54 protein-coding genes and 3 pseudogenes (1 of these 57 cut by a window edge) are annotated in these 57,178 nt (G+C 55.2%); 34 read left to right on the top strand and 23 right to left on the bottom strand.

Features of this window, described 5'->3' with window-relative positions:
• From AB5Y76_RS16615 to AB5Y76_RS16575, 9 genes are all read right to left on the bottom strand, one after another.
• On the bottom strand, positions 1-344 hold the beginning of the coding sequence (locus AB5Y76_RS16615) for a diguanylate cyclase (RefSeq protein ID WP_263718860.1). It extends 1,330 nt beyond the left edge of the window; only the first 344 of its 1,674 coding nucleotides appear in the window; the start codon lies at positions 342-344; its stop codon lies off the left edge, out of view.
• Positions 345-465: 121 nt separating this feature from the next.
• Positions 466-3,294, bottom strand: coding sequence for an excinuclease ABC subunit UvrA (gene uvrA, locus AB5Y76_RS16610; RefSeq protein ID WP_263718861.1), 2,829 nt, complete (start codon positions 3,292-3,294; stop codon positions 466-468).
• Between the two features lie 89 nt (positions 3,295-3,383).
• On the bottom strand, positions 3,384-3,698 hold the full coding sequence (gene csgH / locus AB5Y76_RS16605) for a curli-like amyloid fiber formation chaperone CsgH (RefSeq protein WP_263718862.1): 315 nt from the start codon (positions 3,696-3,698) through the stop codon (positions 3,384-3,386).
• 110 nt (positions 3,699-3,808) lie between these two features.
• A complete protein-coding gene (locus tag AB5Y76_RS16600; protein WP_263718863.1) occupies positions 3,809-5,398 on the bottom strand; it encodes a curlin in 1,590 nt (529 codons plus the stop codon).
• Positions 5,399-5,432: 34 nt separating this feature from the next.
• Positions 5,433-5,954, bottom strand: coding sequence for a curlin (locus AB5Y76_RS16595; protein WP_263718864.1), 522 nt, complete (start codon positions 5,952-5,954; stop codon positions 5,433-5,435).
• Positions 5,955-6,140: 186 nt separating this feature from the next.
• A complete protein-coding gene (locus tag AB5Y76_RS16590) occupies positions 6,141-6,980 on the bottom strand; it encodes a CsgG/HfaB family protein (RefSeq protein WP_005355003.1) in 840 nt (279 codons plus the stop codon).
• Positions 6,981-6,987: 7 nt separating this feature from the next.
• Positions 6,988-7,389 (bottom strand): curli assembly protein CsgF, encoded by a 402-nt coding sequence (locus AB5Y76_RS16585; protein ID WP_019445195.1) that lies wholly within the window; start codon positions 7,387-7,389, stop codon positions 6,988-6,990.
• Between the two features lie 11 nt (positions 7,390-7,400).
• Positions 7,401-7,844, bottom strand: a complete 444-nt coding sequence (locus AB5Y76_RS16580) for a curli production assembly/transport protein CsgE (protein ID WP_052447194.1) — start codon at positions 7,842-7,844, stop codon at positions 7,401-7,403.
• Entirely contained in the window at positions 7,844-8,491 is a 648-nt protein-coding gene (locus AB5Y76_RS16575) for a LuxR C-terminal-related transcriptional regulator (RefSeq protein WP_042080923.1), read from the bottom strand. The genes AB5Y76_RS16580 and AB5Y76_RS16575 overlap by 1 nt, the downstream gene beginning before the upstream one ends.
• Before the next feature lie 426 nt (positions 8,492-8,917).
• On the opposite strand from AB5Y76_RS16575, the gene AB5Y76_RS16570 reads away from it, so the two are divergent.
• The 9 genes and pseudogenes from AB5Y76_RS16570 (at position 8,918) to AB5Y76_RS16530 (ending at position 18,712) form a co-directional block, all read left to right on the top strand.
• On the top strand, positions 8,918-9,505 hold the full coding sequence (locus tag AB5Y76_RS16570) for a single-stranded DNA-binding protein (protein ID WP_005340181.1): 588 nt from the start codon (positions 8,918-8,920) through the stop codon (positions 9,503-9,505).
• 164 nt (positions 9,506-9,669) lie between these two features.
• Positions 9,670-10,995 carry a site-specific integrase gene (locus AB5Y76_RS16565; RefSeq protein WP_206221159.1) on the top strand — a complete coding sequence of 442 codons (1,326 nt, stop codon included), beginning with the start codon at positions 9,670-9,672 and terminating at the stop codon, positions 10,993-10,995.
• Positions 10,988-12,556: a site-specific integrase gene (locus tag AB5Y76_RS16560; RefSeq protein ID WP_206221158.1), complete on the top strand. Its 1,569-nt coding sequence runs from the start codon at positions 10,988-10,990 to the stop codon at positions 12,554-12,556. Before AB5Y76_RS16565 ends, AB5Y76_RS16560 begins: the two co-directional genes overlap by 8 nt.
• Before the next feature lie 9 nt (positions 12,557-12,565).
• Positions 12,566-14,443, top strand: a complete 1,878-nt coding sequence (locus tag AB5Y76_RS16555; protein WP_242525569.1) for an integrase — start codon at positions 12,566-12,568, stop codon at positions 14,441-14,443.
• Positions 14,431-14,910, top strand: coding sequence for a hypothetical protein (locus AB5Y76_RS16550; RefSeq protein ID WP_164535988.1), 480 nt, complete (start codon positions 14,431-14,433; stop codon positions 14,908-14,910). Before AB5Y76_RS16555 ends, AB5Y76_RS16550 begins: the two co-directional genes overlap by 13 nt.
• Positions 14,907-15,347 (top strand): VPA1267 family protein, encoded by a 441-nt coding sequence (locus tag AB5Y76_RS16545; protein ID WP_201909211.1) that lies wholly within the window; start codon positions 14,907-14,909, stop codon positions 15,345-15,347. The genes AB5Y76_RS16550 and AB5Y76_RS16545 overlap by 4 nt, the downstream gene beginning before the upstream one ends.
• Complete coding sequence (locus AB5Y76_RS16540) at positions 15,344-17,506, top strand: ATP-dependent RecD-like DNA helicase (protein ID WP_263718865.1); 2,163 nt, start codon at positions 15,344-15,346, stop codon at positions 17,504-17,506. The genes AB5Y76_RS16545 and AB5Y76_RS16540 overlap by 4 nt, the downstream gene beginning before the upstream one ends.
• A 217-nt stretch (positions 17,507-17,723) precedes the next feature.
• A pseudogene (locus tag AB5Y76_RS16535) lies at positions 17,724-17,885 on the top strand (IS5/IS1182 family transposase); the annotation flags it as partial.
• A 158-nt stretch (positions 17,886-18,043) separates the two neighbouring features.
• Entirely contained in the window at positions 18,044-18,712 is a 669-nt protein-coding gene (locus tag AB5Y76_RS16530; RefSeq protein ID WP_017780890.1) for a hypothetical protein, read from the top strand.
• A gap of 87 nt (positions 18,713-18,799) precedes the next feature.
• Here the strand turns inward: AB5Y76_RS16530 and tet(E) are convergent, their stop codons facing one another.
• Entirely contained in the window at positions 18,800-20,017 is a 1,218-nt protein-coding gene (gene tet(E) / locus AB5Y76_RS16525) for a tetracycline efflux MFS transporter Tet(E) (RefSeq protein WP_017780889.1), read from the bottom strand.
• Between the two features lie 80 nt (positions 20,018-20,097).
• Between tet(E) and tetR the strand changes: the two genes are divergently transcribed.
• Entirely contained in the window at positions 20,098-20,733 is a 636-nt protein-coding gene (gene tetR / locus AB5Y76_RS16520; RefSeq protein ID WP_017780888.1) for a tetracycline resistance transcriptional repressor TetR, read from the top strand.
• 331 nt (positions 20,734-21,064) lie between these two features.
• Here tetR and AB5Y76_RS16515 read toward each other — a convergent pair whose 3' ends face one another.
• Together AB5Y76_RS16515 and AB5Y76_RS16510 are read right to left on the bottom strand one after the other, a co-directional pair.
• Positions 21,065-21,256 carry a hypothetical protein gene (locus AB5Y76_RS16515; protein ID WP_017780887.1) on the bottom strand — a complete coding sequence of 64 codons (192 nt, stop codon included), beginning with the start codon at positions 21,254-21,256 and terminating at the stop codon, positions 21,065-21,067.
• Between the two features lie 209 nt (positions 21,257-21,465).
• Positions 21,466-21,936, bottom strand: coding sequence for a hypothetical protein (locus AB5Y76_RS16510; RefSeq protein ID WP_017780886.1), 471 nt, complete (start codon positions 21,934-21,936; stop codon positions 21,466-21,468).
• Positions 21,937-22,034: 98 nt separating this feature from the next.
• Between AB5Y76_RS16510 and AB5Y76_RS16505 the strand changes: the two genes are divergently transcribed.
• Entirely contained in the window at positions 22,035-22,343 is a 309-nt protein-coding gene (locus AB5Y76_RS16505) for a helix-turn-helix domain-containing protein (RefSeq protein WP_047440196.1), read from the top strand.
• A gap of 108 nt (positions 22,344-22,451) precedes the next feature.
• Here the strand turns inward: AB5Y76_RS16505 and AB5Y76_RS16500 are convergent, their stop codons facing one another.
• Both AB5Y76_RS16500 and AB5Y76_RS16495 read right to left on the bottom strand, forming a co-directional pair.
• Positions 22,452-23,198, bottom strand: coding sequence for a DUF4113 domain-containing protein (locus tag AB5Y76_RS16500; RefSeq protein WP_113725460.1), 747 nt, complete (start codon positions 23,196-23,198; stop codon positions 22,452-22,454).
• Positions 23,199-23,282: 84 nt separating this feature from the next.
• Positions 23,283-23,405, bottom strand: a pseudogene (locus tag AB5Y76_RS16495) (hypothetical protein); the annotation flags it as partial.
• Between the two features lie 474 nt (positions 23,406-23,879).
• Here AB5Y76_RS16495 and AB5Y76_RS16490 point away from each other — a divergent pair.
• The gene (locus AB5Y76_RS16490) at positions 23,880-24,623 is read left to right on the top strand and encodes an ABC transporter substrate-binding protein (RefSeq protein WP_064341833.1); all 744 of its coding nucleotides are present in this window, start codon (positions 23,880-23,882) and stop codon (positions 24,621-24,623) included.
• Between the two features lie 72 nt (positions 24,624-24,695).
• Here the strand turns inward: AB5Y76_RS16490 and AB5Y76_RS16485 are convergent, their stop codons facing one another.
• On the bottom strand, positions 24,696-24,821 hold the full coding sequence (locus AB5Y76_RS16485) for a hypothetical protein (protein WP_019445191.1): 126 nt from the start codon (positions 24,819-24,821) through the stop codon (positions 24,696-24,698).
• A 460-nt stretch (positions 24,822-25,281) separates the two neighbouring features.
• Here AB5Y76_RS16485 and AB5Y76_RS16480 point away from each other — a divergent pair, with 460 nt between their 5' ends.
• The 8 genes from AB5Y76_RS16480 to AB5Y76_RS16445 all read left to right on the top strand — a co-directional run bounded on the left by AB5Y76_RS16480 (position 25,282) and on the right by AB5Y76_RS16445 (position 32,962).
• Entirely contained in the window at positions 25,282-26,184 is a 903-nt protein-coding gene (locus tag AB5Y76_RS16480) for a cation diffusion facilitator family transporter (RefSeq protein ID WP_043822581.1), read from the top strand.
• Between the two features lie 146 nt (positions 26,185-26,330).
• Positions 26,331-26,615, top strand: a complete 285-nt coding sequence (gene yjbD / locus AB5Y76_RS16475; protein WP_005340165.1) for a DUF3811 domain-containing protein — start codon at positions 26,331-26,333, stop codon at positions 26,613-26,615.
• Between the two features lie 595 nt (positions 26,616-27,210).
• Positions 27,211-27,423 (top strand): RNA chaperone/antiterminator CspA, encoded by a 213-nt coding sequence (gene cspA / locus AB5Y76_RS16470; RefSeq protein ID WP_005316548.1) that lies wholly within the window; start codon positions 27,211-27,213, stop codon positions 27,421-27,423.
• 306 nt (positions 27,424-27,729) lie between these two features.
• Positions 27,730-29,088 carry an NCS2 family permease gene (locus AB5Y76_RS16465; protein WP_368177762.1) on the top strand — a complete coding sequence of 453 codons (1,359 nt, stop codon included), beginning with the start codon at positions 27,730-27,732 and terminating at the stop codon, positions 29,086-29,088.
• Positions 29,089-29,326: 238 nt separating this feature from the next.
• Positions 29,327-30,397, top strand: a complete 1,071-nt coding sequence (dhaK, locus tag AB5Y76_RS16460; RefSeq protein ID WP_064341830.1) for a dihydroxyacetone kinase subunit DhaK — start codon at positions 29,327-29,329, stop codon at positions 30,395-30,397.
• Positions 30,398-30,406: 9 nt separating this feature from the next.
• Positions 30,407-31,036 carry a dihydroxyacetone kinase subunit DhaL gene (gene dhaL / locus AB5Y76_RS16455; protein ID WP_058056343.1) on the top strand — a complete coding sequence of 210 codons (630 nt, stop codon included), beginning with the start codon at positions 30,407-30,409 and terminating at the stop codon, positions 31,034-31,036.
• Position 31,037: 1 nt separating this feature from the next.
• Positions 31,038-31,754, top strand: coding sequence for a dihydroxyacetone kinase phosphoryl donor subunit DhaM (gene dhaM / locus AB5Y76_RS16450; RefSeq protein WP_182963163.1), 717 nt, complete (start codon positions 31,038-31,040; stop codon positions 31,752-31,754).
• A gap of 125 nt (positions 31,755-31,879) precedes the next feature.
• A complete protein-coding gene (locus tag AB5Y76_RS16445) occupies positions 31,880-32,962 on the top strand; it encodes a glycerol dehydrogenase (RefSeq protein ID WP_064341828.1) in 1,083 nt (360 codons plus the stop codon).
• A 93-nt stretch (positions 32,963-33,055) separates the two neighbouring features.
• Here AB5Y76_RS16445 and dhaR read toward each other — a convergent pair whose 3' ends face one another.
• Positions 33,056-34,957 carry a dihydroxyacetone kinase operon transcriptional regulator DhaR gene (gene dhaR / locus AB5Y76_RS16440; RefSeq protein ID WP_263718869.1) on the bottom strand — a complete coding sequence of 634 codons (1,902 nt, stop codon included), beginning with the start codon at positions 34,955-34,957 and terminating at the stop codon, positions 33,056-33,058.
• 477 nt (positions 34,958-35,434) lie between these two features.
• On the opposite strand from dhaR, the gene AB5Y76_RS16435 reads away from it, so the two are divergent.
• Complete coding sequence (locus tag AB5Y76_RS16435; protein ID WP_263718870.1) at positions 35,435-36,604, top strand: hypothetical protein; 1,170 nt, start codon at positions 35,435-35,437, stop codon at positions 36,602-36,604.
• A gap of 326 nt (positions 36,605-36,930) precedes the next feature.
• Here the strand turns inward: AB5Y76_RS16435 and ydiK are convergent, their stop codons facing one another.
• Together ydiK and AB5Y76_RS16425 are read right to left on the bottom strand one after the other, a co-directional pair.
• Positions 36,931-38,016 carry an AI-2E family transporter YdiK gene (ydiK, locus tag AB5Y76_RS16430; RefSeq protein ID WP_058059023.1) on the bottom strand — a complete coding sequence of 362 codons (1,086 nt, stop codon included), beginning with the start codon at positions 38,014-38,016 and terminating at the stop codon, positions 36,931-36,933.
• Positions 38,013-39,401, bottom strand: a complete 1,389-nt coding sequence (locus AB5Y76_RS16425) for a phosphatase PAP2 family protein (RefSeq protein ID WP_263718872.1) — start codon at positions 39,399-39,401, stop codon at positions 38,013-38,015. The genes ydiK and AB5Y76_RS16425 overlap by 4 nt, the downstream gene beginning before the upstream one ends.
• A 185-nt stretch (positions 39,402-39,586) precedes the next feature.
• Between AB5Y76_RS16425 and AB5Y76_RS16420 the strand changes: the two genes are divergently transcribed.
• From AB5Y76_RS16420 to AB5Y76_RS16380, 9 genes are all read left to right on the top strand, one after another.
• Positions 39,587-39,967 carry a hypothetical protein gene (locus AB5Y76_RS16420; RefSeq protein WP_005340143.1) on the top strand — a complete coding sequence of 127 codons (381 nt, stop codon included), beginning with the start codon at positions 39,587-39,589 and terminating at the stop codon, positions 39,965-39,967.
• A 256-nt stretch (positions 39,968-40,223) separates the two neighbouring features.
• Positions 40,224-40,622 (top strand): ribosome-associated heat shock protein Hsp15, encoded by a 399-nt coding sequence (gene hslR / locus AB5Y76_RS16415; RefSeq protein ID WP_005340141.1) that lies wholly within the window; start codon positions 40,224-40,226, stop codon positions 40,620-40,622.
• Positions 40,623-40,699: 77 nt separating this feature from the next.
• Positions 40,700-41,584, top strand: a complete 885-nt coding sequence (gene hslO, locus AB5Y76_RS16410) for an Hsp33 family molecular chaperone HslO (protein WP_368177763.1) — start codon at positions 40,700-40,702, stop codon at positions 41,582-41,584.
• 149 nt (positions 41,585-41,733) lie between these two features.
• A complete protein-coding gene (pckA, locus tag AB5Y76_RS16405; protein ID WP_005340139.1) occupies positions 41,734-43,359 on the top strand; it encodes a phosphoenolpyruvate carboxykinase (ATP) in 1,626 nt (541 codons plus the stop codon).
• Between the two features lie 193 nt (positions 43,360-43,552).
• On the top strand, positions 43,553-44,218 hold the full coding sequence (locus AB5Y76_RS16400; RefSeq protein ID WP_005340138.1) for a GntR family transcriptional regulator: 666 nt from the start codon (positions 43,553-43,555) through the stop codon (positions 44,216-44,218).
• A gap of 33 nt (positions 44,219-44,251) precedes the next feature.
• On the top strand, positions 44,252-46,054 hold the full coding sequence (locus tag AB5Y76_RS16395) for an aminopeptidase P family protein (RefSeq protein WP_263718874.1): 1,803 nt from the start codon (positions 44,252-44,254) through the stop codon (positions 46,052-46,054).
• An 87-nt stretch (positions 46,055-46,141) separates the two neighbouring features.
• Positions 46,142-46,546 (top strand): nitrous oxide-stimulated promoter family protein, encoded by a 405-nt coding sequence (locus tag AB5Y76_RS16390; protein ID WP_005356534.1) that lies wholly within the window; start codon positions 46,142-46,144, stop codon positions 46,544-46,546.
• Between the two features lie 112 nt (positions 46,547-46,658).
• Positions 46,659-47,156: a GNAT family N-acetyltransferase gene (locus tag AB5Y76_RS16385; RefSeq protein WP_005340127.1), complete on the top strand. Its 498-nt coding sequence runs from the start codon at positions 46,659-46,661 to the stop codon at positions 47,154-47,156.
• A 97-nt stretch (positions 47,157-47,253) separates the two neighbouring features.
• Complete coding sequence (locus tag AB5Y76_RS16380) at positions 47,254-47,721, top strand: glycine zipper 2TM domain-containing protein (protein WP_263718875.1); 468 nt, start codon at positions 47,254-47,256, stop codon at positions 47,719-47,721.
• A gap of 82 nt (positions 47,722-47,803) precedes the next feature.
• Here AB5Y76_RS16380 and amt read toward each other — a convergent pair whose 3' ends face one another.
• A complete protein-coding gene (amt, locus tag AB5Y76_RS16375; protein ID WP_005355035.1) occupies positions 47,804-49,231 on the bottom strand; it encodes an ammonium transporter in 1,428 nt (475 codons plus the stop codon).
• A 505-nt stretch (positions 49,232-49,736) separates the two neighbouring features.
• Between amt and AB5Y76_RS16370 the strand changes: the two genes are divergently transcribed.
• Positions 49,737-50,660, top strand: coding sequence for a GGDEF domain-containing protein (locus AB5Y76_RS16370; protein WP_088870271.1), 924 nt, complete (start codon positions 49,737-49,739; stop codon positions 50,658-50,660).
• A gap of 82 nt (positions 50,661-50,742) precedes the next feature.
• On the opposite strand, the gene AB5Y76_RS16365 is transcribed toward AB5Y76_RS16370, so the two are convergent.
• Entirely contained in the window at positions 50,743-51,366 is a 624-nt protein-coding gene (locus tag AB5Y76_RS16365; RefSeq protein ID WP_263718882.1) for a porin family protein, read from the bottom strand.
• Between the two features lie 250 nt (positions 51,367-51,616).
• Between AB5Y76_RS16365 and AB5Y76_RS16360 the strand changes: the two genes are divergently transcribed.
• Positions 51,617-52,255 carry an exopolysaccharide biosynthesis protein gene (locus tag AB5Y76_RS16360; RefSeq protein ID WP_227095363.1) on the top strand — a complete coding sequence of 213 codons (639 nt, stop codon included), beginning with the start codon at positions 51,617-51,619 and terminating at the stop codon, positions 52,253-52,255.
• Positions 52,256-52,321: 66 nt separating this feature from the next.
• Here AB5Y76_RS16360 and AB5Y76_RS16355 read toward each other — a convergent pair whose 3' ends face one another.
• Positions 52,322-53,596 (bottom strand): HAAAP family serine/threonine permease, encoded by a 1,275-nt coding sequence (locus tag AB5Y76_RS16355; RefSeq protein ID WP_318528172.1) that lies wholly within the window; start codon positions 53,594-53,596, stop codon positions 52,322-52,324.
• Between the two features lie 471 nt (positions 53,597-54,067).
• Complete coding sequence (locus tag AB5Y76_RS16350) at positions 54,068-54,958, bottom strand: sensor domain-containing diguanylate cyclase (RefSeq protein ID WP_263718877.1); 891 nt, start codon at positions 54,956-54,958, stop codon at positions 54,068-54,070.
• 348 nt (positions 54,959-55,306) lie between these two features.
• Here AB5Y76_RS16350 and AB5Y76_RS16345 point away from each other — a divergent pair, with 348 nt between their 5' ends.
• Entirely contained in the window at positions 55,307-55,624 is a 318-nt protein-coding gene (locus AB5Y76_RS16345) for a hypothetical protein (protein WP_005355042.1), read from the top strand.
• A 226-nt stretch (positions 55,625-55,850) separates the two neighbouring features.
• Positions 55,851-56,423, top strand: a complete 573-nt coding sequence (locus tag AB5Y76_RS16340; protein ID WP_224969359.1) for a hypothetical protein — start codon at positions 55,851-55,853, stop codon at positions 56,421-56,423.
• A gap of 244 nt (positions 56,424-56,667) precedes the next feature.
• Here AB5Y76_RS16340 and AB5Y76_RS16335 read toward each other — a convergent pair.
• Positions 56,668-57,178, bottom strand: a pseudogene (locus AB5Y76_RS16335) (IS630-like element ISAhy2 family transposase); the annotation flags it as partial.

Here is a 57,178-nt window from a genome sequence, read left to right as displayed (position 1 = left end):
CCGGTGAGATCCATGAAGCTCATCAGGTTGAGACTAAAATCTCGCATCGGCATATCACTGAACAGGTTGGATTCGATGTACCCCCTGCTTTTGTTGTCCATAAAACGGTGACTGTCATCCCAGATGCCCCAATCCCGACTGAATGCATCCAGAGCTGCCACATCCGCCTGCACCGCCTTGGTCACGCGCAGCAGATGCTCCTTCATTCGTTGCTCCTCAATCCGGCTGGCGGCCGGGATCTGGGCCCATGCCAACAGAACCAGCAATAGCAGGATCGCCCCCAGCCAGATGGGGAACATGGAGTAAGCCAACTGATGATCAATCGTGCGCGGAGCCTGAGCCATAACCCGATATATCCATTACCATGATGCTGAGATGCCAAGCCTGCCCACACTTGACGAGCTTCCCCCTATGCTCCCGATTTTTATAACAAAAAGGGGCCAAAGGCCCCTCGATTATAACGGCTTATCGCGCCAAAAGTGGCCGCAAAAAACGAGCTGTATGAGACTCTTTATTGGCGCAAATCTCCTCCGGCGTCCCCGTCACCAGAATGCGGCCACCACCGGCGCCTCCCTCCGGTCCCAAATCGACGATACAGTCGGCAGTTTTTACCACATCAAGGTTGTGCTCAATGATGACGATGGTGTTACCGCGATCCCGCAGCTGGTGCAGCACCTTGAGCAGTTGCTGGATATCGTGGAAGTGCAGCCCGGTGGTCGGCTCATCCAGAATGTAGAGGGTCTGACCGGTATCCCGCTTGGAGAGCTCCCGCGCCAGCTTGACCCGCTGCGCCTCCCCGCCAGACAAGGTAGTAGCAGACTGGCCGAGACGGATATAGGAGAGGCCCACATCCATCAGGGTTTGCAGCTTGCGCGCCACCGCCGGCACAGGATCGAAGAACTCGCGGGCATCTTCCACCGTCATCTCGAGGATCTCGTGGATGTTCTTGCCCTTGTACTTCACCTCCAGGGTCTCGCGGTTGTAGCGCTTGCCCTTGCAGACATCGCACGGCACGTAGACATCCGGCAGAAAGTGCATCTCCACCTTGATGACGCCATCTCCCTGACACGCCTCGCAGCGGCCCCCCTTCACGTTGAAGGAGAAGCGGCCAGGCTGATAGCCACGTGAACGCGCCTCCTGGGTACCGGAGAGCAACTCGCGGATCGGAGTGAACAAACCGGTATAGGTGGCCGGGTTGGAGCGCGGGGTACGGCCGATGGGGCTCTGGTCGATATCCACCACCTTGTCCAGATGCTCCAGCCCCTCGACGCTGCGATAGGGCGCCGGGGTGGACTCGGTGGCCTTGTTAAGCTCGCGGTGGGCGATGCGGAACAGGGTGTCGTTGATCAGGGTCGACTTGCCGGAGCCGGAGACGCCGGTAACGCAGGTCATCACCCCGATGGGCAGATCCAGGTTGACGTTGCGCAGGTTGTTGCCGCTCGCCCCCTTGAGTTTCAGCCACTTGCCGGTGAGCGGGGTGCGCTCGGCGGGAATGGCGATCTGTTTGCGACCGGAGAGATAGTCACCGGTCAGCGACTCCGGATTGTCGATGATCTGCTGAGGGGTGCCCTGCGCAACAATTTCGCCGCCATGCACACCCGCCCCCGGGCCGATATCCAGCACATGGTCGGCGAGGCGAATGGCATCCTCGTCGTGCTCCACCACGATCACCGTGTTGCCGAGATCGCGCAGATGAGTGAGGGTCTTGAGCAACCGCTCGTTGTCGCGCTGGTGCAGACCGATGGAAGGCTCATCGAGTACATACATGACGCCCACCAGCCCGGCCCCGATCTGGCTGGCCAGTCTAATGCGCTGCGCTTCGCCGCCGGAGAGGGTCTCGGCGCTGCGGGACAAGCTCAGATAGTTGAGACCGACGTTCACCAGGAAGCCGAGCCGCTCGACGATCTCTTTCAATATCTTCTCGGCAATCTGGGCGCGCTGGCCGGTGAGGTTAAGCCCCTCGAAGAAGGCGAGTGCATCGCCGATGGACTGCTCGGCGATGGCCGGCAGATTGCGGTTGTCGACGAAGACGTGGCGCGCCTCCTCCCGCAGCCGGCTGCCACCGCAGCTGGTACAGGATTTGTTGGCGATGTACTTGGAGAGCTCTTCGCGCACCGAGTTGGATTCGGTCTCCCGGTAGCGCCGCTCCATGTTGTGCAGGATCCCCTCGAACGGGTGCTTGCGCACCACCACGTCGCCGCGGTCGTTCATGTAGCGAAACTCGATCTCGGTGCGACCGGAGCCGCGCAGGATCACCTCCTGGGTCTTGACCGGCAGATCCTCCCACGGCGTCTCCAGATCGAACTTGTAGTGTTCGGAGAGGGATTTCAGCATCTGGAAGTAGTAGAAGCTGCGCTTGTCCCAGCCACGGATGGCGCCGTTGGCCAGACTGATGGCCGGATCGCCGATCACCTTGGCCGGATCGAAATATTGCTGCACCCCGAGGCCGTCACAAGTCGGGCAGGCACCGGCCGGATTGTTGAAAGAGAAGATGCGCGGTTCCAGCTCCGACATGGAGTAGCCGCACTCCGGGCAGGCGAAGTTGGCGGAGAAGGTCATGGGGGTGACGCCCTCCTCCCCGTCCATCGGCACTACCAGCACTATGCCGCCGGAGAGGGTCAGCGCCGTCTCGAACGACTCGGCCAAACGCAACGCCAGATCCTCGCGCACCTTGAAGCGATCCACTACCACCTCGATGGTGTGCTTCTTGTGCAGCTCCAGCGTAGGAGGATCGGAGAGATCGCACACCTCGCCGTCGATACGGGCACGGATGTAGCCCTGGGCCGCCAGATTCTCCAGCAGCTTGGTGTGTTCCCCCTTGCGATCACGCACCACCGGGGCCAGCAGCATCAGCTTGCTCCCCTCCGGTTGGGCCAGCACCTGATCCACCATCTGGCTGATGGTCTGGGCGGCGAGCGGAATGGCGTGGGTCGGGCAGCGCGGCTCACCGACCCGGGCGAACAGCAGACGCAGGTAGTCGTAGATCTCGGTGATGGTGCCGACGGTCGAGCGCGGGTTGTGGGAGGTGGACTTCTGCTCGATGGAGATGGCGGGCGAGAGCCCCTCGATATGGTCGACGTCAGGCTTCTCCATCAGGGAGAGGAACTGGCGGGCATAGGCGGAGAGGGACTCCACATAGCGGCGCTGCCCCTCGGCATAGAGGGTATCGAACGCCAGAGAGGATTTGCCCGAACCGGAGAGGCCGGTGACCACGATCAGCTTGTCGCGGGGCAGGGTCAGATTGATGTTCTTGAGGTTGTGGGTGCGAGCACCCCGGACCACGATCTTTTCCATCTTGTTGCACGCTCGATACAGAAACCTGAGCGAGTCAGTATGGCATAGAGACTACTGGATGAATAGACAGTCATGAGATGAAATGCGCATCATCCGGCGCACGCCATCTGCTCTTTTTTCTCCACCAGCAGCCGCTCGTTTTGCCATATCCGGGCGGTGACCTCGACCCGATAGGGGCAACGCAAACCCAGCCCTATTTTGCCAACCGCCATGACCACTCCAGCCTGCAGCGACAGATTACGGCTCTGGCGCTGAGTCGTACTCCCAGCCGCCCCTTCGCCATGCATCAGCAACCTGACACTCACCGTCACGTCGCGCTTGCTGAGCAGCGTCGGCGCAAGTGACAGCCCCTGTTCGCTCTGCACCATATTGAGGATCAAGCGGATCGACGGTTCGAGTTCCATCTCAGTGTTTCTTGTACTTGCTGGGGTCGCGACGCGATGGACCAGCATCAACCCACAGAGCAGCACTAATAAAAGAGGGGCCCGCAGGCCCCTGAATCCGGAGATGACCATCAGTTGCTACCAGAACCCTGATAGACATAGGCCATGTTATCGCTGCCATAGACAGTCACATTGGCAGTGTTGAGGCTGTCGGTTTGTGCTACGTCGACTTCATTATTGCCACCGCCCATGCCGCCATTGACGTAAACGTTGGCCACGTGTCTTTCACCGAACTGGCTCACGGTGAGCGTGTTGTCGCTACCCAGATAGGATTCGACCTTGGCATTGTTCAGCTCGCCATCCTGGGTCACTTTGACCACAGAGTCAGAGTGAGACGCATCGGCATAAGCCCAGTTGTCAGTGCCTTTCTGAGCCACGACCAGCTCGTTGTCCGAGCCCCAGGTCCAGGCTCCTTTGCCCTCAACGCCACGCGCGGCGGCAACCTGGTTGCCAGTGCCGTTCTGGTCAATATCGACCTTGTTGCGACTACCTTCCTCTTGCACTGCATTGGCATAGTTGTCGCTACCCAACTGATCGATAGTGACAAACCCACCCACGCTGCTGGCCAGCTGATCAACCACTGCCTGGTTATTGCTGCCATTTTGAGTGACCTGTGCAGTGTTGCCAGACCCCTGCTGGTTGGTATCGGCCTGGTTGCCATTACCCAGCTGAGTCACGACCGCCGTTTCACCAGTACCGCTCTGTCTGGCATTGGCGATGTTCTCGTTACCATTCTGGGTGATGGTCAACAGATCCTCAGAACCTCTCTGCTCAGAGTCGATCTGGTTACGACTCCCGGTCTGGGTCAGAAGGGCGGTTTCACCGGAGCCAGCCTGCTTGGCCAGCAGGTTGTTCCCTTGTCCGGCGGTCGCTCCAGACTGCTGGGCTGTCACGCTGCCAGCGGTCCCGCTTTGCTCCACCGTTGCCACGTTGGCCAGCCCCAGCTGAGTGACCTCGGCAGTGTTGTCATTGCCACTTTGCTTGACGACCGCAGAGGTGCCCTCGTTTGCGCCGTAACCGAAGTTGCTTGTACGTTGTGCGACTAAGGCCGTGTTATTGCCACCCTCTTGAGCCACGCTGGCAACGGCACCATCGGATTCGCGTTGATCGACATCCGCAATATGCCCACCTTCTCCTGACTGGGTAATGGTCGCGCTGGCATAATCAGACCAGTAGTTATTGATCTGCGCGCTGTTACCATCCGCTTGCTGCTCAATCACTGAAATGGCACCGTTACCATCATCCTGTTTAATGAGAGCATTGTTACTGTCACCGAGCTGGCTCACCCGGGCCGTGGCCTCACCGTTGTAGTACTGCTGGGTAATCGAGGCCTTGTTCAGCTGCCCGCTGGTATCAATGGTCGCGGTCGATTTATTGGTCACCCCCTGCTGCAATACCTCCCCTTCGTTTTGGCCACCGGCTTGCTTGATATCAGCAGTGGAAGCACCGGTATTGCGCTGCTCGGTCGAGGCGAGGTTGCCGTTACCCTGTTGATAGATCGCCGCCTTGTTAGCCGTGCTCTCCTCGACCTGCTGGATGTACGCCAGGTTGCCGCTGGAGAATTGAGCCTGAGTCACCTCAGCCTGGTTGCCAGTAGATGCCGCCCAAGCGGTGCTGGTCGCCAGAAGAACTGCCGAGGCAATGATGGTACGTTTAAACATGATTTCCCTCTCGTGCTAATGGTTGAGCCTAGGCTCAGTTGGTTTGAACGACATTTACTTGCTGATTGGCTCCCGTCTGAATAACGGTTGCCGCCAATCCGTTACCGTTTTGCTCGATGCTGGCCTGATTGCCATCACCCAGCTGGATCGCCCGGGCCTGATTGTCTGCCCCTTGCTGACTGATCCAGGCTTCATTGCCGCTGCCTTGTTGCAGCAGCCAAATCCGGTTATTGATGCCCGCCTGATAGAGCTCGGCGCTATTGCCCTCACCCAGTTGCGCACCATTGACCCAGTTCTCATCTCCAACCTGGGAGAGCGACAACTCATTGGCCCAACCCTGTTGCAGCAGACGCGCCTGATTCAGCTCCCCTTGCTGGGTGAGATGCAGTTGCTGCTCGCCACCGAGTTGCCACAACAGCGCCTGATTCCCATCGTTCTGCAGACCGGAATCCAGCTCGCTTGCCATCGCCAGCTCGTCGAAGACGGCAGGCTCTGCGGCGAGTTGCGGGGCGCCCGATATCAGCAGGAAAAAGAGAGCACTCAACAGGTGTTTCATCGCGCCATCGCCTTGTTGGAAAACGCCCACAGTATCCCTGTCAGACCAGAGGTGGCCTATCAGGCACTCCGCTGATTCGAGGATGAAAAGCGCCGCCCTGTCGCTGAGCAGAAAGTCTTAATTCGTATTCGATGGAGGCCAAAAAAATGCCCTCCACCAGGGAGGGCATTGCGCGAGCGGGAAAACTCAAAGCAGCGGGGCATTGTCTTGCAGGTACTCCTGCAAGATCGGATTGTCGATATCCCGCTGGTCAGCCAGTTGCCACAGATTGTCTCGCACGCCATTGGCAATCAACCGGATCACCCCGGACTCGATAGCCGACATGACACACATCTGTACCGGTTCATTGGTACTGAAACCGGCCTCGGCCTCCAGCAGGCGCTTGTACTCGACGAAACGGAATACCCCGGCCTGCACCTGTTGCGACAGTACTGTCTTGGAAGTGGTGACACTGTTCAGGATCCGGCCTGAACGGATATCGACGGCGCGCAGATTGACCGTCACCTGATCGACCCGGTACTCCCCGCTGGCGCCGATGCCAAAATACTTGGCCCCCGCCCCGCCGGTTCGCACATTGCTGTCATAGGCGACTATCCCCCCCTCGATCAGGATGTTGGCGGCGACCAGCGAGGGCAGTTGATTGGCATTGTTGCCGGGAACGTTGGGCTTGTTCTGAGCCGCCCGCACAATCTTTCGCTCGGTCAGCAGGTTCTGCAGCCCCTCTCGCTCCAGTGGCACAAACCATTGAGAGTCCCACAAGGCCGTGCTCAGCATGGCCACCCCACCCTGGGTGACCGCCGTGGAGAAGTTGGACGCCGGTGCAGGCAGGTACTGACCGGTCTGATCGCGAAAATCGTAGACGGCCGCGACAATTTTCCCTTTTGGCTTGGGCAGACTGATCAGCTCCTTGTAAGAGACGGATCGCGGCATCAGGGTTGCCTTCTCATCGGCAACGGGTGAGCCGATATGGGTCGCACAGCCAGCCAGCGCAAGCAGGGGCACTATCAATAACAGTTGTCGTTTCATCGCGCCCTCAGTCGGCAATCAGGCCATTCACTTCGATCATGGTGGTCTGGTTGGTCACCCGGTCGGTGATCGAAACCACCAGAGTGCCATCTTCATCCACCACATTGATGGCAAAATCGTCGGTCACCAGACTGCCGCTCTGGCTGCCATCCTTGCCGATATCGGCCAGCAGCTGGCTGATCAGGCGGGATTGCAGGTTGGAGGTCAGGCGATCCAGCGCCGAGGTGCCGCTGCTACCGCTGCCACTGGCGGGATCCTTGTAATCATTCTGCGCATTGGCGGTGCCAAGCAGATGACTGCTGTTGAGAGGGTTACCCCCAAAGCTGGGGTTGACGGGGCGATAGACAAGCTCCGACGCATGGAGCGTTGGCGCTATCAGGGCTGCAACTAGCCATAACCGGGCACGCATGAGAAATATCCTTATAGTTCATCATGTTCCAAATCGAAGGTATCCATGAACAGGGTCGCGATCTTTTGCTGTTCGAGGGTCTGCCTGACCTGTGACCAAGCCAGTTTGGCGCTCTGCTCCTGCTGATTGCGGCCGGGAGAGAGCGCGGTTTTAAAAATCACCTTCCGGTTATGGGTGATCCAGATCAGGCTGCCCCAGCGGGCTGTCGGGCGCTCATGAATCGTCAGATTTTCTCTGGCATCCGGGTCTTCATCGCTGCGCAACCGGGTAAATTCGTTATAAAAGCCCTGACCGAAGCGGGTAAAGGTGCGATCCAGCACCAGACCATCCACATCCAGCCGATCACTCTCCTGCTCCGGCTGTACCGACTCCAGCGGTGCATCGGCCTCGGCCGCCACAACGGTCGTGCAGCCCCAGAGCAGCGCGAGGCAACACGCAAGAGAGAACGCTTTCATCAGTGGGAGTCCGGAGCATCGAGATACTCTTTGGCCCAGCTCACCGCCTGGATCCGGTTCTTCACATTCAGCTTTTTAAAGACGTTATAGAGGTGGGATTTGACGGTGTGCTCGCTGACAAACAGGCTGTCGGCGATCTCGACATTGGAGGCGCCCGTCATCAGATAACGGATGATCTCCTGCTCTCTGGCTGTCAACAGGGTGTCGTTACGCAGCAGGTAGCTATTGCCCTGGCGATAGTATTCGACCAGCTCGCACAGCAGGTGGCGCGGCATCCAGTACTCGCCCAGCAGGATTTTCTGCAACCCGGCAACCAGCCGGTCGAGCGGATCCTGACGGAAAAACAGACCGCAGATCTGCGGCCACATCAGCAGCAGGTCGCGATCCGTCGCAGTGGGAGCATTGAGCAGCACTGTGGTCGCCATGCCAAAGCGTTCGGAGATCGCCCGGTTCCAGCCCAGTGACTGGCCGGAGCGGATATAGTCGAGATCGATGAGAAACAGCGTGCCGTCACACTGGTTATCTAGCTGATTAATCTCGTGGATTAGCTGGACGGGACGGCTCAAATGAGAGATGAGGTATGCAGCAAATGTGCTGGCCTGCACATTATTTTCAGTGACCAGTGCGATCGGGCATGCGGCTTTCATTGTGTGCTCTTCCTTGAACCTGTAAACCACCTAATCTGGCCGACTGAGTCTACCAAGGAGGTATGGGAGCACAATATTAAAAAAGTATGAGAATGGATCTCATAAATATCGTAACCATATGTTTTTAGTCGATTTAAAAACCTATTCCAATTCGCCAATTGGCCAGCATAACAGGAATATATGGCAGAAATGTGATGCCGGACGCGCCGGAAACAGCTGCAACCCGACCATCACTACAGCAGGAGCCAACAGTTACCTTTGGCACATCAAGCCGGTTAAGGATGCTGCCAATCCGCTTCGCAACTGTTACTATGACCGTCACATGCGTCTGCGGGACATTGCGCCCCGCACACAGCAACTAATCAGGTATCTAGTCGTGTTGGACCAGGTTTCGACCTGGCCGGTAAATAAGGTGGAAGAGAGATTATGGCCAGTCGAGGCATCAATAAAGTCATTCTGATCGGTAACCTCGGGCAAGACCCGGAAGTACGCTACATGCCGAGTGGCGGTGCTGTGACCAACATTACTCTGGCTACCTCCGAAACCTGGCGCGACAAGCAGACCGGTGAGCAGAAAGAGCGTACCGAATGGCATCGCGTCGTCTTCATGGGCAAGTTGGCCGAAGTGGCTGGCGAGTACCTGAAGAAGGGCTCCCAGGTCTATGTGGAAGGCAAACTGCAGACCCGCAAATGGCAGGATCAGAGCGGCCAGGAGCGCTACACCACTGAAGTGCTGGTCGACAGCTTCACTGGCGTGATGCAGATGCTGGGTGGTCGTCCGCAAGGCGGTCAGGGTATGGGCCAGAACATGGGTGGCCAATCCCAGGGTAACTGGGGTCAGCCGCAGCAGAGCATGCCTGCCCAGCAGCCGATGAATCAGCAGCGCCCGGCACCGGCTCCGCAGCAGAACATGCAGCCGCAAGGCGGTTATGGCCGTCCTGCCCAGCAGCCGCAATCTGCGCCGCCGGTATATAACGAGCCGCCGATGGATTTCGACGACGATATCCCGTTCTAGATCTTGTAAAAGATGAAAGTGTAAGAATAAATCACTTTCGCCATCTTGAGTGCAAAGCAACCCAGCAGAAATGCTGGGTTTTTTTATTTTTGCATTTCACTTGCCATCGCGATTTTCAGCACTATAACTTTATGTATGAGGAAAATGTAAGATTAGGATGCACAGTGTATAAGCTAGATAGATTGATTTTTGCAAATGGTGAACGTTACCCTGTCTTAATGGGCAATGATGGTATGCCTCATTTTCTTGCTACCCTCTGGGTGACAACAAAACTTCGTAGCAGCTTGTCGGTGAATACCATTTCAAATCGCCTAGGTGCATTAAAGTGGTTTCTTCAATGGGAAGAAAATAAACACAGAGACCTGTTCTCCGAGTTTCAGAAAGGTAAGTTTCTTAGCGACACTGACATTGACAACATCAAAGAACATCTCAGTCATGATATTTCTCATGTCAAAGGCTTAGCTAAAAGTAAAAAAACCAGAGATAAGGTCATTGATTTATTTAATACCCCAAGACTAATCAGTGTCACCCCCACTGTGGGACGTAACAACATTTACAATCGAGTGACAGCTATTGCAGGTTATTTAGATTTCATTGCTAGAGTAGCTGTACAGAACTGTAATAGCACTGAACTACTCACAGAAATTAACAGTATGAATAAACGCATACTGGATGTTCGCCCTAAAGGCAAAGGTAAGAATGTTGTAGACAAACTGGATGGTAAAGATTTGCCTGATGGATTAATTGAGGAATTTATGGCTGTGGCACAATTCGACCATCCAAAGAATCCATTCAAACATGCTTCGACAAAAAAACGAAATCATCTTATGTTTTTACTTTTAAAAGAACTAGGCATACGGAGAGGTGAGTTACTCTCACTATCTATTGAATCGAATTTTTTAATGCTTCACGGGCCAAATAAATTCATATGGGTAAAACGTCACCATGATGACATATATGATCCTCGCAAAAATCAGCCTGTAGCAAAAACGAAAGAAAGAATGTTGCGAATTAGAGATGAAACTGCGGCCCTTATTGATGACTACATCATAAATATACGAGCAAAGACTCCTAACGCGAACAAGCATCCATATTTGTTTGTTACACATAGGAAGGGAAAAACGCAAGGACTGCCAATCTCGACCAGTACATTTGATAGTATCATCGTGCCAACAATGAAATCTGTAGATGAGCGGTTCAAATCAATACACCCACATTATTTTAGGCATAACTGGAACCAGTGGTTCTCAGAAATAATTGACAAGAACAATGTTCTATCTAAAGACCCGAACAACAACCGTGCGTTTATTTCACCTAGTGAAGAAGCAAAAAGCCGAATGCATCAAATGGGGCACACATCAGAAAGTTCTGCCAAACCATATGTTGAACGTCATATTCGCAAAAAAACAAACAAGCTCGTACTCGAAGAGCAAGAAGAACTACAGAGACAACTTATTGAATCTCAACGAATAGAGGGTACAAATGAATAAATATGATTACATTGAGGAAGAAAATGACGATTTCCCATCAAGGTTTAGCTCAAAAAAATTAGTATCAAAAGATGGTTACAGCTTTGATTTTCACTCAGAGCGCTGGATGTTGAATAAAGATGTCAGCATTGCATTCATGCCGGATGTTTTATCTATGGAACCAGAACTGCTGGATGGATTTAAAAAAACACTAGCAACTTATGCTGAAGAACAATCAGCACACCATACATCCAATATGTATCTACACTTCCAACGACTATTGCGAGACACTAGATTCAAAAAACTAGATGAGGATGTATTACTCAACTGGCGAGCAATGCTTGATAAAAGTCATGAATGGTACTTAGGTTCACTCCGTGGCTTTCTTGTTAGCTGGAATGAATATGGCTATTATGGTGTAACAACAGAGATGGTGAAAACACTAGAAATACTAACTCTATCAGGAAACAAGAAAGGAGTGTCAGTTGCTAATCGTTGCCCTGAAACAGGTGCCTTTACTAACAATGAGGTACTTGCATTAAATCATGAACTTATTCGCTTATTCCGGGATAACTATATCTCATTTCAATGCTATGCATATGTGAGCTTATTGCAAGCTACAGCTAGACGCCCCACACAGTTACGACAAATAAAGGCTGCCGATTTATTTAAAGAACATGATCACAGTAAGAATGTGACAAATTTTTACCTCAATATACCGAGAGCAAAACAGCGCGGTGGTGGATTCCGTTTCTCTTTTAAAAAATTTCCAATTACGGAAGAGCTCTATCTAACGTTGCGTAATTTAATCAGAGATGAAACAAAGAAGTTTGAATCAAAATTTTCAATAAAACTGACTGCTTCTCAAGCAACAAAAATTCCATTATTTATTGATTGGGAAATGGTTTTTGAGTTAGCGGCGCAAAGAACATCATTAACTGATGAGTTATTAGAAACTGACATTTTCAATATGTCATCAAGAGATCTAAGAGAGCACCTGCTAAAAAATTTTCAAAGAAAACAAAAAGCTATTTCTGAAAGAACAGGAGACTATATTCATATAACGGCTCGGCGGTTTCGTCATACAAGAGGAACAAACCTTGGTCGAAAAGGTTTGGGGCCGTTGATCATAGCGGAGGCATTGGATCACAACGATACACAAAATGTTAAGGTCTATACAGAAAATACCGCAGATACCGTGACCTATATTGACAAGGCCATTGGCAAACAACTGGCTCCCTTTGCTAATGCATTCCTAGGTCGCATTATCGTTGACTTAGAGCAGGGTGAGCGAGGACATGACCTTGCTGCTCGCATACCAAACAAGGATAACGATATCGTAGGAGCATGCGGCACCAATGACTTTTGCATTAAGGGGTATGAAAGTTGTTACACTTGTGAAAAATTCAGACCATTATTAGATGCTCCTCACGAGAAATTCTTATCCCATCTATATGCGGAGAAAGAGGTAAGGTTGAAAACGACAAAAAGTGAAGAGTACGCGGCAACAAAAGATAGGCTAATTTTAGCAGTTGAATGGGTTGTGCAGAAATGCTTTGAACTGAAACAACAACGAGCATGAGGATAGTCAGTGGACAGTAACATTTTCCATTTTAAGCCTGCGATAGAACTGAATTCAGAAGCAAATCTAGAAAAGTTCATTCAAAGTAGCAAAAACAAATTAACTGTTTTCGGTGAAGATTGCTGGGAACATAATTTATGGCACACATTTCACAATACTCGCCGTGTTGTTGCCCGTTTCTCCACAAATTTAGAACCATCCACTTCCTATAGTTTCTCACCCCTAGGTGCACCATTTATTGATTTTGCAAAAGCATACATTCGCTACATTTACGCATTAAAACCTATAACAAATCTTCACAGACATTTCGAAGCTATTCGAATACTTGAAGAAGCATTGATTCAATCAAAACATAAAGCAGATATTCTGATGCTCGATGGCCTAGTTTTAGAAAGGCTAGGCGATATCTTTAATAGACGCATATCAAATCCGGCTGGTCGAAATAAAGCGGGCTATCAAATGGAGCTTCTTCTTAATTTCTGCCGTGACAATTTTATAACGCCGAGTCTTCCTGGGTGGTCAAATCCATATCAAAAAGTAAAAGATTTAACTATTCAACTTGACGAGAATGGAAAAGAACATCGTAAAAATAAATTGCCCTCAGAAGAGGATATGATGTTATTTGCTAAGTTATTTCATGACGCGCCTTCATTAGGTATTGAAGCCGAATATTTTACTTCTGTAATAGCATTGCTAATGCAAGCACCGTCCCGATGCTCTGAGTTATTCTCATTGCCCATAGATTGTACTGTATGGGAGGAGAATCGCAGCGGAGAACTTAAACTTGGAATACGTTGGGTGCCTGCCAAAAATGGCAAAGAAGGGATTAAATGGGTTCCTACTGTCATGCAAGATGTAGCTTTGGAAGCTATCGAACGATTGAAAAAAATTAGCATGCCTGCACGTAAGGCAGCGATGTATGCAGAAATGCATCCTGATAACAATGGGAGTATGGTGTATCTCAGCAAATTGGTTAACTGGCCTTTTGTTGATAGCGCAAAAAAAGTTAAGGCCTCAGAGGCTTTGTTGCTATATAGAGACCGTGAGTTACATTCGGAACATGATGTTATTCAACATTCGTTTGTTTTACCTACGGTGAACATAATTAATGCAAGGATTTCTAGGTCTGATGCCAGAAAAGGAGTCCTCCTTTGGGAGAAACATAACATATTACGAGAGGATGGCTCACAACCCGATATAACATCCCATCAAGCTAGGCATTGGCTAAGTACCAAAGCTGAACGGGGTGGGATGGATGAGTTGACGCTTGCAAACTGGGCAGGGAGAGCAAGAGTTGCTGATAATGCCAGCTATGATCATCGCACAGAAGAAGAAAAGTCCAATGCAATTGCAGTTATTACTATCCCTGAAAATGCAAACACGTTGGACAAAATAAAATGTAACCTTCCAATTAGTTTCGAGGAAATCGGAAAGAACCTTACTGGTGCAGCGATAGTAACAGAGCTAGGCGTGTGTGAACATGATTTTGCCATGATTCCATGTCAGCGAAACGGTGACTGTGAAACCTGCAAAGAATTGGTCTGTATCAAAGGCTTCAGTAGCTCATTGGAGCTGTTGAAAGTACGAGAAGTTCAAGTGGCAGCTCAACTCGAAAAAGCACAGCAAAGCCATAAAATGGGGGCCTTTGGTGCTGACCGCTGGGTTAGCTCACATGGTTGGCGACTTGCTCATATTAGAACAAAGATCCGGCTATTAGAGGATGAAAATGTTCTTGATGGCACCCCCATTCGTATTCCTGATGTATATGATCCCTCGCCAGCCAAGGTTGTTCTTTTAGAGAAGGGGCTTAATATTGAAGTTCAATCGCCTGACTCTATCGATTCTAAAGCTTTTAATATTATGGGTGATTTGTTATGCCTAAAATAGTTATCACAGAAAAAAATCTGCCTAATATACTAGGTCTAATTAATACTTGGGAAGGAAAGTTAACTTGGGAGTTGCTCTGTCAAAAAGTTGCCATAATGATTGATGTTAAAGGTGGCGTCCAACGTCAATCATTATCCTCTTACAAAGATATTCAAGATGCATACTCGCGAAGAAAGACATTTTTAAAAGAACGTTCTTCTCAACCTGAGCCTACCAAAGAGCGTGATGTAACGCTTGAGTATCTTATAAAAAAGGTTGCTCTTTTAGAGAATGAATTGGCCAGATTAAATAGTTTGAATGATGCATACAAACAGCGTTTCATAGTATGGCAATATAATGCTTACATGCATGGTGTCAGAATGACATCAATTGATAACTTCCCAACAGATAGTACCGATCTAAAAAAATTACAGGATATGCTTGGAAAGCCGCTTATAGAAGTTAAACGCCGAACAGGAGGTCAATGATGGGGAGCGGTGCGGAGAAAGCCAAGGAAACCGTCAGGGCATTCGAACTATGGAAAGCAACACAAACCGATGATAGCTATCGACAGATAATTCATAGAGGAAATCTCAGTCGTGGTGAAATCGCCAAGGCGATCGATTGTGGTCGCTCCGCCTTGGTTCAAAATCCCGAGCTTCGTAAGAAACTACAGCACTTGGAAGACAGCTTGAGAGAGAAAGGGGTGTTGCCGCCAATAACCGCCCAAGTCAAAAAACATGCAGATGCTCCCAAGACTTACGACCCTACGACTCATCGACGCCTACTTGATACCAAACGTGTATCAATATTGGAGCAGGAGAATATTGAACTGAAAGCGCAGCTAAGGGAGCTAAAAGCCAGACTGGAGCGCTTCGGTGAGCTATCTGAGACATTGGCCGAAATGGGGATCTTGCCACGATGAACCAATCTCTCCATTCCGAACTATTTCGTGTTACCAGTATCCCATATAGCTCATCCAGCTACGTGATTTTCTCTGGAATACCACTTAATGACGAGACCAACCAGATCAAGGATGGCAAATACTATGTGACCATTAAGGCGCGGCCTGAAACCCTTCCGGCACAACCGTCACAGGGCCAGCAATGGACAGTCCATGGAAACCCCCTCATTGAGAGGGTCGAGGTTGGTGACGTTGTTATGCGGCAACACACCTATGAATCACCTGAGCACGTAATATGCACCCTGCCAGAGACAGGTGAGCAGCTGATCCAGTTCATTGCCAAGGAGCCTGATTTCAAGGGAATTGGCCTCGGTAAAGCCAGGGCGTTATGGCAACTACTCGGTGAGCAATTTCATGCCACCCTGCGCACCGACACACCAGAGTCCAGAGAGCGCCTCAAGAGTATTCTGAGTGATGTATCTATTGATGCCCTGTTCAACGGCTACGCAAAATACAAAAACCTGAGCCACTGCAATTGGATGGCAGAGTGCCGGATCCCCTCGCCCATTCAGCAGCGGCTCTTGAAATTCCATGGCGAAAGCTCCGTTGAAGCAATCAAAGCTAATCCCTACCTGCTGGTCGGCTTCGGGATGGCATTTGAAGAAGTGGATGCGCTTTCTCAAACGAAGTTTGAGGTAGAACTAAAAGATCCGACGAGGCTGAGTGCCGCCCTGGAGTTCACCATCCACGCGGAAGTGGAAAAAGGCCACACCTACACCACGCTGGCCAGGCTTCGCCCCCTGCTGACCAAATTGCTTGGTGACGGCGAGTTGGCAGCACAAGCATTCAAGGCTGGTTACCACCAAGCCCAGTATGTGCTGAACCATGAAGCAGGCACCTATCACCCTACCGCGCAGATGTTGATGGAGACTGTTGTTGCCAAACGCTTGTTGAAGCTTGCCAAGCAGCAAAATTGTTACGAGGAGTCCACCAATACTGCATTTATCGCGGCGGTTAACGAGCTGCCATATGAATTGACCGCGATGCAAAATGAGGCGGTGCTCACCGCGTTAGACAATGCGGTGAGTTGCATCACGGGGGGTGCAGGAACTGGGAAAACCACAGTGCTAAGAACCGCACTGCAAGCCTATCGTAAAATAGGCTTTGAGGTTCATGCTGTCGCGCTGTCTGGACGCGCTGCAATGCGCCTACATGAGTCGATAGGTTTCAAGACAATGACCATTGCCGCCTTGTTGCGGCACGAGCCCATAGAGCCATCTGATGGGTCTCCCAATCATCTGTTGGTGATCGATGAGGCATCCATGATCGACCTACCCACCATGTACCGGCTCACTAACCATCTTCATCCCTCCGTACGGATCATACTGACAGGTGACCCAAACCAGCTGCCCCCTATCGGTTGTGGCAAAGTGCTGGCCGATATCGTTGCATCACAAGCTATCTCGAATGTGACCCTGGACATCGTTAAACGCCAGAAGGGAACCACAGGCATTCCCGAATACTCGATGCAGATAAATCAAGGCCTCATACCCGAGAACTTGAGCATGGGTAACATCCATTTCCATGAAACATCCAAGGACAAGATCGCCCAGGTCTGTGCCGAGTTGTACCAGCAATCACCCGAGAACAGCCGAGTGGTAGGAGCGACCACAGCCATGGTGGCGGACATCAATAATCTTATTCAGGAGGCCGTCAACCCTGATGGTGCTCGGATGGCATTTGAGATGTATGGCGAAACCTACTGCCGCAACGATCTGCGCCAAGGGGATGTGATCCTCTTCACTCAGAACAATTACGAGAAAGGCATTCAAAATGGCTCGCTCGGAACGCTAACTCGCGCTGTCGGGGCTGGAGATGACTACGGAGTGGTTGAACTGGACACAGGCGAGAGCGTGTATGTCACCCAATCCCTGCTGGACTGTATGAGGCTGGGCTACTGCATCACACTCCATAAAGCTCAGGGTTCGCAGTTCCCACGCATCATCATCGCGCTGCAAAAGGGGAGGATCGTTGACAGGGCCTGGCTCTATACCGCAATAACCAGGGCCGAGCATGAGGTCCATATCGTGGGCAGCACAGCTGAGTTTGCAGCCATCACCAAAGCGCCCAGCAATGCCCATAACCGGAACAGCTATCTGCGTGATCTGTTGAAGAAATGAGAGGAGATTGATTCCCTTGGGGAGCGACTACGGGTACAAGCGGAGATAAGCGGTGCGTCAACGCGCAGCGTTGTCCACGGCTTATTCCGTGCTCTTGCGTAGCAAGATGTGCCCGTAGCTGAGCGATCGGAAGGGCTAGAACCTTAAAAATCAATACCTTACAAGGCCTTGACATAGTACCACCAGAGTCTCTTTTGTACCAAGAACGAACTCCAACGTGAGTCATCAATTGACCTTCGCTGATTACGAGTTCAACAGCAAACGCCGCCAGACCCGTAAAGAAGTTTTCCTCTCTTGAATAGAGTAACTGCTTCCCTGGCCCTGGATGCTGGTCATCATTACGCCCATCTATCCCAAGGTCGGCAATGGCCGTCACCCCTAACCACTGATGCAAATCCAGCCATAAGAACCTTCTCTAAAAAGGCTGGGTGCAAAGTAAGTGGTCAAGTCAGTGTAATTACCCACGAAAGGCCTCTCGCAATTATGATAGGCATGGCCCCGTGGGCGCGGGCATCGGACAGACTCAGGAGCAGTAACATGAAGCATCAAACCCTCACCGTGGAAAATAGCCGCATTCGCGTCACCGTCAGCCGCGAGATAGCCGATAAATTCCTGCCAACCGGAGTTATCGGTCGCGATGAGTCCCCCGGTCAGGCGCAACGTGGTCGTCTGCTTTCTGCCGCGATGGGCAAATTAGCCAGCGCAACCGAATTACGCCTTCGGCTCACTAACGATATCGAGCGGGCTGATGTCATCGCGCTGGCCCATAAGCTCCTTGTCCGTGACTATCTGGAGGAACACAGTCACTACAACGTCAACGAGGTGATCATGCGCCTCGAAGAGGGTCACCTCATGCACAAATACATGGCCCAGGAGGTCACTCTCGCCAATGAGTACGCTCGCGGTGTCTTGAAGACTATTTCGCAAGACGACGCCCGCCTTTACGTAGCGCCAAAGGTAATGGCCGGGGTACTCTCCCCCCATGAACGCAGGCAACTGGAGACCCGCGTTGAACTCCTGCTAAACCGCATTGGCATCAATGCAACTGAGGCACTAGATAAAGCCCGTCACGCCTTGCAAGCGCAGGCCAACATCGCGCACCATTATCACATGTGTCGGGCCAATATGACGGGTTGGAAGATTGAGGTCATCGGGGAACTACCGGCTCAAGTGGGCCTATCTCGGTTGCTGCCAAAGGATGATTAATGGATCGCAATCCCAGACCCACCTACCAGCTCACCTCTATCCACCGAGTAGGGCGCCAGAATTTACGGTGCTGTACAGCATTGTTGCTCAAATTCTCTGCTGTACATCGCTCTTATTTATCGGGTGGATTACCCTACCTGGATGGAAAAACCTCAGTATAATCAATGCAACTACATATAATCCGCAGCCAATTATCCATACCCATCCATTCCACGTTTCGCGGGTTGCACTATACAAAAATGCAAAAACAAGTGGACCGATTACACCTGTCAGGTGGGTCAAACTGGTCAGCACCCCTTGTAATTGTCCCTGTGCTACCTGACCGACACGAACAGATATAATTCCCTGCAAGGCGGGAAGTGTGATGCCACCACAAGCTAGTAACAGCAAAACCGGCCAAACCATCCAGCTTTGTGTAATGACCGCCAATAAAAATAGGCCACAACCGTCAGCCAAAATGCCAACCGCTATAGCTTTCCGTTCTCCCAAATGTTTAGCGATAAAACCAGCAGCAAGTCCTTGAAACAGTGCGTGTGTCAGCCCGAACACAGCCAATGAAACACCGACCATTACGCCATCCCATGCGAAGCGCTCTTCTCCGAATAAAACCCATAATGTTGCGGGGATTTGGCCAATCAATTGAATGATGAAAAAGACAACTAACAATCCCGATAATGGGGAGATCATCTCGCGTATGGAGGATGTGGTTTCATTGATTGTTTCATTCTTTAACTCGTCACTAACCTGATTAGCATTATGGGTCTCATGTAAAATGAATAGGGAGACCAGAAATGCCAGCCCGTTAATAGCAGCAGCGAACATAAACGGTGCCTGTACCGAAAGTTGACCGGCAAAACCACCAATGACTGGTCCAGCAATCATACCGCCACCAAAACAGGCACCCATCATACCAAACCAATGTGTCCTGGATTCCTCAGGTGTGACATCGGCAATTGTTGAGGCTGCAACAGCTCCAGTCGCACCGGTAATACCAGCAATTAAGCGTCCCAAATACAACACCCACACTACGCTGGCTGTTGCCATTAATGCGTAGTCCAGTGTTGCACCTAAAAGTGAAAGTAACAATACAGGGCGACGACCTATGCGATCTGACCAGCGGCCGAGAAGAGGGGCAAAAATCACTTGCATCATTGCATACAGCGCCAATAAAACACCGTAGTTCTCTGCAACATTAGCCTTTCCAACAAACTCCCGTAATAACGCCGGCAAGACAGGCATAATTATGCCAATCCCCATAGCATCTAAAAAAATGATGACCAGTGCCATCATCACAGTGCGGTTCATAGTTAACGTTCTCTATCGATGATAGGGTTTGAAAAATAACTCTATCAGTGATAGATTGTCAACAGCAAAAGGAGATAGTGATGGCACGACTAAGCTTGGACGACGTAATTTCAATGGCGCTCACCCTGCTGGACAGCGAAGGGCTAGAGGGCTTGACTACGCGTAAGCTGGCGCAGTCCCTAAAAATTGAGCAACCGACTCTGTATTGGCACGTGCGCAACAAGCAGACTCTTATGAACATGCTTTCAGAGGCAATACTGGCGAAGCATCACACCCGTTCAGCACCGTTACCGACTGAGAGTTGGCAGCAGTTTCTCCAGGAAAATGCTCTGAGTTTCCGTAAAGCATTACTGGTCCATCGTGATGGAGCCCGATTGCATATAGGGACCTCTCCTACGCCCCCCCAGTTTGAACAAGCAGAGGCGCAACTACGCTGTCTATGCGATGCAGGGTTTTCGGTCGAGGAGGCTCTTTTCATTCTGCAATCTATCAGCCATTTTACGTTGGGTGCAGTATTAGAGGAGCAAGCAACAAACCAGATAGAAAATAATCATGTGATAGACGCTGCACCACCATTATTACAAGAGGCATTTAATATTCAGGCGAGAACCTCTGCTGAAATGGCCTTCCATTTCGGGCTGAAATCATTAATATTTGGATTTTCTGCACAGTTAGATGAAAAAAAGCATACACCCATTGAGGATGGTAATAAATGATGCTATCTATGTGTCAACTCTAATTTATAGTTATGGATAGTGTTTTCAAATATATACATGTATCGTCAGTATTTTATCTATTAAATATTAAACCACTTCTGGTTAATATCATGGGTGTCACCGTCCCTCGATAAAATGGCATTGAGTCTCCCACAACTAAGCCACCCATTCGGTTTAAGGTCTTAACGATGATATCTCTTGCATCCATATGGATTTCATCTACAGATTGTGCGAAAAGTTCGTGCAGTGAAAACCGAGCCAAGCTAGAACCTATTTGATACCCTCTGAAATTTTGCATTGTTGCAAATCGCCCCCAATGAGTTTCATCGCATTATTTCCAGGCTGCAACGGCACCAACAATTGTGGAGTTCATAATTGCACACCACCATTGTGGCGATTTTTCAGCTGGAATAGGGATCAATTCGTCAGGGATCCCCTGCTCTCCCTTGAACACGGGAATTTGCAAACGCAGTATGTCGTCCATATCTTCATGCGTTGCTTTCCTCAATACAAGATTCTGCATCGGGTCATCCTTATCGTTGAGCCGTAACAGCAGGTATTTTCATTAGTAGCTCAGCACAAAATGCACATAATTTGTTCAAATCAATAAGCCGCCTAGGAACACAGTATCTATTGGCCACCGCCTTCCGTTGGCGGCATCGCTTCTTGCGCTATGGCCGACTCAGGTATGCTTCTTTTCGATAAAACGCCTCTTTCATTTATACCTTTTAATTACATCATCACCAATTGACTTACCGCTCTAATTTTCCCATTCAACCGGTAGATTTTTTCTGATGCATTTTTATGCAAACAAGTAATTTTTTGCTTCTCTTGAGGTAGTTTTTCAAGTATCTCGCGGTAGGCTTGTAACTCATAACGAGTCAACAGAAGCTCTTCTTCCAGAGACCTCAACTCACTTGCTAGATCATAATTATCGCCTTTGATTGATGCTTGTAAACTGCCCAGAAGATCATCTGAAAAAATATAATGCCGATTATTTTTTGGCCCATTAGCTTTCACTGCATCCTGTTTTTTCAAGCTATATACATGGCGGTCAACCAAGCCTGATGCCTGATACACAGCCAAGTCATTGACCTCCATAGCCAATCGTATCAGCTCTTTCCTGCTTATTTTTAGACCAGTCATTTTGAGTAAAACTTGATAAAACTTGTTACTGATTTTGTAAACATTTTTATTCTGCATAAAATTTCCACAACCACAACACTTAGGATTGCTAAGTATACAGAGACAGGTGAAACTTAGACAATCTATACATATGAGAACTTTGTGATGAACAAACATTGTACAAAAACCCATTCCCAGAGAGACTCAAGCAGGCGCGTAAAAAAGCAGGTATATCCCAAAAGGAGCTTGGGGTAAGGGCCGGTATGGATGATAGTTCTGCTAGTGGTCGCATGAATCACTATGAGAGAGGTCGCCACGTTCCAGACATTGATACAATGCGAAAACTTGCCAATGTACTGGGAAAGCCGCTGAGTTATTTTTTTTGCGAAGATGATCTTAGTGCGGAATTGGTTTGTCTATTTGAGCAACTTGATGAGGATGAAAAGTTAGATCTTCTCTTTAAGCTACGTGAAAATAAACGGTGATACCGCTAAGTAAGATACCTGCTCATGTTGCGGATTGACCACCAGAAGTTTGCAACGCATTGATAGTGGTTTGTAGCTAGGAGAGGAGGTTAACTTTCATGGTTGTGCTCATGCCTTCACCACCGGGATCCCTTTGATACTGGTGGTATAGCGGGGGCTGAGTTGTTCGCGTTTCATCATCCATTCGCTGGTATCTCGGCCTCGGGATGCAAAGTAGACCTTTCCCAACCGCCCCTGGTTAATCCTATCGATCACCTGCATGAGTGCATCGCTACGGGGATCCTGCTGTTCGCTGCCGAATAGACCCCCTTGCTGCATGCCTTTCGGGGAGAAGTCCGCCAGCATGACGCCGCCCTTCATATAGCGAACATCATCCAACCAGATCCTGCTCAGCAGCGGCTCGATCTGGGCTAGCAACTCACGGGTGTCGGCTGTGGGTATCGGCAACAGCATGGAGATCTGGTTGGCATAATGTGTTTCCCGCTCCGCAAACGGGCTCGAACGAATGAATACTGTGACATGGCGGCAGCACATGCCCTCTGTCCTGAGTTTCTCAGCTGCCCGCTCCATGTAGCCAGCGAGAGCCTCCCGCATGGGGCCGAAGGCGGTGATGCGCTCCCCAAAGGATCGGCTGCAAATTATCTGTTGCTTGGCCTGTGCCAGTTGCTCCAGCTCGGCGCAGGGGATCCCGCACAGCTCCTGCACCGTGCGCTCGACAACGACCCCGTAACGGTGCCGAAGACTCTTAGCATCAGCCGCTACCAGATCAGCCACGGTGTTGATGCCCTGAGCTGACAGCTTGGTGGTGAGTTTGCGACCAATTCCCCAGACCTCGTCTACCGGGGTGATCGCCATCAGTTTGGCGCGGCGTGTTTCATCGCGCAGATCGACCACCCCTCCGGTGGCGGGCCATTTTTTTGCGGCATAGTTGGCGAGTTTGGCTAGGGTTTTAGTGGGGCCGATACCAACACCGACCGTCAGCCCTGTCCACTGCTGTACCCGCTCCCGGATCTGGCGTCCATATGCCACTAGGTCACCCGCCCAACTCTCACTCAGCTCAGCAAAAGCTTCGTCTGTTTACCGGGACGGGTGCGAACAGCTTTGCGAGAAGGTCACTCAGCAACTCGGTGCGTGGTTCTCTCTTTTGAGCTGGTAAGGCTCATGTGGTGAGGGTTCTGGTGAGGACAACCAAAAAGTGTAAGAATAAACAGGTATGAACACGCATTTTCATACCTTTTCTTACATATCTTTAAAAAGTGTCATTTTAAGGTGAGCAACCAGAAGTGTAAGAAAAGGTGTTATGCATTGAAATATATAGTAAAAAATTCATTGCCACTCACTCAGTCACTCACTCAGCAGCGATTTTTTACATGTATTACCTTTTTAAGAACAGAATATTGAAAAGGCCCTGATAACTCAGGGTCTTTTTTTATGCACTCAGGCTGAACCTCTCAGCCCGAAAGGGATATAACGCTTTTTGGTTGCCTCCCCTACAGTGATGGATATTCTCCACAGGAGCGCTTTGTGAAAAGTGCAATGAAACTGCTCACCCCTTTATTGCTAATGCTGACCAGCATGCTCTCCGGCCAGTTGCAGGCAACGCCACTCAAGGTCGGGGTCAGCTTTGCCATCCCCCCTTATGTCATCGAAAGTAATCAGCGTGGCATTGAGCTGGATCTGCTGAAAGAGGCGTTCGCTGGCAGCGGCTATGAGCCCAGCTTTGAATTTCTGCCGCTGGAGCGTACCTTCCGCCTGTTCGAGTCAGGAAAGCTGGATGCCATCATCAACGTCAGACCCGGTATGGTTGATCCTCACGTTCTGACCCAGCCCGTTATCACCTTCCATAACCGGATCTTCACCCTGCGCAGCACCCACATCAGTACTCTGGACGACCTGCATTCAAAACGGGTCACTGCCTTTCAACGGGCAAGGATCATTCTGGGGGGTGCGTTCGCCACCATGGCCAACCAGAATCCCCACTATGAGGAGGTAGCCAAGCAGCAGGTGCAGGTACATCAGCTGATGCGCGGCCGGGTGGATGCAGTCGTACTGGAGGAGCGGGTGTTCTACTACTACCTCGATCAGCTGATTGCCACCGCCCAGGCAGGCGAGCACTACGAGCGCAATCAGGTCAGGCAAGCAGACCTCTTCCCGCCCACCGTCTATCACTTTGCCTTCCGAACGGCCGATGCCCGCAATCTGTTTGATAAGCGCCTTGAGGCGATGCGTCAGGATGGTCGTTATCACCAGATTTTCGCGGCTTACGGCGCCACGCCGTGAGCCACAAACATAAAAGCCAGCCGGTAAGGGCTGGCTTTGTACTGGCTCCGAAGGAACAGCAGTAGGGGAGCGTTACTTCATTGCGCTGCCGTTTTTCAGTTCTGCTTTCTGACGTTTGGCTTCGCGTTTCTCTTTCAGTGACATCTGCGGTTTTTTCTTGGCATCTTTGCCGTTGTGATGTTCTTTGTTACTCATCATCAAACTCCAAAAATGTTACCCAGACAGTTGGTTCCTCATGGGAGCCAGCATGCCATCCGAATCATCAACTTCAGTACGCTTGGTGGGATGGTGCAAGACCATCACCAGACCCAGCATACCCTCCAGCGGCATCCGGATCCAGCCTCATTCTCGTCCAAAAGATGTCGCGCGCAGCCCCTTGAGCGGGGAGGCCAAACGACCTCGACAGGAAAGACCAAAAAAGAGTAATTCGCATTATTAAATGTTGTCGCGCTTATATTAAGCCATCGTTACCTGGATATTTTCACGGATAAACATAAATCCCTCTCATTATTTATTGCCGCGCAAGAGGTCACCATTTTAATAAGCATTCGCAATATCATCGGAAACATCATATTACAACACCGAATAGGTTATTTCCGGTCAGCCGGATATAATGCGCGCCGCACCGAAATATCCGTTTTTATTCAGGAAGCTGTACATGAACAGAAAAACCAGAGCCGCCATGGTGTCGGTCTGCTCCAATATCAGTCTGATCATCATGAAAATGGTGGCCGGGTTCGCCAGCGGCTCGGTCAGTATCATCTCGGAGGCGATCCACTCCGCCATGGATCTGGTGGCAGCCCTGATCGCTCTGTTCGCGGTGAAAAAGTCCGACCTCCCGCCCGATGAACGCCACCCCTATGGTCACGACAAGATTGAAAATGTCTCCGGCGTCATCGAAGCACTGCTTATCTTGCTGGCCGCGGGCTGGATCATCTTCGAAGCCGTCGACAAGCTGATCACCCCCAGCCCGATTGAAAGCATTGGCTGGGGCGTGCTGGTGATGGTGATCTCGGCGCTGGTCAACAGCGGTGTCTCGGCCTACCTCTACAAGGTGGCCCGAGAGGAGGAGTCGGTCGCGCTGGCTGCCGATGCGCTTCATCTCAAGGCGGACGTGCTCACCTCCGCCGGGGTCGCCGTCGGTCTTGGCGGGATCTGGCTGGCTGGTCTGTTCGGCCATTCACTCGCCATCCTCGACCCGCTGGTGGCCATTGCGGTCGCCATCTTTATTGTCAGAGAGGCGATCAGCATGCTCAACGAGGCCTTCCAGCCGCTGATCGACCAGAGCATGAGCCCGGAAGAGCTGGCGATGACCAGCCGCATCATCACCGAATGCTGCCCTGCCGCCAGCGGTTTCCACGATCTGCGCAGCCGTCGTGCCGGACGCCGCCGCCATATCGACTTCCACCTCACCCTGCCCCCTGAGATGAGCATCGGCGAAGCCCACGATATCTGTGATCGCATCGAACACGCCATCATGGCGCAACTGCCCCACGCCATCGTGCTTATCCACGTCGAGCCGGAGGAGCAAGAGCTGCCCTCACCGCTCGCCATAAATTGAAATGTGGCAAACAGGCGGGAAAGTGGCAGCGAAATAACGGAAAGTTGGCACAAACCTGCATTTTTAAGGCCGGAAAGCCGATTGCATAAGAAGTGATCGGCACAACTGTGTTAGGGTGTCTAACCACCCTGCCGCAGGAGCGCGCCGTGAAAAAGCTGGAAATGAAAGATCTGACCGAGGCCGAAAAAGCCGAGATAGCCTTGTTATTGCAAAAGGCACAAGCCAATGCAGACCACCAGCTGACCAACGGAGAGCGGAACAAGATCCGCGAAGAGGGTCGCCTGAAAATTGTGGCGGACCGCGCCGAAGCGGCCAAGGCTGCCTCCAAGCTGGCTCGCGAGAAAGCCAAAGAGCGCGCCAAGAACCAGGTGCTGCCGGAAACCTTCAGCTGGATTGATTCGGTCAGCAACAAGTTTCGCAGCAAGCGCTGATCCCTTCTTGCAAAACGCCCGCTGGCACTTAGTGCCTGCGGGCGTTTGCATGTCTGGGCGATGCTCGATGCGCCAGATTTGGCGCCGCCATTGATTTGCCGCTCAGAAGCTAATCGCAGCAGCAAAGAAGTGATTTACATTGTGAGTTAGAGAAAACGCCAACTGACAATCCCCATCTATCGCCAGCTTTTCATTTTTTCTCATATTTTTTGCCAGAACTGGCTACATAGTCAGGACAAAAAAGCCGAATCCGGCTTGCAACAGGGTGATATGAGTCTGCACTGATTTTTCTATGCCGTTGAAATGCATCATGTTTACTATAAAAAATGATATTTTGGGCTATTACAAAACATTAATATCGAGATAAAGTTTGCTTTAAAAATGAGAGCGTGTTTTAATCTTTCTCGATGGTTCGGCAGTTCAGACCTGATTATGTTAGGCAGTCATTTTAGTAAAGCAGTGATTAGTATAAGCGTTATCCTCGGATAATTCTTATCAAATAATTCTCCTTCTTTAGTGCTCCCCATACGTATTGCTGACGAAAAATCAAAAATTGCCATTTAGGTGGCATTCAACACTATTTAAGGAAATTATTATGTCTAACAAAATGACTGGTACCGTTAAGTTCTTCAACGCTGAGAAAGGTTTTGGTTTCATCTCCCCGGCTGACGGCAGCAAAGACGTGTTCGTACACTTCTCAGCTATCCAGTCCACCAGCTTCAAAACCCTGGACGAAGGTCAGCGCGTTGAGTTCACCATCGAGCAAGGCCAGAAAGGCCCGGCTGCTGCCAACGTAGTTGGTCTGTAATTCAAGCCGGAGCATGCTGCTGATGGCTCATGCCAACTGCTGACAGCTCTGCAAGAATTTAAAAAAACCCGCTTCGGCGGGTTTTTTGTTGTTCCCCGCTTTTTTCCTCACTGATCTCCCCTCCCCCGACCGCTTGATCCCTCCCTTACACGCTCTCACCGCTTGAGTCTTAGAATGAGCTCCGAATGGACTCAAAATGTAAAATAGTGACGAAAAAGTCAGGTTATCCGCTGTATTTGCCGCGAATTCTTGCTATTTTGCGCGCCACCAACGCAAACGATTTCCTTCACACTTTCAGGATTAGTTATGGCAAAGCAAGATATGGCCGCCCAAACAGGGACTGGCGGCTTTCTGGACTCTTATTTTTCCATTTCTGCGCGCGGTAGCAGCGTGCGTCAGGAGCTGGTCGCGGGGCTGACCACCTTCCTGGCGATGGTCTACAGCATCATAGTGGTGCCGAACATGCTGGGCGCAGCCGGCTTTGAGCAGGGCCCGGTGTTTGTTGCCACCTGTTTGATCGCGGCCTTCGGCTCCCTGCTGATGGGGCTGTGGGCAAAGCTGCCGATGGCTATCGGTTGCGCCATCTCCCTCACCGCCTTTACCGCCTTCAGTCTGGTGCTGGGTCAGGGACTGAGCATTCCGGTCGCGCTGGGCGCCATCTTCCTGATGGGTGTGCTGTTTACCCTGATCAGCGTCACTGGCGTGCGCCAGTGGATCCTGGATCACCTCCCCTCCGGCATTGCTCACGGCACCGGCATCGGTATCGGTCTGTTCCTGCTGCTGATCGCCACCAACGGCGTCGGCATGGTGATCAAGAACGAAGGGGCCGGTCTGCCAGTACAACTCGGTGAAGTGACCGCTTTCCCGGTCATCATGACGGTGCTGGGTCTGGCCGCCATCTTCGGTCTGGAGCGTCGCAAGGTGCCGGGCGGCATCCTGATGGTGATTATCGCCATCTCCATCCTCGGTCTTATCTTCGACCCGAAAGTGACCTGGCAGGGCTTCTTCGCCATGCCGAGCCTGACTGGCGAGAAAGGCTCTCTGGTAGGCAGCATGGATCTGCTGGGCGCCCTAAATCCGGTGGTCATTCCGACCGTACTGGCACTGGTGATGACCGCCGTGTTTGACGCCACAGGCACCATCCGTGCCGTGGCCGGTCAGGCGGGCCTCATCAACGAGCGTGGCCACATCATCAGCGGCGGCAAGGCCCTGACTGCCGACTCCGTCAGCAGCATGGTTGCAGGCGCCGTCGGCGGTGCTCCGGCTGCCGTCTACATCGAATCCGCCGCAGGCACTGCGGCCGGTGGCAAAACCGGTCTGACCGCAGCGCTGGTCGGCGTACTGTTCCTGCTGATGATCTTCCTCTCCCCGCTCAGCTATCTGGTACCGGCTTACGCCACCGCACCGGCCCTGATGTATGTCGGTCTGCTGATGCTGGGCAACGTTACCAAGCTGGACTTCAGCGACTCGGTCGATGCGCTCTCCGGCATGCTGTGCGCCGTCTTTATCGTGCTCACCTGCAACATCGTGACCGGCATCATGCTGGGTTTCGTCGCACTGGTCGTTGGCCGCATCTTCGCTGCCGAGTGGAAGAAGCTGAACGTCGGCACCGTCATCATCGCCCTGGCGCTGGTGATCTTCTACGCCGGTGGCTGGGCCATCTAACCCGTCCGCATATTCCGGTTATAGCGAAGGGCCCTGCGGGGCCCTTTTTCATGGCTGTGAGTCAGCTAACAGTTTCCCGCCCGCCAGCCCTTCGCCGTTTCAGATTGAAACACCCATCCCCCTTCTGCTGTTTCAAATCCGAACCAAATCGCCCGTCATTTTTATCCCTTTTTCTGTCGTTAGACTGGCTCCATCAACCATTTGCCCACCAGTGCGGTGGCAAGCCAAGGAGTGAGCCATGAAGAAACTGATCAATGCCGTCGATGCCGTGGTCCGTGAACAACTGATGGGGATGGCAGCCGCCCACCCCGAGCTCAAGGTACGTATCGAACCCCACTACATCACCCGCGCCGACTCCCCCGTGATGGGCAAGGTGGCGCTGGTCTCCGGCGGTGGTAGCGGCCACGAGCCGATGCACGGAGGTCTAGTGGGCAAAGGGATGCTGGATGGTGCCTGCCCCGGCGAAATTTTTACCTCCCCGACGCCGGATCAGATGTACGAGTGCGGTCAGGCCGTTGATGGCGGCGCGGGAGTGCTGTTTCTGGTGAAGAACTACACCGGCGACGTACTCAACTTCGAGACCGCGGTCGAGCTGCTGCACGGCGACGGGGTCAAGGTGGGCTTCGCCCTGATCGATGACGACGTGGCGGTCAAAGACAGCCTCTATACCGCCGGTCGTCGTGGTGTCGCCACGACAGTGCTGTGCGAGAAGCTGGTCGGTGCCGCCGCCGAGGCGGGCTACGATCTGGCACGTTGCGAGGCGCTGGCCCGCCGCATCAACAACCAGAGCCGTACCATAGGCGTGGCCATGCATGCCTGCACCGTGCCTGCCGCGGGCAAGCCTTCCTTCACCCTGGCAGACAACGAGATGGAGTTCGGCGTCGGTATCCACGGCGAGCCGGGCATCGAGCGCCGCCCCTTCACCGACCTCAATACCCTGGTGGACGACATGTTCAGCGAGCTGGCGGACAATACCCCCTATGGGCGCACCCTGCGCCACTGGGATCGCACCAGCGGCAGCTGGCAGGAAGAGCACACCTTTATCGAACCGCTCAACAAAGGCGATCGAGTCATCGCACTGGTCAACAGCTTGGGCGGTACCCCCATCTCCGAGCTCTATGGCGTCTATGGTCGCCTCGCCACCTTGTGCGAAGAGGCGGGCATCCATCTGGTGCGCAACCTGATTGGCCCCTACTGCACCTCCCTCGACATGACCGGCATCTCCATCACATTGCTCAAGGTGGATGATGAGCTGATGACCCTGTGGGATGCCCCCGTTCACACCCCCGCCCTGCGTCGCGGCTGCTAAGGAGAACCCATGTTAAGCAAGCATCACATCGTCAACTGGCTGCTCGACTGCGAACACATCTTTACCGAGCAGCGTGACTACCTCACCGCGCTGGATACCGACATCGGCGACGGCGACCACGGCCTCAACATGCAGCGCGGCTTTGCCAAAGTGGCCGAGAAACTGCCTGCGGTGGCGGACAAGGATATCGGTCAGGTGCTGAAAACCACCGGCATGACATTGCTTTCCTCGGTCGGTGGCGCCAGCGGCCCGCTCTACGGCACCTTCTTTATCCGGGCAGCGGCCAGTACTGACGCCTGCCAGAGCCTGAGCCTCAGCCAGCTGTGCAAAATGCTGAGCGACGGGGTCGAGGGGATCGTCTCTCGTGGCCGTGCCGAGCCGGGCGACAAGACCATGTGCGATGCCTGGTGGCCGGCACTGGCCGCCCTGCAACAGGCGCTGCAGCAAGAGCTGCCGCTCAACGAAGCGCTGGACAAGGCGGTGGCAGCCGCCGCGGCCGGTACCGAGGCGACCATCCAGATGCAGGCCCGCAAGGGGCGCGCCAGCTATCTTGGCGAGCGCAGCATCGGCCATCAGGATGCCGGGGCTACCTCGACCCTGCTACTGCTGACCGCCCTGCGTGACAGAGCGAGGTTGTGACATGATCGGAATCGTAGTTGTCTCTCACAGCGCCCAGCTGGCGGCCGGCTTGAAAGCGCTGGCCGACCAGCTCGGCAGCCCGGCCCGATTGCTGCTGGCGGCCGGGGTCGATGACCCCGACCACCCCATCGGCACCGATGCCATCGCGGTGATGAGTGCGATTGAAGAGGCGGATGACGGCAGTGGCGTGCTGGTGCTGATGGATTTGGGCAGCGCTCTGCTCAGCGCCGAGACCGCCCTCGAACTGCTGCCCCCGGAGCTGAGCGCGAGGGTGCGACTCTGCCCGGCCCCGCTGGTCGAAGGTACTCTGGCCGCCGTGGTAGCGGCCGGTTCCGGCCTGACGCTGGATGAGGTCGCCGCCGAGGCGCTCGGCGCGCTGGGCCCGAAACAGGCAATGCTGCCAGCCAGCGCGGCGCAGGCCGCCACCGAGACAGCCCCCGTTGTCGACGACGGCTGGCTGCGCTGCGAGGTGGTGGTGGATAACCCCCACGGCCTGCATGTGCGCCCCGCTGCCCGACTGGTGGCCGCCCTCAAGCCCTTTGCCGCCGAACTCAAGCTGCAAAAGGAGGATAAAGAGGCCAATCCCCGCAGCCTGACCCGGCTCGCCATGCTCAACGTGCGTCAGGGCGACCAGCTCACCCTGCTGGCACGCGGGGAGGATGCCAGCGCCGCACTGGCCTGCTTCCAGCAGCTGGCCGCCGAGCGCTTTGGCGACTGACGCCACTGTTTCAAGGGGCTGCACTCGCTCGCTGAGCCTGTGCAGCTTCGTTCAAGACGAAGGCGTCCCCGGCACTGCCGCCCCTTCGCCCCGATTCTTAATTCATAAAGAGAGAGGGATAGAATATGGACCGCATTATCATCAGCCCCAGCAAATACGTACAAGGCAACGGGGCCCTCGCCAATATCGGCAACTACGTCAAAGCGCTCGGCAGCAAGCCGCTGATCCTGGCTGACGCCTTCGTCACCAAGCTGGTCGGTGATACCGTGGCCACCAGCTTCCACGGCGCGGGGATCAAGCCGGAGTTCGACTGCTTCAACGGCGAGTGTTCCCGCCCCGAGATCGACCGCCTGCTGGCTCGCTGCAACCAGACCCCGTTTGACGTCATCATCGGCATCGGCGGCGGCAAGACGCTGGATACCGCCAAGTCGGTCGCCTTCTACCAGAAGGTGCCGGTGGTCATAGTGCCCACCATCGCCTCCACCGATGCCCCCACCAGCGCGCTGGCGGTCATCTACACCCCGGAAGGGCAGTTCAGCGAATACCTGATGATCCCGACCAACCCCAACATGGTCATCATGGATACCGGCGTGGTCTCCCGCGCCCCGGTGCGGCTCTTGGTCTCCGGCATGGGGGATGCGCTCTCCACCTACTTCGAGGCGCGCGCCAACAAGGTCTCCGGTTGCCAGACCATGGCCGGTGGAGCTTCTACGCTGGCGGCGCAGGCCATTGCCGAGCTCTGCTACAAGACCCTGCTGGCCGATGGCTACAAGGCCAAGCTGGCGGTGGAGCAGGGGCTCTGCACCAAGGCGGTGGAGAACATCATCGAGGCCAACACCTATCTGAGCGGTATCGGCTTCGAGAGCAGCGGTCTGGCCGCCGCCCACGCCATCCACAACGGCCTGACCCAGCTGGCCGAGTGCCACCACCTCTATCATGGTGAGAAAGTGGCGTTCGGTACCCTGGTGCAGCTGGTGCTGGAGAACGCGCCGATGGCGGAGATCGAAACCGTACTGGCCTTCTGCCGCTCGGTGGGCCTGCCGACCAACCTGCATATGATGGGGGTCAAGGAGCTGGATATGGCGCGCCTGATGGAGGTGGCCAAAGCCTCCACCGCCGAGGGCGAGACCATCCACAATATGCCATTCAAGGTCACCGCCGAGGATGTGCTGGCGGCCATCGTCACCGCCCACCAGCTGGGGCTGTAAACGCGCCACCACTGACCTGCCATATAACACGGCCCCGCAACTGCGGGGCCTTTTCATTTTCTGCGGGCCGGTTGGCAACAGCCTGAATAACTATCAGCCGTGATAGTCGGCGGGATCGATCTCGAGCAGCTTGAGCCGCCGCCAGAGGGTGGTGCGACTGATGCCCAGATGCTGGGCCATCTGGCTCACCTGCCCCTTGCAGGCATGGGCGCAGCGCAGGATGGCTTGCCGCTCCAGCTCCGCCAGCGTGAGCAGCGGTTGCCCCACCACCTCGTCCGCCACCCGCTGATAGCCGTGCCGAATGGCAGCGGGCAGCGCCTCCGGCGGGATCGGCCCCTGACCGGCGTGAAGCAGCGCATGCTCCACGGCGCTGCGCAGCTCCCCCAGATTGCCGGGCCAAGGGTAGGCGAGCAGACAATCGAGGGCCGCCGGACTGAACTGGCGCACCGGCTCGCGCCCCTGCGCCGCCAACTGCTGGCTGATCAGGCCCGGCAGATCGGCCGCGCGCTCCCGCAATCCCGGCAGCCACAGCTCGCACGCCTGCAAGGCATAGAGCAGCTGGCGGCCAAACAACCCCTCCTGCACCAGCTGCTCCAGCGGGGCGCTGCTGGTGGCGATGATCCGCACCTTGAGCGGCAGGATGCGGGCCGAATCGAAACGCTGGATGCGGCCGGTCTTGAGCAGTTGCAGCAGCGCCGCCTGCATGGGGGCGGAGAGGCACTCCACCTGCTCCAGCACCAGCGTGCCGCCGTGGGCCAGCTCGAACTTGCCCGCCCGCTCCTGCCCCGCCTCGTCGGAACCCATCAGCTCCAGTGCCATCCGCTCGCTCGGCAGCGCCTTGCAGTTGAGGGTAATGAGCGGCCCCGCGGCCCGCTCGCTGCCAAAGTGGATCGCCTCCGCCAGTTGAGCCTTGCCCACCTCCTCCTCGCCACGCAGCAGGATCGGCCCCTGACTTTGGGCCGCCTGCCGGGCATAGCGCAGCAGCTTGCGCATGGCGCTCGATTCCCCCACCAGTGCCGACAACTCGGGCACCGTCTGGCGCAGCTGATGAATCGCCCGCAGCCGATCGACCGGGTGCAGCAGGGCGATAAAGCTGACCCCCTCCGGCCCCGGCAGCGGCTTGAGGCTCACCAGCGCATTGATAAACTCCCCCTCCTGAGCGCCGAGCCGCTCCAGCGTCACCTCCACATGGCTGAGCGGCGTCTGCCCCCTGATGGCCAGCTGCAACCGCTGGGGCAACAGCAGGTGCAGCTCCAGCGGCTGGCCGAGACAGAGCGCCGGATCGAGCCGCAGCCGGTGGGCCGCCAGCGCGTTGAGGTAGCGCAGCCGGCCCTGCGGATCCCAGGCCAGCACGCCGTCATCCATGCCATCGAGCAGGGCGTAGAGTTCGCTCAAGTGGTGCTGGGACTCCTGCATCAGGGTCTCCATCTGCAGCAGATGGGCCAGCTCGCGCCCGGCGCTGACGGTGAGCGCCAGATCGCCGGCGCTCGCCTCCTCCACCTTGCAGATCAAAGCAATGATGGCGACCTGACGGCCATTGCTGTTGTAGACCGGGCTGGCGCAGCTGTGCCACGGGTGGAGGGTCTGGTTGAAGTGCTGGGAGCCGCTGACGCAGAGTGGCACTCCCTCCAGCGCCGCCAGATTGATGGCATTGGTGCCGATGCGCCCCTCGCTGAAAAAGGCGCCGGGGCCAAACCCCAACGCCGCCAGCTCGCGCAGGGTGTCGGGATGGCCGGTCTGGGCCAGCAGGCAGCCGCTCTCGTCGGTGAGCAGCAAGGCGCAGGGGCGCCCCTCCATAAATTCGTAGAGATCTTCGAGGGCCATCTCACCGGTGGTGAGCAGGTCGCGCTTGCGCTGGCGCAGGCTCTGCAAGGTCTGCCCCTTGGCGCTGTGGGGCGGATGCCAGAGGGTGGCACTGGTCTGGTGGGCGCAGCGCAGCCAGGATGCCTGCAGATAGTCAGGCCAAGCGAGCAGCGGCTGAAGGTCAGATGGCATGGTCACAGCAATATCCGGCAAGATGTGAGCCGACCATTTAACCACGCCAGCGCCCCCGATTCAGTGACCTGCCTCAGAGGGTGGCAAGCCCGCCCTCCTCCCAGTCGGGTTCGCCGTCAGCAAATTGCTGGCCGAGCCAGTGGCAGAAGGCGCGGCACTCTGGCATTCCCTCGCTCTCCTGATATATCGTCCCGATCACACTACTGGCTTGTTCATGAAGAGGAGGCCTGACGGTGCTTTCCATTGCCGCGCCTTACGTGTATTTTTGCTCAGCAACGAAAATAAGATCCAAAGAGAGACACTCAACAAATATGCTCAAAAAAACAGATAAGTTGATAACATTTTAATTTAAAATGTTTTTGTGGTGGTGCTCAGGGCGAACCGAAGTTTTATGGAAGGCTCTATTAGCAGATTAGTACCGTCTTCCATCTAATCACTGTTAGCTTCCAAACTTGCCCTAAACATAAAGGCAGCCAAATGCTATTTGAAAAATTCGTATATGAAGTAAAAGATATCTGGAACAGTTACCTCAAATATATTTCAGACATGGACACCCAAGGAAACCTTGATTCAAAAGGTGGAAGCATTCTCTACCCAAATATTTTATTGGTTACGAACTGTTCCGGATTTTACATAGCAGAGCTTGTTGGAGCTGTACGTAAGTATCAAGGATTAACCTTAAAAATACATAAAGAGAAGTCGATCTATCGTTATTTAAACCAGTTTGATGATTCAGAACCAGAACCGTGTGTGCACCTTGACGGAGCCGGTATCGGGTTCAGATTTTTATGTTTGGCTCAAGAGGCCGACTTTGAAGCAGTATCAGAAAGATTTCCTTCAATTGAACTCTATGGATCGAAGCTGAATAGAATAGGTGGGAAGGGTAGCGTTTTTTCTTTTGGTGAACACTTTGAATCATGTTCAATTGAAAACTGTGTTCTGGTGAATAGATTAGAACATCTATACCGATGTAAAAATATACTTTCAGCATATTTATTCAAAAGCAAAATCACAAAGGAAAAGCTAACTGGATTCTTCAATGAAGTTTTGGGCAAGAATGAAGTCAAAGGAGTTCATACGACTCAAGGTAATACTGAAGAGCGGGTTTTCGTGGCTGGTCAATTGCAAAATATGTACCTTTTACCTGGGCTTCACGAAACCACCATTGGGGAGTTTCTGAACCTGCACCCAGAGATAATAAAGACAGCATTTAAAACTGATCATTTTGAGTACGAACCCTATTTGGAATGGATTGAGCATGACGGAACTTGTGACGATGTAGCGATTAACCCAGATTTATTGATTAAGCGAGGAGATGGCTTCTATGATATATACGACCTTAAAACTGCCGCGCTAACTAAGAAAAATATCACAAAGGGTGGTAGAAAACGGCGCCGATTTATTGACTACGTGGAGGAAGGTGTAGCTCAGCTCGCTAATTACAAGGAATATTTTTCTTATCCAAAAAATGCGGAACACGCTAGTAAAAAATATGGTGTTATGATTAAAGACCCTAAATTAGTGCTTGTCGTTGGCAGTTGGGAAAATTCATCATTGGAAGAAGTCAGTCAAGCACGGAGAAGATATCCAGATATTGAAATCATTGATTATGATACTTTTTGCCACCTCTTCATTGGAGCAAGCTAACAAACTTCTGCACTCAGATAAATTACTCTTTGCGATCCTAATTTACCGGTGAAAAAAACTTTTTGCGTCAAGAAAAGTTAGCCCGTAGGTTCGATTAGCCGTCAGGCGTAATCGAACATTCGCGTAAATCGAATTCCCCGCTATAACGGCCATCCATATTTCCCCTCTGACAAATGCCGCTGACTCACGGAAATACCGGAACAACGGCATCTCGATCGTCCGATTACGCTTCGCTAATCGAACCTACATGGGACGGTAATAAAGCAAAGAGCCGCCCTTATGGGCGGCTCCTGGCATCAGCGATGGATGGCTGAATCGTCTTGTCGTCACTCGGCCTTGGGCGCTTCAACCGCCGCGGTCGCCGGTTGGTCATCTTCCTTGATCCAGGCATCCAGCAGGGTGTAGCCCACCGCCAGCACCACGGGGCCGATAAAGAGACCGATGATCCCCATGGTCAGCAAGCCGCCGATTACCCCCACCAGAATGAGGATGAGCGGCAGGTCGGCGCCCCGCTTGATGAGGAAGGGGCGCAGGAAGTTGTCCATGGTGCCCGCAATCAGTGACCACACCAACAGGAAAGTGCCCCAGGTGGTGTCGCCGCTCCAGTAGAGGTAGCCGATACAGGCCAGCAGCACCGGGAAGGGGCCGATCTGGGCGACGATCAGCAGGAACATCACCACCACCAGTACCATGGCGTAGGGGATACCGGCAATCAGCAGGCCGACACCGGCCACCGAGGATTGCACCAGCGCGGTCACCACCACGCCCATCGCCACGGCCCGGATCGCCTGTGAAGCGAGCACGGTAGCGTTGTCGCCACGCTGACCCGCCAGCCGGTGGGCGAAGCGGCGAATGCCGGTCGCCACCACTTCACCGGAGTGATAGAGCACCCCGCAGATACCGACCGTCAGCAGGAAGTGGACAAACAGCAGCCCCAGATTACCGGCCTGAGAGGCCAGCCAGCGGGCGGTCTGGCCAAAGTAGGGGGCCAGCTTGGCAAACAGCACCTGACCACCGCTCGCCAGAATTTGCTGCCAGAAGTCATAGAGCTTGTCGCCCACCAGCGGGATCTGTTGCAGCCAGAGCAGCTCCGGCGGTGGTGACTGGCTGATATGGGTACCCAGCTCAATCAGCATGGGCGCCTTCTCCGCCACATTGGCCAGCGTCATAAAGAGCGGGATGACGAACATCAGCAGCAGCACCAGCGTCATAAAGAGGGCCGCCAGGGTGCGCTTGCCCCACAACAGGCGCTGCACCATCAACATCAGCGGCCAGGTGGCGATGGTGATCATGGTGGCCCACACCAGCGCAGGCAGGAAGGGCTGCAACACCAAGAAACAGGAGATAATCAGGATGCTGAGAAACAGCACCCCCAGGGTTATCTTGGCCAAATCCACTTTTTTCACATTCATAGAGTTCCCTTGTCAGAGCCGTTGCTCTTGGGTCGTATGTCGCATTTCAAGAAAGAGAGTATCCACCAGAGGCCAGCGCTCAACCAGAGCCCCAGCCCGAAAAAGAGCACAAACTGACCAAGCAGTATGGCCAGCGAACTGCTGGTCAGCAGCGGCAGCGCCCAGAGCCCCGCCCCGATCAGAGCGCCCCCCGCCAGGGTGACCGCGCCGGTCACAATGGGGGAATAACCGCCGCGAGTCAGGGAGCGCAAACCGCCAACCCAGAGCCCGAAGGCCGCCAGCCCAATCCCGGCCAGATGGGCCGACTGGGTCAGGCCAGCGCAAACCAGTGCGGCAGCGATAAGCAAGCCCCAAGCAGAAGCGCACTGATCCAGCCGCCAATATGGGCGAACAGCCAGCAGCAAGGTGCCTATCAGCAGGCCAACCGCCACATCGGAGATAAAGTGCACCCCGAGCCAGACCCGCGCCAGACCTGTGGTGAGGGCCAGCAACAGCGCCAGCGAGTAGGCCAGCCCGCGCCGGGCAGGCCAGAGCCAGCCAAGCAGCGCGCCCCAAAACAGCAGCGCCGAGGCGGTATGGCCGCTCGGCATGCCAAAACCTTGGGCGCTCTGGGTTGCCAGCAGCGGTTGCAGATGGAAGGGGCGCGGCCAGCCGATCCCCTCCTTGCCCGCTTGCACCAGCAGCCCAAGCCACAGCATGGCAAACAGCAGCTGGCGCAACCGCGGCCACCCCAGCAGCGGGAGCAGCAAAGGTATCAGGGCAAGCTGAAAGCCGCCTGAACCAAACAGATTGCTGACCGACAGCCACCAGACATCGGGCCCCAGCCACTGCTGCACGCTCATGATCAGCGGGATCTCGGTTTGATGCAGCACGCTGCCCTGCGCCACGAAATCGGCCTGCCAGCGCACCTCGCTCTCGGGCACCTTATCCAGCCGGGATTGCAACCAGTCGAGCTGATCCGGGAAGCGGCGCTGCTCGCGGGGGAGCTGGTCGATGGCGATCAGCCGGGCGTAGAGGATCTCCCCACCCAGATTGGGAGCCTTCAGGATGGAGACAAAACCGGAACCCTGCTGGGCGGCAATCGGTTCCAAGGTGCGGCAGGCGAAGATAACCGCTCGCTGCCAGCGGCCCAGCTCCTGCACCACTTCCCCCTGCAAGCCGGTCTCTTCATGGAGTTCGCGCAGCGCCGCCTGCTGCGGGCTCTCGCCACCATCGATGTAGCCACCGCTCAGGCTGTAGCGGGAGGAGATACGATCCTGCACCAGCAACAACTGATCCTGATGACGGATGGCACAGGCCGCCGCCGTGGGTGCAACAGGCTCGGCACTCAAGGCTGGCGCAACGGTAAACAGCGTCAGCAACAGTAAAAAGAGGGTTCTCGACATCAATTTGCTTTCCCTATGCTCAATGGCGACAAGCCTCCCAGAAATCAGATAGTTGGGCAATGGTAGCGGCCGGATCGCCGCCGTTTCCACCGCGATGGCGGTGCACGGAAGATTGCGATGAAGCAGAGCACTCCCTACTATTGGCGGCTATCTTCAATTTCATGCAGCAAACGCTGGAGCCCTCCATGAGACAGTTCGGCTTTTTCCTCGGCATCGCCATCGGTGTCATTTTGATACTGTTCGGCAGCATCGTCATCTTCCAGGCGCTCCCTGCCGCACTGGATGTACTAGAGATGCCAAGCCGCATCCCGTTCGTGCGCGAGGTCTACACCTGGCTGATGACCAGCGCCAACGGCCTGACCGCCCAGCTGGAGCAGAACTTCCTGGAAGCGTTCCAGACCGTGCTCAAGCTGATCCTGCTCATCACCTTCATGTGGGTCTGTGTCAAGCTGGTCAACATGGGGGTGCTGATTATCCGCGCCGGGGTTGATCTGATCCGCACCGCCATCGCCCACAGCGAAGGCCCCCACGACCAGAAGAAGCCGGATCAGCACGATCACTTCTGACTCTGACATGGTCGATGGATGTGAACACTGCCGCCCCCAACCGGGGCGGCAGCTTTATATGCGCGGTATGGAGGCCCCTCCCAGTCCCCATGAATACCCGATAAAGCAGCGGCTTTCCCTTGTGAATCAGCAAACTGCCCATATGTTGCATCACCTTGACATGGTTTGCGCCCCGCGCGGCGGCTGCCCGGTTTCTATCCCGACCCCGTGCTCTGGTATAATCGACCACCTCTTTTCCCCGTTATGGAGCCTGTTCATGCCCAATCATGCAGAAAGTGCCCTCGAGGTTCGTCTCGACAAGTGGTTGTGGGCGGCCCGTTTCTACAAGACCCGCTCCATTGCTCGGGATCAGATAGACGGGGGCAAGGTGCACTACAATGGTCAGCGCAGCAAACCGGGCAAACAGGTGGAAGTGGGTGCGCTGATCCGCTTCTGGCAGGGGCAGGACGAACGCGAAGTGCGGGTGCTGGCCTTGAGCGAGCAACGCAAATCGGCCCCGCTGGCCCAGCAACTCTATGAAGAGACTGCCGAGAGCCTGAAAAAACGGGCCGAGAACAGCGAGGCGCGCCGCTTTAACAGCCAGTTTGCCCCCAGCCCCGAGCGCCGCCCCGACAAGCAGGAGCGACGCCAGTTGCTCAAGGTCAAACAGTACTGACCGACCCCGATTTGATACCGGGCTGGCATCAACCCCAGCCCGCCCGATTTACCTCACCGAAAAGCCAGGAATACATGATGAGCAACCAAGATCTGCTGTATCGCTATCTGTTTGAAGAGTACGAAGTGCGTGGCGAGCTGGTCCAGCTGGATCACACCTACCGCCACGTGGTGGAAGCCCAGAACTACCCGGTGCAGGTGCAAAAACTGCTGGGCGAGCTGCTGGTCGCCACCAGCCTGCTGACCGCCACCCTCAAGTTTGAAGGATCCATTACCGTACAGCTGCAGGGCGATGGCCCGGTGCGTCTGGCCGTGATCAACGGTGACAACAACCAGCAGCTGCGCGGCGTGGCCCGCTATGAAGGCGAGCTGCCGAGCGATGGCAAGCTGCAGAGCCTGATCGGCAATGGCCAGCTGATCATCACCATCACCCCGGAGCAGGGCGAGCGCTATCAGGGCATCATCGCGCTGGACGCCGATACTCTGGCGGGCTGCCTGGAGCACTACTTTGCCCGCTCCGAACAGCTAGCCACCAAGCTGTGGATCCGCACCGGCTATCACGATGGTGCGCCGCGCGCTGCCGGCATCATGCTGCAGGAGCTGCCCGCCCAGAGCGAGGATCACAGCAACGATTTCGATCACCTGACCCAGCTCACCAGCACCATCAAGGATGAAGAGCTGTTCGGCCTGCAGGCAGAAGAGATCCTCTACCGTCTCTACCATCAGGACAAGGTGCGGGTGTTCGATCCGCAGGCGGTCGAGTTCCGCTGCACCTGCTCCCGCGAGCGCTGTGAAGGGGCTCTGCTGCAGATAGAAAAGGAAGAGGTCATGGAGATGGTGCAGGAGCTCGGCAAGATCGACATGCACTGTGATTATTGCGGCGCCCAGTACCAATTTAATGGGATCGATGTCGAAACCCTGTTCAGCAGTGCTCCCGGCAATGATGCAAACCAGTTACACTAATTAAAGGCGGGCAAAACCCGCCTTTAACTTTAATAACAAAAAAATACCCTATTTTATAAAGTTTGATGGCGATCGCTAAACTCTACCACCTAAGTGATAGGATGACCGTCAGATAGAACCCTACCAACCTCTGAACCCAGGAGAATACAATGACAATCGTGGCAGAACCCACCCTGGCCCAACAATTAGGACTGGACCAGTACGGCATCAAAAATAGCCAAGAAATCGTTCGCAACCCCTCTTACGAGCAGCTTTTCGCCGAAGAGACACGCCCTGACCTGGAAGGGTTCGAGCGCGGTGTGGTGACCGAGCTGGGCGCCGTCAACGTAAACACCGGTATCTTCACCGGTCGCTCCCCGAAAGATAAATATATCGTCAAAGATGCCACTACCCAGGATACTGTGTGGTGGTCTGACCAGGGTAAAAACGATAACAAAGCCATTACCCCGGAAGTGTGGTCACATCTGAAAGGGCTGGTCACCAAACAGCTCTCCGGCAAGCGCCTGTTTGTGGTCGACGGTTTCTGCGGTGCCAACCCGGATACCCGCCTGGCCGTGCGCATCATCACCGAGGTGGCCTGGCAGGCACACTTCGTGAAAAACATGTTCATCCGTCCGAGCGATGAAGAGCTGAAAACCTTCAAGCCTGACTTCGTGGTGATGAACGGTGCCAAGTGCACCAACCCGAATTGGAAGGAGCAGGGTCTCAACTCCGAGAACTTTGTTGCCTTTAACATGACCGAGAAGATGCAGCTCATCGGTGGCACCTGGTACGGTGGCGAGATGAAGAAGGGCATGTTCTCCATGATGAACTACTTCCTGCCCCTGCGCGGCATTGCCTCCATGCACTGCTCCGCCAACGTGGGTCAGGACGGCGACGTCGCCATCTTCTTCGGCCTCTCCGGCACCGGCAAGACCACCCTCTCCACCGATCCGAAGCGCCAGCTGATCGGCGATGACGAGCACGGCTGGGATGACCACGGCGTGTTCAACTTCGAAGGGGGCTGCTACGCCAAGACCATCAAGCTCTCCGAAGAGGCTGAGCCGGACATCTACCACGCTATCCGTCGCGATGCGCTGCTGGAGAACGTGACCGTTGCTGCCGATGGCACCATCGACTTCGATGATGGCTCCAAGACCGAGAACACCCGCGTCTCCTACCCCATCTATCACATCGACAACATCGTCAAGCCGGTCTCCAAGGCAGGTCACGCCACCAAGGTGATCTTCCTGACTGCCGACGCCTTCGGCGTGCTGCCCCCGGTCTCCAAACTGACCAAGGAGCAGACCAAGTACCACTTCCTGTCTGGCTTCACCGCCAAACTGGCCGGTACCGAGCGCGGCATCACAGAGCCGACTCCGACCTTCTCCTCCTGCTTCGGCGCAGCCTTCCTCTCCCTGCACCCGACCAAGTACGGTCAGGAGCTGGTGAAACGGATGGAAGCGGCAGGTGCAGAGGCCTATCTGGTCAACACCGGCTGGAACGGCACCGGCAAGCGCATCTCCATCAAGGATACCCGCGCCATCATCGACGCCATCCTGGATGGCTCCATCGAGAAGGCCGAGACCAAGGTGCTGCCGATCTTCAATCTGGAGATCCCGACCGCGCTGCACGATGTGAACCCGGCGATCCTCGACCCGCGCGACACTTACGCCGACAAGGCCGAGTGGGATGCCAAGGCCGTCGATCTGGCAGGGCGCTTCATCAAGAACTTCGAGCGCTTCACCGATAACGACGAAGGCAAACGTCTGGTTGCGGCAGGCCCGCAGCTGTAACAGGCTCGCTTCGTATCAGTGACATCATGCCGGTCAGCCACGCTGACCGGCATTTTTGTTTTTGTGGAGCCCCGAACGCTGCCATCGCCCCCGTTAAAGGGGCCAAAACCTTGCCTTTGCCTGTTGTGACAGGTTAGATTCAGCCAAACTTTATACAATATACAATTCTGTAACGCCCAATCGTGACCCGACCATGACCCCACCCTACAAGACCCGAACCCAGATGGTGATGGAAAACCTCCGTGGCCGGATCCTCCGTGGGGAGTTCCCCGCTGGCGCCCCCTTGCGTCAGGATGCCATTGCCAAAGAGCTGGCCGTGAGCCGCATCCCGGTGCGCGAAGCCCTGATGCAGCTGGAAGCGCAGGGGCTGGTGAAGTTCGAAGCCCATCGCGGCGCCGTGGTCACCATGCTGGACGCCTCGGCCATTGAAGAGCTCTTTTATTTGCGAGCGCTGCTGGAAGCCGATACCCTGTTTCACGCCGTCGACAAGATGACGGAAGCCACCTTCGCGCAAGCGGAGGCGATCCTCGCCCAGTTTGATCACGCCCTGGAGTCAGGCACCCAGATCGAACATTGGGCCGAGTTGAACCACAGCTTTCACGCCACCCTCTATCAGGCAGCCGGTCGCCCCCAGGCACTTGAACTGATCGCCCAGATCAATCTGAGCTGTGACCGCTATGTCCGCTTCGAGCTGCTGTTTGCCAGCGACGGCGTGGACAAGGCGGAGCGTGAACACGCCCAATTGCTGGAACTGTGCCGCGCCCGGCGCAAGCACGAGGCGGTGGTGCTGCTCAGGCAGCATATCGAAGCGGCAGGTCAGTCGATCAAGCGGATCCTGGCCAGCGGCCATAAAAACTGAACACTCATATAGCAACCATCTGGCACTAACGACATGAATAATTTCGAGATAATTGAAACCCGCGTCGCCCAAGTCAGGGCCGAGCTGGCCATGCAGGAGTTGGACGCATTTATCGTCCCCCACGATGATGAGCACCTCGGCGAGTACATCCCCGCCTATGCAGAGCGGCTTGACTGGATCACCGGTTTCAACGGCTCTGCCGGAGTCGCCATCATCATGGCCCAGCGAGCAGCCCTCTTTGTCGATGGTCGCTATACGGTGCAGGCGCGGATGCAAACTCCCGCCGAACTGTTCGAATTCCTCCACCTCATTGAAAATCCTCATGTGCAGTGGCTGGCCGAACAGCTGCCGTCAGGCTCCCGGGTCGGCTTCGATGCCCGCCTGCACAGCCTGACCTGGTACAAGAATGCCAAAGCCGTGCTGGCCGATCGCGGTATCGAGCTGATCCACGTCGAGCAGAACCCCATCGACCTGAACTGGAGCGATCGCCCGGAGCCGACCAAGAGCCCGGTCATCCTCTACAGCGAGGAGCTGGCAGGCCAGTCCAGCCAGTCCAAACGTGAACAGCTTGCGGCCGATCTGCGCAAGCGCGGGCTGGATGCCGTGCTGCTGACCCAGGCCGAGCCCATCAACTGGCTGCTCAACCTGCGTGGCCGCGATATCGACCGGCTGCCGGTGGTGCTGGGCTTTGCGGTGCTCTACGCCAACACCAGCATGGATTTCTTCGTCGATACCGACAAAATTGACTGCTTCGCCTTTACCCAGCACGTGGGGCAGGATGTCTCCGTCTACCCCATCGACAAGCTGGGCGACGTGTTGCAGCGCATCGGTGAAGATCAGCAGAAGGTGCTGGCCGATCCGGACAGCGCCAACGCCTGGACCCAGCTCGTCATGGAAGAGGCGGGCGCCATTCTGGTGGCAGGGCAGGACCCCACCATGCTGCCGAAAGCGTGCAAGAACGAGATCGAACTGACCGGTATGCGTGCCGCTCACCTGCGCGATGGCGTGGCCATGACCCGCTTCCTCGCCTGGCTGGATCGGCTGGTCACCTCCGGCGAGTTCGAAGGGGTGGATGAAGGCACCCTGGCCGATCAGGTGGAAGCGTTCCGCCGCGAGCAAGAGCACTACGTCGAGCCGAGCTTCGATACCATCTCCGCGCTCGGCCCCAACGCCGCCATGTGCCACTACCACCACACCAACGGCACCCCCCGTGCGTTTGGTCAGGACAGCCTTTATCTGCTGGACTCCGGCGCCCAGTATATGGATGGCACCACCGACATCACCCGCACCATCAAGGTGGGTGAGGTGAGCGACGAGCAGAAAGCGATGTTTACCCGGGTACTGCAAGGCCATATCGCGCTGGATCAGGCCCGCTTCCCCCGTGGCACCGCCGGTATCCAGCTCGACGTGCTGGCCCGCATGCCACTGTGGCAAGCCGGTTACAACTACGACCACGGCACCGGCCACGGCGTCGGCCACTTCCTGAGCGTCCACGAAGGGCCCCAGCGCATCGCGCCGAAAGGGAGCATGATTGCCCTGCAACCGGGCATGGTGCTCTCCAACGAGCCGGGCTACTACCGCGAAGATGGCTTCGGCATCCGTTGCGAAAACCTGGTAGTGGTGACCGAGCTGGAACAGGTTGGCGAGCTGCCGATGCTGGGCTTCGAGCGCCTGACCTACGTGCCGTTCGATACCCGCCTGATCGATCGCAGCCTGCTGAGCCCGGCCGAATTCCGCTGGATCAACGAATACCACGTTGAGGTGTTCCGCCGCCTGAGCCCGCTGCTCGAAGGCGAGGATCTCGCCTGGCTGGAGCAGGCAACCAGCCTCATCTGATGACACAGGGCCTGCGGGCCCTGTTTTTTATCCCCCCTTTTGACCTGTATCAACACCCAAAGCGAGCAGGTCAGGAGAATGGCGGCCATGAAAAGTCATCATGCCAGCCCAGCCCGGGGCTCACACGCCGCAGCCAGCAAAAAGGCGAGTGACCATCCCAGACTCATGCGCGAGCAGCAGACGGTCAGCGCCATGATCCGCCTCTACTGCCAGCACCATCATCAGGATCCCCATTGCCGCCACTGTCGCCAGTTGCGGGATTTCGCCCATCAGCGCCTTCGTCGCTGCCGTTATGGCCACGGCCACAAACCCACCTGCGCCAACTGCAATATCCACTGCTACGCCCCGGCGATGCGCAAACAGATCCAGCAGGTGATGAAGTGGAGCGGCCCGCGCATGTTGCTGCGCCACCCCTGGCTCACCCTTCGCCATCTGCTCGACGGCTTGCGCAAAGCGCCCAAACTGCCCCAGAGCCGCCCCCTGCCGCCATAACCGCCAATCCCTTGCATCCGGCAGGGGATGACCACTACCCTATGACTCCTTTTTTGCCGTTGACCCCAAGGTCAGCGGCGTTGCCGATCCGTTTGCTGCCAATGGAGTCCTGATGCACCACAACCCGCCCCTGCTACGCACCGCTACCCACAATGACATGCACGCCATCTGGCAGATCGATGCCAAGGTGTTTGGCGAAGATGTCTATCCCGCCTTCTTCTTCCGTCAGGCGATGGATTTGTGGCCCGAGTTGTTGCTGGTGGCCGAATACGAGGGGCAGCTGGTGGGTTATGTGCTGGGGGGATTCGGTCAGGAGCGGTCGCAAGGCTGGGTGCTCTCGCTGGCGGTACTGCCCGAGGCGCGCGGTTTTGGTCTGGCCGAGCGAATGATGCGCCAGATGGAGGCCAACCAGCAGGCGCTGCAGATCAGCGAACTGCGACTCACGGTCGATCCGGCCAATCCGGCCCAGCGCCTCTACTACCGGCTCGGTTACACATTGCAGGCGGAAGTAGCCGACTACTTCGGCCCCGGAGAAGACCGTCTGCTGCTGGTTAAAACCCTCTCCGGTACAGCTGCGATTCAAGGACAAAACCGGTTACAGAACGCATAATTGGTTACATTTTGCCGATTTCATGTGTGACGGGGTTGGAGTAAAGTTCACTCATCAACCGGATTGTTCAAATTACGTGCAGCCCAGGAGGCCCACCATGTTGAAGCGTATGACCCTTATTGCCCTGCTGGCAGCGACCACCATCACCGGATGCGCCAACAGTGACGTTTACTCTGGCGATGTCTACACCAAGGACCGCGCCAAACAGGTGCAAACCGTCAGCTACGGCACCATCATCTCCACCCGCCCGGTGAAAATACAGGCCGATGAGCACTCCCTGATTGGCACCATTGGCGGCGCCGTAGTCGGCGGCCTGCTGGGCAGCACAGTCGGTGGCGGCACCGGACGCGACATCGCAGCCGCAGGCGGTGCTATCGCCGGTGCAGCGGCAGGTAACGCCATCGGCAACAAGATGAATCAGGTCGACGGCGTCGAGCTGGAGATCAAGAAAGAGAACGGCGAAGCCATCGTGGTCGTGCAGAAAGCCAGCCCCACCTTCACCCCGGGCGCCCGTGTACGCATGACCCAGGGCAATGGCAGCATCAACGTGGCCGTCGTGAACTAAGCGTGTGAACCAAGGTTTCGCCACCCTCGAGCCATAAAAAAACCGCCGGTTCCGGCGGTTTTTTGTTGTCTGACGTTCGGGATTACATGCTGTAAGCCTTCTCGCCGTGGGAGGTGACATCCAGCCCTTCCCGCTCGGCATCGCCGTTCACCCGCAGACCCACCAGCATGTCGACCGCCTTGAAGGCAATCGCCGCCACGGCACCAGACCAGAGCAGGGTGACACCGACCCCGATGGCCTGGATCTTCACCTGAGTCAGGATGGAGTAACCCTCGGCAACCTGATTGGTGACATAGTCCCACACCCCGGTGCCGCCCAGATCCGGACTGGCAAAGACGCCGGTCAGCAGGGCGCCGAGAATACCGCACACCCCGTGTACGCCAAACACGTCCAGACTGTCATCGGCACCCAGCAGGCGCTTGAGACCGTGGACCCCCCACAGACCCGCCACGCCACTGATAAGGCCCATCACCAGACCACCGCCCACACCGACGAAACCGGCTGCCGGAGTGATCACCACCAGACCGGACACCGCACCAGAGGCGGCCCCCAGCAGGGAGGGACGTCCCTTCATCACCCACTCGGCCAGGGTCCATGAGAGAGCTGCCGCAGCCGGCGCCACCCAGGTGTTGATAAAGGCGAGTGCGGCGATACCGTTGGCTTCCAGCGCGGAGCCAGCGTTGAAACCGAACCAGCCGAACCAGAGCAGGGAGGCACCGATCATGGTCATGGTCAGGCTGTGGGGGGTCATGGGATCACGACCGTAGCCCAGACGCTTGCCCACCAGATAGGCACCCACCAGACCCGCCACGGCGGCGTTGATGTGCACCACTGTGCCGCCTGCAAAGTCCAGCGCACCATGCTGGAACAGATAGCCGGCAGTGGCGGTCGCTGTGGCCGCAGCCTCGGCGCTGGTATAGGCATCCGGACCCGCCCAGTACCACACCATATGAGCCAGCGGGATATAGGCGAAGGTGAACCAGATCACCGAGAAGAGCAGCACGGCAGCGAACTTGATGCGCTCGGCAAACGCCCCCACGATAAGGCCGCAGGTGATGGCGGCAAAGGCCCCCTGGAACACCACATAGATCAGCTCGCTGATCCCGACACCCTTGCTGAAGGTGGCGGCGATGGAGTCAGGGGTCACCCCCTTGAGCAGCACCTTGCTGAAGGAGCCGTAGAAATTGCCCCCTTCGGTAAAGGCCAGCGAATAGCCGTAGATCACCCAGAGCACGCAGATGAGGCAGAACAGGGTAAAGACCTGCATCAGCACGCTCAGCATGTTTTTGGCCCGCACCAGACCACCGTAGAAGAGAGCCAGACCGGGGATCGACATCAGGATCACCAGCGCCGCCGAGAGCAGCATCCAGGTGTTGTCACCCTTGTTGATTGTCATGGCGGCAACCGGCGCCACCGCCGCCTGTACCTGAGCGACCTCTTCGGCCCAACTTGGGGTAACCAGCAAGGCAGGCAACATCGTCAGACCCGCCATCATCCATTTTTTGACCATAGAGCACTCTCCTTCCCTGTCGTACCGGTACAAGACCGGCTCCGTTTCCCTGATTGAATCTGTGGCGAACCGCAAGGTGTTGCTGCAACCCGCCAGAATCACACCCGCGCCCGGCACGGGGATGTCTCTTGCCACTTCCTCATCACTGCATCTGCCGTCGATGACCGCAAGAGACCGTCTGACATGTAAAAAGCATAAAACGGGCCACAAATTTAAATCCTTTTAAATCATTGCATTAGTAAGATCATGCATCATCAACGCACCAATTTGGCGCATGAGCTGCGCTAACCTGCCCAGGGTCGCCCTGTCGCAGGGCAAGCAATACTTCACGCACCAGAAGTGCGCAAACCCGGAGCCAGCCCACAAGCTGACGTCATCGATATCGCGCGCTGCGGGCCCGCTCGTTTACACTGACAGACCAGCCGTTTCCTGTTATCCGACCACGGCATGCCATTACGCAGCCTCTTGTTTGCAAGCTGATGGCAGGCCCAATCCGAGGAACACCATGCAGTTCGATCGTCTCGACATCAGCCTCTCCCACTACCGTCATCTCGACCGGGAGCATCGCGCCCACATCGCGCTGCTGGGGATAGTGATGCTGGCCATCATGGCCCTCCATCTGTTGCTGCTGCCACACTTCCCTTACGAGCGCTTTTACGCCGTCAGCTTTGGCTTCGAGGTGATCAACTGGCTCACCATGCTGTTCCTGTTCTGGGTGGTGCAGTGCGCCCACCTGCCCACCCACACCTACCGCATGCTCTCCTGCGGTCTGATGTTGTGGATCATGGGGGCCACCGCCGACATCATGGATGAGCTGGTGGCGCAGCCACTCTGGCTCGCCATCTATGCCGAAGATCTGCTGCGCTCCAGCGGCATCCTGCTCAGCAGCATCGGCATCCTGAGCACCATGCACCACCTCTTCCACATCAATACCCAGCTCAGACAACAGGCGCTGTTCGACGATCTGACCCGGCTGCCAAACCGGCGCTACTTTCATCAGCAGCTGTTTCTGGAACAGGGGATTTGCCACGCCCTCATCCTGCTGGATCTCGATCACTTCAAGGTGATCAATGACAACTACGGCCACGATATCGGGGATCGGGTGTTGCAGCAGTTTGGCGAGCTGTTGCAACAGCACTGCCCGCCCGGTGCGCTGGCGGCCCGTGTCGGGGGTGAAGAGTTTGCCCTGCTGCTGCCCGTCGCCCACGAAGCTGAGCTGCAGCAACTGGCCAACACCCTGCTCACTGCGACCCGCACCATAGCCCCCGACCCGGCCCATACCATGACGGTCAGCCTGGGAGTGGGGATCCGCGAGCCCAAGGAGCCGGCAGTCTCGCTGTTCAAACGGGTGGATCAGGCGCTTTATGGCGCCAAGGAGGCGGGCAGAAACTGCGCGGTATGGGCGACGCCGACTAACAAGGAGACGTGAAGATCTACCGGTTGATTGCCGGTCACTGCGAAACATTGCTGCTGAGACAGGGGCCCCTGTTTTATGGGGAAAATCCCCTCGCCTAAAAGCGGAAGGTAAGACCGATATTGGCCTGCCACTGGGTTACCAGCTCCCCGCGCACCTTGAACACGCACTGCTCCGGGTTGCAGAGAAACTGGTTGTTGTCGTTGACCAGCGAGCCATAACCGCGCACCTCGGCCCGCAGCGCCAGATGCTCGGCGAGGCGCGGTTGCACCCCAAGCGCCAGCGACATGGAAGGGGTCACCTCGCTGTCGTAGGCGGCAAAGCGGGTCACCCCGATCCCGGCGCCGATGTAGGGCGCCATCAGGTTGTCAGAGAGGGTCAAGGCACCGGAAAAGTGCAGGGTATCGACCGTCAGGCGATCCGGCTGGTCGGGAGAGAGAGTGGTGGACTGATGGCTGTAGAGCAGTTCAATCATGCCGGGATCATCCACCTCCTTGCTGATAAAGAGGCCCCAGCTGCCGGAGCCCTGCCCCTGCAGTGAATCGAGCGAGGCCGAGACCGGCACCGGCTGCACCACCTCGTCACTCTTCTCGAAGTCGATGGCTGAGCTGTAGCCGAAAAATGGCGTCACCTGCCAACCGGATGTGGTCGCGGCCTCGCTACTCCAGGCCTGCCCCAGTGGCAGCAACAGCCCCATCATCGCTATCCCGACTCTCTTCATCATCATCCCCTGCTCCCTGTGTGATTGTGCAGAAAGCATACCAGAGGCGTCCTAGGCCCATCCTAAACGGCGGCTGTACCGGATCACTTTCATCGCGGGATTTCCCTCTCGCCTGAACCCTGCCGCACCGCCCCACTGGCGCCGCTATGCCCCCCTGCCACCATTCATCGACGGTTAACCTCTGCCACGTATGCTGGCGCCAAATCGGGTCACCGGGGCCCGTTATCACTACTCAGAAGGACATCAGGGAATGGTTGCCGCGCAACTTCACGACCCCCAAACCACCCTCGCGGATACCCTGCGGGCCACCGCGCATGCCATCGACGAGAGCCACATCAGCCTGCGCCAGATGCTCACGCTGGTAGGTGAGCAGGGCATGCTGCTGTTTTGCGTGCTGCTCACCGTCCCCTTCCTGCTGCCGGTCTCCATTCCCGGGGTCAGCACCCCGTTTGGCCTGCTGATCCTCTTTATCGGTATCGGCATCACCCTCAATCGAGTGCCCTGGCTGCCCGCCATGCTGATGGAACGCCGCTTCGCTGCCGACCAGCTCAAGCCGACCCTGCACAAGGGGGCGGATCTGCTGGCCCGGGTCGATCGCGTTATCCGCCCACGCCTGCTGGTGCTGACCGGCAGCAACACGGTCAACCGCTGCAACGGCCTGCTGATCATGCTGGCCGCCCTTCTGCTGATGCTGCCCCTGGGCGCCATCCCGTTCACCAACGCCATGCCTGCCTGGGCCATCCTGCTGCTGGCCACCGGCATGTTGCAGCGGGACGGTCTGTTCGTCGCCAGCGGCTATCTGCTGGTAAGCGCAACCCTGGTCTGGTTCAGCGTGCTGGCCATCGGCTTGCTGATGGCAGGCCAGAGCGCCAGCGGCCTGCTCGGCTAACCCCGATACACAGAAAAAGGGCGACCAGATGGTCGCCCTTTTTGACTTGTGCGGGATACCGCCCGGTCAAAGCAGATCGTAGATAAGGGCCGAGATGGCAAGCAGCCCCATCACCAACACAAAAAGGGTACTCTGCCCGCGATAACGCTTGAGTGCGGGCAAGCGATAGATGGAGCAGGCCGGCAGCAGAAACAGGATCACCGCGATCAGCGGGCCACTGACGCGCTCGATAATGTCGAGCACGTTGGGGTTCAGATAGGTGATGACAGCGGTCACCATAAACAGGATCACCGATGACACCCGGGCGATGGTCGACTCCTTGAGAGAGAGCCCCAGCCCCTGACAGGCACCGCTCACCATGCTCACCGTCCCCTCGCTCACCCCCATGGAGGTGCCGAGGAAAGATTTGGACATGGCCAGAATAGCGATGAGTGGCCCCACATAGGCGATCAGCGGGTTGGAGAACTTGTTCGCCAGCGCCGACAGCACCGAGATATTGTCGGTGCGGGCCAGCGCCATCTCCGCCTGACTCAGACTCATCACGCAGCTCACCACGAAAAAGAGCACGCTGCCGCAAATCAGCATGCTGCTGCACTTGATGATCCGCTTGGCGCGCAGGTCAGCACTCTCCTGACAACGCTTTTTCTGCGCCGCGCTGAAGGAAGAAATAATGGGCGCATGGCTGAAGGAGAAGACCATCACCGGCACGATCAGCCAGAGGGATTTCCAGAACGCCGGATCACGCCAGTCCACCGCCTGACTCTCGCTGAAATAAGAGAGGCTCCACTGGGGCAGCAGATAGATAGAGAGGCCAATCAGAAAGGCGACCATCGGCAGTGCCAGCACGCTGATGGCCGACACCACGATCTGTTTGCCGGCCAGCAGCACCAGATGCAGGCCCAGCATCACCCCCAGCACCAGCAAGCCGCGCGGAAACTCGGCATCCCCCAACTGGTGAACAACGAAGCTCTGGATCGCGTTGGTGATGGAGATGCTGTAGACCAGAATGATGGGGTAGAAGGCCATCAGATAGACCAGCATCAGCAGCTTGCCCGCCTTGGCACCGAAGTGCTCCTCCACCACATGGGTGATATCCCCCTCCTTGTGGGAGCTGGAGAGCACAAAGCGGCTCAATGCCCGGTGGGAATAATAAGAGAGCGGAAAAGCCAGCAATAAAATAAACAGCAAAATAACCGGAGAATTACTGCCAACCGTAATAGGGAGAAATAACGTACCGGCACCGACAGCAGTGGCATATAGGCCCATGGTCCATACCGAATCGCTTTTCTCCCATTTCAATTTTGAAACAGGGTTACTCTTTTCAGCAATAGAAACACTCATTGCAATATATACCTTATTAATCTGTCATCATTATTTTTATTGGCCCGAATAACAGGCTGGAGATATGTCGTTGCATATCGCCATGCACATGAAAAAACAACGCCGCCAGCGGCCAACAGGGCCACTGGAGAGAAACGGAGCTGCCACGCTACCATCGTTGAAATCGCAATCCGGGTCAAGGTTAATAATTCATGACTGTTTGAATCGGAATGTTTCAAAAGACAACAGGATGTATCACATTCGTCACCCAAAACCAGATTCACGCCTGTTTGATAACATACCAATAAAACCTCATGCTGTTGCCCAACAACACAAATAAGACCAGCGATCAGGCCGATAATATTAACACCTTAAGCTGTGGAATATGAGTTAAATAATACGGCCAACTTTTCTACTAATTGACAGTGATGTCAGCCAATTTATTCAGGGTAAAAGAGCAGGCTATTTCCCACAGCGACCGGGGCGGCACTTTCAACCTGCCGGGCAGTGCGCCACCCGGTTGCGGCCTGCCCGCTTGGCCCGATAGAGCCACTCGTCGGCCCGTGCCAGCGCCTGATTGATCTCCTCCTCCGGCTGCACCAGGGTTGTGCCCAGACTGACCGTGATGGCGACCGGATCGGCAGGCAACGCTTCGACGGCGGCACGGATCTGCTCCGCCATCTGCAGCAAACCGGCTTCATCGGTCCGCGGCAGCAGGATCAGAAACTCCTCGCCGCCGCTGCGCACAAACAGATCATCTGCCCGCAACAGGGCATCGATACAACTACCGAAGCGCTGCAAGGCCCGATCTCCCTGCTGGTGGCCGTAACGATCGTTGAGCTGCTTGAAGTGATCGATGTCGAGCATGATAAGACCACAGGGCGCCTCCCCTGCCCGCAGCGGCTGGCAGTGTTCGAAGAAGTAGCGGCGGTTGTAGAGGCCGGTCAGCTGGTCGGTTTCACTCTGGCGCAGCAGTCGCTGCTGCAACTCGTACTGGCGAGTGATATTGCGGGTCACCCAGGCCACCGCCCGCTTGCCATCATAGAGGGAGGGCAGCGGCGCAATCTTGCCCTCGAAACGCTGTATCCCTTGCGGCCCGGCGGCAGCATTGATCCCCCCCACCTCGGCTGCTGAGAGCTCATACTCCACCACCCGCACCTGACCGCTCGCCAGCGACTCGGCCACCTGCGCCTTGACCCATATGGCCATCTCGGGTGGCAGCACATCGGCCAGTTGCTTGCCCGCCAGCGGATTGCCATCGTGGTAGGATTGCTGCTCCATGCCGCCGATATATTCCACGTAATAGCCATCTTCACTGAGGATAAAGACGGGATCTGGCAGCTGGGCCATCACTTCATAAAGCTGGGTTACCGAAAGCGCCACGGAGACTCCTGTACTTCAACGTCAAACAGGGGGGAGATATTCTGCCTCAAGAGGACTCACTCGCCCTCATCGTCAGCGCAGAAAAATCTGCGGCCACAGCCAACAATCCTTTACATCTAGCAGCCTGCCAGCCTCTCGGCCACCACGGGTGGCCAGCGCGTTGCTACTCCCGCCACTGCGCTCGCTCACGGCGGCGAAAGCCCCCTCACTCGGTCGCGCATATCCCATTGTTTCAACTCACAAGTTCATTTACGCTGGCCGTCCTGAGTCCAGTTTTCACCTCATCAGCCATCAGGGAGCCAGCCACCCGCAACCGCAGGGGCTGTACCACGGAAAAGGAATCGCCAGATGAAAAACGCCATCGTTACCGCCCGCTTCGACGCCATCAGCACCGAAGGGGAACAGCTCACCCTCAAGATCGCCATCAAGGCCCCCGAGCCGGATCCCAAGTCCGCCAGCGGTGACTGGCGCTGCAAGGTGAAGCTGGCGGGGCTGAGCGACAAGACCTTTATCTACGGCATCGACAGCCTGCAGGCCCTGAGCCTCGCCATCAAGTTTGTCGAAACCGAACTGCGCGCCTTCTCCGATGCGGGCTGGCAGTTCTATCTGCCCAATTGCCCAGATCACCCCATCGACATGAGCGCCTGCTACTTCCCGGCGCTCTAGCCCAAGGTCAACTCAGGGAGCATGGGGTGCAGCCCAGCTCCCACAATATCTCTTTCATTGGCGACGAGCTCATCATAGGCAAGTGCAGCCCCACAACCCGCAATGCCAAGGGAGCTGTTAGATAATTTTACAATTAAATCAATAGCATGCATCCAAAAAAACAATTGACAATAATTCTCATTTAATTAATGATTAATTTCCAAATGAATCATGCTAGAAATAATGGATGAAGCTCTGTTTGGCCACAGCATTGTTGCTGTGCAGTATTTCAAGTGCCAATGCCAATACTTGCCCATTGAGTAACTGCAACACACTACACGCTGGTGAACATTACTCTATTAATGCCGATGGAAAGTATTGCATCAATTTCAACAAAGAAAACATCACAGTGGTAAACCTTTCGAGTCGATACATTGAAATAGAAGACAAAAATTCAAACCCAACTGTTATATACCCTGGTGAATTTGTTGATGTCGATACCATATCAACAATCGCAAATTCAACCAAGGTAGTTATCAGCATAGAGCACGATAGCTTTATCGTGATAAGAGATATAAATGAAAGCAAGCGTAATAAGAGAGCGGCACCAGTAGTATGGGCAGGCGGCGGGGCCGTTATCGGGGTGATGGGCGTCATTGCCAACAATCCTGATGCAAACATGAGAGAGATTGCTGCAGGTGCATTTGGTGGTGCCGTTACCGGTAGGTTAAGCCCCATCATGGGAAGTGGTGTCGCAGGCATGATGGCTTCAGGCAGTGCTGGCCTGGCAGCAAGCGGTGGCTGTGCCTCATGTCACTAGTGATGATAATCGTCACATTGATAGCGGCCGTTGTAGCACCCTTTCTTTTAAGCAACAACCTTGCCCATCGAATTGCACTGCTACTAATTTCAAGCGGTTCAATACTATTTAATTATCTCTCGGGTACTTTCTCAGCCTGGATATATTTAACCTTTATTGTATTTACAGTTATTTTAAAGGCTAACTATCGATCTACTTTGGTGCGTTGTGATGATGCAATACTAAATAACTGATCCTAATAGTGCTACACCTTCGCTGTGCCATAGCCATTCCCCGGGAAAGGAGACACGGTATCCATGAAGTGTTTCACTCGAGCCAGCAGGTTGGCCATCCTTCTGCATTGATGATTGCGCGTGATGGTTTCATGCAACTTGTGCCACAGCCGTTCTATGTGATTAACCCAAGGACTGTAAACTGGCTGGAATACCAGGCAGAACTTGGGATTCTTCTTCAACCATCGCTCGGTCTGCTTGCTTTTGTGAATGATGTAGTTATCGAGGATCAGCGTGATGGTTTTGGCTCGTCGGTAGTGGTGACGCAGCTTTTCCAGCATGGCGATAAACAGCGATGAGTTTTTCTTTATCCCGCTGACGTAAAGCACTCTTCCGTTGCCTGCATGGAGAACGCCTGCCAGGTAATGTTTGGCGTTCTGTCCCGGTGTGACAACCCGCTTTTGCTGCGCTCTGAACATCCAGTCGGCCCCAAATTTGGGATTGAGGTCTATATCGACTTCATCCTCATAAAACACCGGATTA

This window comes from Aeromonas sp. R1-2 (assembly GCF_040908505.1).
In the GTDB taxonomy this organism is placed as follows: Bacteria; Pseudomonadota; Gammaproteobacteria; order Enterobacterales; family Aeromonadaceae; genus Aeromonas; species Aeromonas veronii.
The sequence above is the reverse complement of the archived record's forward strand: the minus strand, read 5'-3'. Positions and strand labels throughout refer to the sequence as shown.

What these genes read in the sequence shown, in the direction of transcription:
- AB5Y76_RS16585 (WP_019445195.1), bottom strand. Translation starts at nt 7,389, where the DNA reads ATGCGTGCCCGGTTATGGCTAGTTGCAGCCCTGATAGCGCCAACGCTC.
- AB5Y76_RS16400 (WP_005340138.1), top strand. Translation starts at nt 43,553, where the DNA reads ATGACCCCACCCTACAAGACCCGAACCCAGATGGTGATGGAAAACCTC.
- AB5Y76_RS16515 (WP_017780887.1), bottom strand. Translation starts at nt 21,256, where the DNA reads ATGCAGAATCTTGTATTGAGGAAAGCAACGCATGAAGATATGGACGAC.
- AB5Y76_RS16365 (WP_263718882.1), bottom strand. Translation starts at nt 51,366, where the DNA reads ATGAAGAGAGTCGGGATAGCGATGATGGGGCTGTTGCTGCCACTGGGG.
- AB5Y76_RS16540 (WP_263718865.1), top strand. Translation starts at nt 15,344, where the DNA reads ATGAACCAATCTCTCCATTCCGAACTATTTCGTGTTACCAGTATCCCA.
- AB5Y76_RS16580 (WP_052447194.1), bottom strand. Translation starts at nt 7,844, where the DNA reads ATGAAAGCGTTCTCTCTTGCGTGTTGCCTCGCGCTGCTCTGGGGCTGC.
- AB5Y76_RS16590 (WP_005355003.1), bottom strand. Translation starts at nt 6,980, where the DNA reads ATGAAACGACAACTGTTATTGATAGTGCCCCTGCTTGCGCTGGCTGGC.
- AB5Y76_RS16380 (WP_263718875.1), top strand. Translation starts at nt 47,254, where the DNA reads ATGTTGAAGCGTATGACCCTTATTGCCCTGCTGGCAGCGACCACCATC.
- amt (WP_005355035.1), bottom strand. Translation starts at nt 49,231, where the DNA reads ATGGTCAAAAAATGGATGATGGCGGGTCTGACGATGTTGCCTGCCTTG.
- AB5Y76_RS16530 (WP_017780890.1), top strand. Translation starts at nt 18,044, where the DNA reads ATGAAGCATCAAACCCTCACCGTGGAAAATAGCCGCATTCGCGTCACC.
- cspA (WP_005316548.1), top strand. Translation starts at nt 27,211, where the DNA reads ATGTCTAACAAAATGACTGGTACCGTTAAGTTCTTCAACGCTGAGAAA.
- AB5Y76_RS16500 (WP_113725460.1), bottom strand. Translation starts at nt 23,198, where the DNA reads ATGGCGATCACCCCGGTAGACGAGGTCTGGGGAATTGGTCGCAAACTC.
- tetR (WP_017780888.1), top strand. Translation starts at nt 20,098, where the DNA reads ATGGCACGACTAAGCTTGGACGACGTAATTTCAATGGCGCTCACCCTG.
- AB5Y76_RS16465 (WP_368177762.1), top strand. Translation starts at nt 27,730, where the DNA reads ATGGCAAAGCAAGATATGGCCGCCCAAACAGGGACTGGCGGCTTTCTG.
- AB5Y76_RS16490 (WP_064341833.1), top strand. Translation starts at nt 23,880, where the DNA reads ATGAAACTGCTCACCCCTTTATTGCTAATGCTGACCAGCATGCTCTCC.
- AB5Y76_RS16360 (WP_227095363.1), top strand. Translation starts at nt 51,617, where the DNA reads ATGGTTGCCGCGCAACTTCACGACCCCCAAACCACCCTCGCGGATACC.
- ydiK (WP_058059023.1), bottom strand. Translation starts at nt 38,016, where the DNA reads ATGAATGTGAAAAAAGTGGATTTGGCCAAGATAACCCTGGGGGTGCTG.
- AB5Y76_RS16550 (WP_164535988.1), top strand. Translation starts at nt 14,431, where the DNA reads ATGCCTAAAATAGTTATCACAGAAAAAAATCTGCCTAATATACTAGGT.
- dhaM (WP_182963163.1), top strand. Translation starts at nt 31,038, where the DNA reads ATGATCGGAATCGTAGTTGTCTCTCACAGCGCCCAGCTGGCGGCCGGC.
- AB5Y76_RS16395 (WP_263718874.1), top strand. Translation starts at nt 44,252, where the DNA reads ATGAATAATTTCGAGATAATTGAAACCCGCGTCGCCCAAGTCAGGGCC.
- AB5Y76_RS16390 (WP_005356534.1), top strand. Translation starts at nt 46,142, where the DNA reads ATGAAAAGTCATCATGCCAGCCCAGCCCGGGGCTCACACGCCGCAGCC.
- hslR (WP_005340141.1), top strand. Translation starts at nt 40,224, where the DNA reads ATGCCCAATCATGCAGAAAGTGCCCTCGAGGTTCGTCTCGACAAGTGG.
- hslO (WP_368177763.1), top strand. Translation starts at nt 40,700, where the DNA reads ATGAGCAACCAAGATCTGCTGTATCGCTATCTGTTTGAAGAGTACGAA.
- AB5Y76_RS16545 (WP_201909211.1), top strand. Translation starts at nt 14,907, where the DNA reads ATGATGGGGAGCGGTGCGGAGAAAGCCAAGGAAACCGTCAGGGCATTC.
- AB5Y76_RS16600 (WP_263718863.1), bottom strand. Translation starts at nt 5,398, where the DNA reads ATGTTTAAACGTACCATCATTGCCTCGGCAGTTCTTCTGGCGACCAGC.
- AB5Y76_RS16435 (WP_263718870.1), top strand. Translation starts at nt 35,435, where the DNA reads ATGCTATTTGAAAAATTCGTATATGAAGTAAAAGATATCTGGAACAGT.
- AB5Y76_RS16575 (WP_042080923.1), bottom strand. Translation starts at nt 8,491, where the DNA reads ATGAAAGCCGCATGCCCGATCGCACTGGTCACTGAAAATAATGTGCAG.
- AB5Y76_RS16420 (WP_005340143.1), top strand. Translation starts at nt 39,587, where the DNA reads ATGAGACAGTTCGGCTTTTTCCTCGGCATCGCCATCGGTGTCATTTTG.
- dhaL (WP_058056343.1), top strand. Translation starts at nt 30,407, where the DNA reads ATGTTAAGCAAGCATCACATCGTCAACTGGCTGCTCGACTGCGAACAC.
- AB5Y76_RS16595 (WP_263718864.1), bottom strand. Translation starts at nt 5,954, where the DNA reads ATGAAACACCTGTTGAGTGCTCTCTTTTTCCTGCTGATATCGGGCGCC.
- csgH (WP_263718862.1), bottom strand. Translation starts at nt 3,698, where the DNA reads ATGGAACTCGAACCGTCGATCCGCTTGATCCTCAATATGGTGCAGAGC.
- AB5Y76_RS16570 (WP_005340181.1), top strand. Translation starts at nt 8,918, where the DNA reads ATGGCCAGTCGAGGCATCAATAAAGTCATTCTGATCGGTAACCTCGGG.
- uvrA (WP_263718861.1), bottom strand. Translation starts at nt 3,294, where the DNA reads ATGGAAAAGATCGTGGTCCGGGGTGCTCGCACCCACAACCTCAAGAAC.
- pckA (WP_005340139.1), top strand. Translation starts at nt 41,734, where the DNA reads ATGACAATCGTGGCAGAACCCACCCTGGCCCAACAATTAGGACTGGAC.
- AB5Y76_RS16445 (WP_064341828.1), top strand. Translation starts at nt 31,880, where the DNA reads ATGGACCGCATTATCATCAGCCCCAGCAAATACGTACAAGGCAACGGG.
- AB5Y76_RS16370 (WP_088870271.1), top strand. Translation starts at nt 49,737, where the DNA reads ATGCAGTTCGATCGTCTCGACATCAGCCTCTCCCACTACCGTCATCTC.
- AB5Y76_RS16480 (WP_043822581.1), top strand. Translation starts at nt 25,282, where the DNA reads ATGAACAGAAAAACCAGAGCCGCCATGGTGTCGGTCTGCTCCAATATC.
- dhaR (WP_263718869.1), bottom strand. Translation starts at nt 34,957, where the DNA reads ATGCCATCTGACCTTCAGCCGCTGCTCGCTTGGCCTGACTATCTGCAG.
- AB5Y76_RS16510 (WP_017780886.1), bottom strand. Translation starts at nt 21,936, where the DNA reads ATGCAGAATAAAAATGTTTACAAAATCAGTAACAAGTTTTATCAAGTT.
- AB5Y76_RS16425 (WP_263718872.1), bottom strand. Translation starts at nt 39,401, where the DNA reads ATGTCGAGAACCCTCTTTTTACTGTTGCTGACGCTGTTTACCGTTGCG.
- AB5Y76_RS16345 (WP_005355042.1), top strand. Translation starts at nt 55,307, where the DNA reads ATGAAAAACGCCATCGTTACCGCCCGCTTCGACGCCATCAGCACCGAA.
- AB5Y76_RS16340 (WP_224969359.1), top strand. Translation starts at nt 55,851, where the DNA reads ATGAAGCTCTGTTTGGCCACAGCATTGTTGCTGTGCAGTATTTCAAGT.
- AB5Y76_RS16385 (WP_005340127.1), top strand. Translation starts at nt 46,659, where the DNA reads ATGCACCACAACCCGCCCCTGCTACGCACCGCTACCCACAATGACATG.
- AB5Y76_RS16355 (WP_318528172.1), bottom strand. Translation starts at nt 53,596, where the DNA reads ATGAGTGTTTCTATTGCTGAAAAGAGTAACCCTGTTTCAAAATTGAAA.
- AB5Y76_RS16485 (WP_019445191.1), bottom strand. Translation starts at nt 24,821, where the DNA reads ATGATGAGTAACAAAGAACATCACAACGGCAAAGATGCCAAGAAAAAA.
- AB5Y76_RS16560 (WP_206221158.1), top strand. Translation starts at nt 10,988, where the DNA reads ATGAATAAATATGATTACATTGAGGAAGAAAATGACGATTTCCCATCA.
- dhaK (WP_064341830.1), top strand. Translation starts at nt 29,327, where the DNA reads ATGAAGAAACTGATCAATGCCGTCGATGCCGTGGTCCGTGAACAACTG.